The 47,629-nt window shown below is 71.2% G+C and carries 38 protein-coding genes, 1 tRNA gene and 2 pseudogenes; 22 read left to right on the top strand and 19 right to left on the bottom strand.

Going from position 1 to position 47,629, the window contains the following annotated elements; all coding sequences use genetic code 11:
* The coding region (locus tag ABZ484_RS22705) for an Lrp/AsnC ligand binding domain-containing protein (RefSeq protein ID WP_358867733.1) at window positions 1-294 on the top strand (294 nt) is incomplete at its 5' end.
* 28 nt (window positions 295-322) lie between these two features.
* Here the strand turns inward: ABZ484_RS22705 and ABZ484_RS22710 are convergent.
* Window positions 323-1,186, bottom strand: a complete 864-nt coding sequence (locus ABZ484_RS22710; RefSeq protein ID WP_358867734.1) for a LysR substrate-binding domain-containing protein — start codon at window positions 1,184-1,186, stop codon at window positions 323-325.
* A 189-nt stretch (window positions 1,187-1,375) separates the two neighbouring features.
* Here ABZ484_RS22710 and ABZ484_RS22715 point away from each other — a divergent pair, with 189 nt between their 5' ends.
* Entirely contained in the window at window positions 1,376-2,422 is a 1,047-nt protein-coding gene (locus ABZ484_RS22715; protein ID WP_358867735.1) for a bile acid:sodium symporter family protein, read from the top strand.
* Window positions 2,423-2,941: 519 nt separating this feature from the next.
* Here the strand turns inward: ABZ484_RS22715 and ABZ484_RS22720 are convergent.
* A complete protein-coding gene (locus ABZ484_RS22720) occupies window positions 2,942-3,859 on the bottom strand; it encodes a zinc-binding dehydrogenase (protein ID WP_358867736.1) in 918 nt (305 codons plus the stop codon).
* A 116-nt stretch (window positions 3,860-3,975) separates the two neighbouring features.
* On the opposite strand from ABZ484_RS22720, the gene ABZ484_RS22725 reads away from it, so the two are divergent.
* Complete coding sequence (locus ABZ484_RS22725) at window positions 3,976-4,419, top strand: MarR family winged helix-turn-helix transcriptional regulator (RefSeq protein ID WP_358867737.1); 444 nt, start codon at window positions 3,976-3,978, stop codon at window positions 4,417-4,419.
* Window positions 4,420-4,439: 20 nt separating this feature from the next.
* On the opposite strand, the gene fdhD is transcribed toward ABZ484_RS22725, so the two are convergent.
* From fdhD to ABZ484_RS22750, 5 genes are read right to left on the bottom strand one after another with little or no spacing between them, the layout of a single operon-like run.
* Complete coding sequence (gene fdhD / locus ABZ484_RS22730) at window positions 4,440-5,264, bottom strand: formate dehydrogenase accessory sulfurtransferase FdhD (protein ID WP_358867738.1); 825 nt, start codon at window positions 5,262-5,264, stop codon at window positions 4,440-4,442.
* A 7-nt stretch (window positions 5,265-5,271) separates the two neighbouring features.
* Window positions 5,272-6,132 (bottom strand): 2Fe-2S iron-sulfur cluster-binding protein, encoded by an 861-nt coding sequence (locus ABZ484_RS22735; protein ID WP_358867739.1) that lies wholly within the window; start codon window positions 6,130-6,132, stop codon window positions 5,272-5,274.
* Complete coding sequence (locus ABZ484_RS22740; protein ID WP_358867740.1) at window positions 6,129-8,102, bottom strand: NAD(P)H-dependent oxidoreductase subunit E; 1,974 nt, start codon at window positions 8,100-8,102, stop codon at window positions 6,129-6,131. The genes ABZ484_RS22735 and ABZ484_RS22740 overlap by 4 nt, the downstream gene beginning before the upstream one ends.
* 5 nt (window positions 8,103-8,107) lie before the next feature.
* Window positions 8,108-10,045: a molybdopterin-dependent oxidoreductase gene (locus ABZ484_RS22745; protein WP_358867741.1), complete on the bottom strand. Its 1,938-nt coding sequence runs from the start codon at window positions 10,043-10,045 to the stop codon at window positions 8,108-8,110.
* A complete protein-coding gene (locus tag ABZ484_RS22750; RefSeq protein ID WP_358867742.1) occupies window positions 10,042-11,013 on the bottom strand; it encodes a 2-dehydropantoate 2-reductase in 972 nt (323 codons plus the stop codon). Before ABZ484_RS22750 ends, ABZ484_RS22745 begins: the two co-directional genes overlap by 4 nt.
* Window positions 11,014-11,232: 219 nt before the next feature.
* On the opposite strand from ABZ484_RS22750, the gene ABZ484_RS22755 reads away from it, so the two are divergent.
* The 4 genes from ABZ484_RS22755 to ABZ484_RS22770 all read left to right on the top strand — a co-directional run bounded on the left by ABZ484_RS22755 (window position 11,233) and on the right by ABZ484_RS22770 (window position 15,967).
* Entirely contained in the window at window positions 11,233-12,573 is a 1,341-nt protein-coding gene (locus tag ABZ484_RS22755) for an OFA family MFS transporter (RefSeq protein ID WP_358867743.1), read from the top strand.
* A 254-nt stretch (window positions 12,574-12,827) separates the two neighbouring features.
* Entirely contained in the window at window positions 12,828-13,775 is a 948-nt protein-coding gene (locus ABZ484_RS22760) for a beta-ketoacyl-ACP synthase III (protein WP_358867744.1), read from the top strand.
* Window positions 13,776-13,913: 138 nt separating this feature from the next.
* Window positions 13,914-14,591 carry a GntR family transcriptional regulator gene (locus ABZ484_RS22765; RefSeq protein WP_358867745.1) on the top strand — a complete coding sequence of 226 codons (678 nt, stop codon included), beginning with the start codon at window positions 13,914-13,916 and terminating at the stop codon, window positions 14,589-14,591.
* A 194-nt stretch (window positions 14,592-14,785) separates the two neighbouring features.
* Window positions 14,786-15,967, top strand: a complete 1,182-nt coding sequence (locus ABZ484_RS22770; protein WP_358867746.1) for an ROK family transcriptional regulator — start codon at window positions 14,786-14,788, stop codon at window positions 15,965-15,967.
* 76 nt (window positions 15,968-16,043) lie between these two features.
* On the opposite strand, the gene ABZ484_RS22775 is transcribed toward ABZ484_RS22770, so the two are convergent.
* The 5 genes from ABZ484_RS22775 to ABZ484_RS22795 all read right to left on the bottom strand — a co-directional run bounded on the left by ABZ484_RS22775 (window position 16,044) and on the right by ABZ484_RS22795 (window position 24,096).
* A complete protein-coding gene (locus tag ABZ484_RS22775; RefSeq protein ID WP_358867747.1) occupies window positions 16,044-17,465 on the bottom strand; it encodes an OFA family MFS transporter in 1,422 nt (473 codons plus the stop codon).
* Window position 17,466: 1 nt separating this feature from the next.
* Window positions 17,467-18,831, bottom strand: a complete 1,365-nt coding sequence (locus ABZ484_RS22780; protein WP_358867748.1) for an MFS transporter — start codon at window positions 18,829-18,831, stop codon at window positions 17,467-17,469.
* A gap of 171 nt (window positions 18,832-19,002) precedes the next feature.
* Complete coding sequence (locus tag ABZ484_RS22785) at window positions 19,003-21,138, bottom strand: acetate--CoA ligase family protein (protein ID WP_358867749.1); 2,136 nt, start codon at window positions 21,136-21,138, stop codon at window positions 19,003-19,005.
* Between the two features lie 4 nt (window positions 21,139-21,142).
* Window positions 21,143-22,375 carry a formyl-CoA transferase gene (gene frc / locus ABZ484_RS22790; RefSeq protein WP_358867750.1) on the bottom strand — a complete coding sequence of 411 codons (1,233 nt, stop codon included), beginning with the start codon at window positions 22,373-22,375 and terminating at the stop codon, window positions 21,143-21,145.
* An 11-nt stretch (window positions 22,376-22,386) separates the two neighbouring features.
* Window positions 22,387-24,096 carry a thiamine pyrophosphate-binding protein gene (locus tag ABZ484_RS22795; RefSeq protein ID WP_358867751.1) on the bottom strand — a complete coding sequence of 570 codons (1,710 nt, stop codon included), beginning with the start codon at window positions 24,094-24,096 and terminating at the stop codon, window positions 22,387-22,389.
* 177 nt (window positions 24,097-24,273) lie between these two features.
* On the opposite strand from ABZ484_RS22795, the gene sucC reads away from it, so the two are divergent.
* The 4 genes from sucC to ABZ484_RS22815 all read left to right on the top strand — a co-directional run bounded on the left by sucC (window position 24,274) and on the right by ABZ484_RS22815 (window position 28,118).
* Window positions 24,274-25,404 carry an ADP-forming succinate--CoA ligase subunit beta gene (gene sucC, locus ABZ484_RS22800; RefSeq protein ID WP_358867752.1) on the top strand — a complete coding sequence of 377 codons (1,131 nt, stop codon included), beginning with the start codon at window positions 24,274-24,276 and terminating at the stop codon, window positions 25,402-25,404.
* 14 nt (window positions 25,405-25,418) lie between these two features.
* Window positions 25,419-26,303 (top strand): succinate--CoA ligase subunit alpha, encoded by an 885-nt coding sequence (gene sucD / locus ABZ484_RS22805; RefSeq protein ID WP_358867753.1) that lies wholly within the window; start codon window positions 25,419-25,421, stop codon window positions 26,301-26,303.
* Between the two features lie 32 nt (window positions 26,304-26,335).
* Window positions 26,336-27,877 (top strand): aldehyde dehydrogenase family protein, encoded by a 1,542-nt coding sequence (locus tag ABZ484_RS22810; protein ID WP_358867767.1) that lies wholly within the window; start codon window positions 26,336-26,338, stop codon window positions 27,875-27,877.
* Window positions 27,878-28,033: 156 nt separating this feature from the next.
* Window positions 28,034-28,118, top strand: a tRNA-Leu gene (locus ABZ484_RS22815).
* Here the strand turns inward: ABZ484_RS22815 and ABZ484_RS22820 are convergent.
* From ABZ484_RS22820 to ABZ484_RS22830, 3 genes are all read right to left on the bottom strand, one after another.
* Window positions 28,083-28,847 (bottom strand): recombinase family protein, encoded by a 765-nt coding sequence (locus ABZ484_RS22820; protein WP_358867768.1) that lies wholly within the window; start codon window positions 28,845-28,847, stop codon window positions 28,083-28,085. The two genes, ABZ484_RS22815 and ABZ484_RS22820, sit on opposite strands and share 36 nt — an antisense overlap.
* On the bottom strand, window positions 28,844-29,101 hold the full coding sequence (locus ABZ484_RS22825) for a hypothetical protein (protein WP_358867754.1): 258 nt from the start codon (window positions 29,099-29,101) through the stop codon (window positions 28,844-28,846). The genes ABZ484_RS22820 and ABZ484_RS22825 overlap by 4 nt, the downstream gene beginning before the upstream one ends.
* A gap of 135 nt (window positions 29,102-29,236) precedes the next feature.
* Entirely contained in the window at window positions 29,237-30,085 is an 849-nt protein-coding gene (locus tag ABZ484_RS22830; RefSeq protein WP_358867755.1) for a hypothetical protein, read from the bottom strand.
* A 633-nt stretch (window positions 30,086-30,718) separates the two neighbouring features.
* Here ABZ484_RS22830 and ABZ484_RS22835 point away from each other — a divergent pair.
* Window positions 30,719-30,811, top strand: a pseudogene (locus tag ABZ484_RS22835) (winged helix-turn-helix domain-containing protein); the annotation flags it as partial.
* A gap of 415 nt (window positions 30,812-31,226) precedes the next feature.
* Here ABZ484_RS22835 and ABZ484_RS22840 read toward each other — a convergent pair.
* Window positions 31,227-32,015 carry a tetratricopeptide repeat protein gene (locus ABZ484_RS22840; protein WP_358867769.1) on the bottom strand — a complete coding sequence of 263 codons (789 nt, stop codon included), beginning with the start codon at window positions 32,013-32,015 and terminating at the stop codon, window positions 31,227-31,229.
* A 137-nt stretch (window positions 32,016-32,152) separates the two neighbouring features.
* On the opposite strand from ABZ484_RS22840, the pseudogene ABZ484_RS22845 reads away from it, so the two are divergent.
* Window positions 32,153-32,353: pseudogene (locus ABZ484_RS22845) on the top strand (acetyl-coenzyme A synthetase); the annotation flags it as partial.
* A 183-nt stretch (window positions 32,354-32,536) separates the two neighbouring features.
* Here ABZ484_RS22845 and ABZ484_RS22850 read toward each other — a convergent pair.
* From ABZ484_RS22850 to ABZ484_RS22860, 3 genes are all read right to left on the bottom strand, one after another.
* Window positions 32,537-33,790: an Ig-like domain-containing protein gene (locus ABZ484_RS22850; protein WP_358867756.1), complete on the bottom strand. Its 1,254-nt coding sequence runs from the start codon at window positions 33,788-33,790 to the stop codon at window positions 32,537-32,539.
* Between the two features lie 258 nt (window positions 33,791-34,048).
* Window positions 34,049-36,169: an alkaline phosphatase family protein gene (locus tag ABZ484_RS22855; protein WP_358867757.1), complete on the bottom strand. Its 2,121-nt coding sequence runs from the start codon at window positions 36,167-36,169 to the stop codon at window positions 34,049-34,051.
* Window positions 36,170-36,423: 254 nt separating this feature from the next.
* Window positions 36,424-37,632 (bottom strand): cytochrome P450, encoded by a 1,209-nt coding sequence (locus ABZ484_RS22860; protein ID WP_358867758.1) that lies wholly within the window; start codon window positions 37,630-37,632, stop codon window positions 36,424-36,426.
* Between the two features lie 475 nt (window positions 37,633-38,107).
* Here ABZ484_RS22860 and ABZ484_RS22865 point away from each other — a divergent pair, with 475 nt between their 5' ends.
* From ABZ484_RS22865 to pqqE, 9 genes are all read left to right on the top strand, one after another.
* Window positions 38,108-39,502, top strand: a complete 1,395-nt coding sequence (locus ABZ484_RS22865) for a LytTR family transcriptional regulator DNA-binding domain-containing protein (RefSeq protein ID WP_358867759.1) — start codon at window positions 38,108-38,110, stop codon at window positions 39,500-39,502.
* A gap of 37 nt (window positions 39,503-39,539) precedes the next feature.
* Complete coding sequence (gene katG / locus ABZ484_RS22870; protein WP_358867760.1) at window positions 39,540-41,783, top strand: catalase/peroxidase HPI; 2,244 nt, start codon at window positions 39,540-39,542, stop codon at window positions 41,781-41,783.
* A 294-nt stretch (window positions 41,784-42,077) separates the two neighbouring features.
* Window positions 42,078-42,539 (top strand): MSMEG_3727 family PQQ-associated protein, encoded by a 462-nt coding sequence (locus ABZ484_RS22875; protein WP_358867761.1) that lies wholly within the window; start codon window positions 42,078-42,080, stop codon window positions 42,537-42,539.
* 19 nt (window positions 42,540-42,558) lie between these two features.
* A complete protein-coding gene (locus ABZ484_RS22880) occupies window positions 42,559-44,265 on the top strand; it encodes a PQQ-dependent dehydrogenase, methanol/ethanol family (RefSeq protein WP_358867762.1) in 1,707 nt (568 codons plus the stop codon).
* 40 nt (window positions 44,266-44,305) lie between these two features.
* Window positions 44,306-44,401 (top strand): pyrroloquinoline quinone precursor peptide PqqA, encoded by a 96-nt coding sequence (pqqA, locus tag ABZ484_RS22885; RefSeq protein WP_063766868.1) that lies wholly within the window; start codon window positions 44,306-44,308, stop codon window positions 44,399-44,401.
* A gap of 133 nt (window positions 44,402-44,534) precedes the next feature.
* Entirely contained in the window at window positions 44,535-45,422 is an 888-nt protein-coding gene (pqqB, locus tag ABZ484_RS22890; protein ID WP_358867763.1) for a pyrroloquinoline quinone biosynthesis protein PqqB, read from the top strand.
* A gap of 4 nt (window positions 45,423-45,426) precedes the next feature.
* Entirely contained in the window at window positions 45,427-46,125 is a 699-nt protein-coding gene (gene pqqC, locus ABZ484_RS22895; RefSeq protein WP_358867764.1) for a pyrroloquinoline-quinone synthase PqqC, read from the top strand.
* 5 nt (window positions 46,126-46,130) lie between these two features.
* Window positions 46,131-46,460, top strand: coding sequence for a pyrroloquinoline quinone biosynthesis peptide chaperone PqqD (gene pqqD, locus ABZ484_RS22900; protein ID WP_358867765.1), 330 nt, complete (start codon window positions 46,131-46,133; stop codon window positions 46,458-46,460).
* A partial coding sequence (gene pqqE / locus ABZ484_RS22905; protein ID WP_358867766.1) for a pyrroloquinoline quinone biosynthesis protein PqqE occupies window positions 46,453-47,629 on the top strand: 1,177 nt, incomplete at its 3' end. The genes pqqD and pqqE, both read left to right, overlap by 8 nt.

A 47,629-nucleotide genomic window follows, 5' to 3' on the forward strand; every position in this document is an offset into this window, starting at 1 on the left:
GAGTACCGGCCCGAGACCCTCGGCCACCGGGTCGGCGCGGTGCTGTGGATCACGACCGCGCCGTCCGCCCTGCACTCCGTCGGCCAGGCCCTCGCCGGTCACGCCGAGATCGCCTACGTCGCGGCCACGGCCGGCCAGTCGAACATCATGGCGACCGCCGTCGCCCGGAACACCGCCGGCCTGTACGCCTACCTCAGCGGCCCCCTCGGCGCCCTGCCGGGCGTGACGCACGTCGAGGCGACGCCGTACCTGCGCCGGGTCAAGCAGCTGACCTACCAGCGGCCACCGAGGTGATCCGCCGGGCGGCGGCGGTCGGCGCCGGTCACGGCCGGTGCAGGCGCTCGCCGCCCGCGAGGATCGCCTTCGCCAGGGCGTCGGCCGCGTGCTGGGCGGAGGGCCGGTGGCGGCCGTGGACCAGGACGAAGTCGACCTTCCCGAGTTCCGGCAGCCCGGCCCGGTCCGGGACCCGCACCAGACCCGGCGGGATCAGCCCGCGCGAGTGGGCCATCACACCCAGCCCCGCGCGGGCGGCGGCGATCAGACCGTTCAGGCTGCCGCTGGTGCACGCGATCCGCCACGGCCGCCCCTGCCGCTGGAGGGCCTCGAACGCGAGCGCCCGGGTGATCCCCGGCGGCGGGTAGACGATCAGCGGCACCGGACGGTCCGGGTCCAGGCGCAGCCGCTCCGCGCCGACCCACACCAGCCGGTCGTGCCACACCGGTTCGCCGCGCGGGTCCTGCGGGCGCCGCTTGGCCAGCACCAGGTCCAGTTCTCCGGCGGCCAGCTGCTCGTGCAGCGTGCCCGACAGCTCCACCGTCAGCTCCAGATCGACCTCCGGATGCCGGTGACGGAAGCCCTCCAGGATCTCCGGCAGCCGGGTCAGCACGAAGTCCTCGGACGCGCCGAACCTGAGCCGGCCGCGCACCCGGGTGCCGGTGAAGAACGCCGTCGCCTGCTCGTGCACCTCGAGGATCCGCCGCGCGAAGCCCAGCATGGCCTCGCCGTCCTCGGTCAGCTCCACCGAGTGCGTGTCCCGGGTGAACAGCAGCCGCCCGGTGGCGTCCTCCAGGCGGCGCACATGCTGGCTGACCGTCGACTGGCGCAGTCCCAGCCGCCGAGCGGCCCCGGTGAAGCTCAGCGTCTGGGCCACCGCCAGGAAGGTGCGCAACTGTGCGGGGTCGTACATGCCGCCCAGGCTAACCGCTCATCACGAACCGCGATGACAGTCAGAGCCGTATGCCGGATTCCCGATCGCCGTGCGGAGGAGCACGATGGAGCGGGGACGCGTCGGTCCCGCGACGGACGGGCGCGAACGGGCGTACGACCACGCCCGGTGGCACCCGTACCGCCGATGAGCACGAGCAAGTGGAGCACAGTGAAACGCCTGCGTTGGCCGAGCCGGCTGCCGATCGACCCCTACATCGTGCTGCTGGTCGGGACGGTCGGTCTCGCCGCGCTCCTGCCGGCCCGCGGGGGTGCCGCCCATGTCGCCTCCGGCGCCTCGACCGGCGCGATCGCCTTCCTGTTCTTCCTCTACGGCGCCCGCCTGTCCACCCGCGAGGCGCTGGACGGACTCAAGCACTGGCGGCTCCACGCCACGGTCCTGGCCTGCACGTTCCTGATCTTCCCGCTGCTCGGCCTGGCCGCCCGCGGCCTGGTCCCGGTGCTGCTGACCCAGCCGCTCTACCAGGGCCTGCTCTTCCTCACGCTCGTCCCGTCGACCATCCAGTCGTCGATCGCCTTCACCTCCATCGCCCGCGGGAACGTGCCCGCCGCGATCTGCGCCGGCTCCTTCTCCTCCCTCGTCGGGATCGTCCTCACCCCGCTGCTCGCCGCCGCGTTCCTGGGCGGCGGCGCGGGCGGCTTCTCCGCGCACTCGCTGGTCACGATCGTGCTGCAACTGCTGGTGCCGTTCGTCGCCGGGCAGGTGCTGCGCCCCTGGATCGGCGGGTTCGTCGCCCGGCACAAGAAGGTCCTCGGGCTCGTCGACCGCGGCTCGATTCTCCTCGTCGTCTACACCGCGTTCAGCGAGGGCATGGTGCGGGGCATCTGGCACCAGGTCAGCCCCGCACGGCTGGGCGGGCTGCTCGCGGTGGAGGCCGTGGTGCTCGCGGTGATGCTCGCCCTGAGCTGGTACGGCGCCAAGGCGCTGCGCTTCGGCCGCGAGGACCGCATCGCCATCCAGTTCGCCGGCTCGAAGAAGTCCCTGGCCTCCGGGCTGCCGATGGCGAGCGTCCTGTTCGGCGCGCACGCCTCGCTGGCCGTGCTGCCGCTGATGCTCTTCCACCAGATGCAGCTCATGGTCTGCGCGGTGATCGCCAAGCGCCGTGCGCACGACCCCGAGGCACGGCAGGAGCCCGCCCCGGCGGCACCGCCCGCCGCCGCCCGTACCGCGGTCGGCACGGCGCCCCGCCCCCGCTGACACCGGGCCGGATCCGTTCGCGCCGGCACCGGGCCGGATCCGTTCGCGCCGGCTCCGGGGCGGATCGGTTCGCGTCGGCAGCGGGCCGGATCCGTTCGCGCTGACGCGGGGCCGGATCAGGGGGACGGGCCGGTCCTCCGGATCACGGCGCCCCGCTCCCGCTGACTCCGGGCGGGATCGGTTCGCGCCGGCTCCGGGCCGGGTCCGTTCGCGCCGGCTCCGGGGCGGATCCGTTCGCGTCGGCAGCGGGCCGGATCCGTTCGCGCTGACGCGGGGCCGGATAAGGGGGACGGGCCGGTCCTCCGGATCACGGCGCCCCGCTCCCGCTGACACCGGGCCGGATCGGTTCGCGCCGGCACCGGGGGCGGATCCGCTCGCGCTGACGCGCGGCCGGATCTCGCGCCGGCACCGGGCCGGACCCGCTCGCGCTGACGCGCGGCCGGATCTCGCGCCGACTCCGGGCCGGATCCGTTCGCGCCGACGTGCGGCCGGATCAGGGGGACGGGCCGGTCCTCCGGATCAGGGCCGCAGCACCACCTTGCCCAGGTTGCCGCGCGACTCGATCGCCTTGTGCGCCTGCGCCGCGTCCTCCAGGGAGAACTCGGCGTGCACATGGGGCCGCAGCAGTCCCTGCCCGAACAGCCGCCACAGCTCCTTCCGCCATCGCTCGTACAGCTCCGGCTTCTCCCGGGCGATCCGGGCCATCTGGAAGCCGATCACCGACCTGGCGCCCACGAGCAGGTCGTACGCCTGGATCGTCCCGCCGCCCGAGCTGTACGCCACCAGCCGCCCGCCCGGGGCGAGCGCGGCGATCGCCGGCGTGAGGAGCTCGCCCCCCACCGCGTCCAGGACGCAGTCGACCGGCTTCCCCCAGCCGTCGTCGCCGTAGAGGATCACCTCGTCGGCGCCCAGGGAGCGCACGAAGTCCGCCTTGGCCGGATCGGAGACCGCGCCCACCACCCGGGCCGCCCCCCGGACCCCGGCGAGCTGCACCGCGAGATGCCCCACGCCGCTCGCCGCCGCCGTCACCAGCACCGCCTCGCCCCGCTCGGGCCGGGCGGCCTCCAGCGCGCCCAGGGCGACGAGACCGCTGCGGACCAGGGCGACCGCCTCCACGCAACCGGCTCCGTCGGGCACCGGCGAGGCCATGGCCTCGTGCAGCAGCGCGAAGTCCGCGTAGCCGTGCCCGAAGCAGAGCCCGGTCACGCGGTCGCCGGCCCGGAAGCGGGTGACTCCGTCACCGACGGCCACCACCTCGCCCGCGAGCTCACCACCGAGCGGGACCGGCTCGACGGCCTCGGTGACCTTGCGGACGACGGGCAGGGTGACACCGACGGCCTCGCAGCGCACCAGCAGCTCGCCGGGCCCCGGTTCGGGGACGGGGGCCTCCTCCAGGAACAGCGGGCCACCGGTGGACTCGTATCGAACGCGTCGCATCGCGCCTCCAGGGTCGGGTCTCGGAACAAGTCATTGGGAATCCCAACGACTACGGTGATCCGGACCGTAGCCCTGTTTCATGGGGAAGTCCAACGACTTCTGGCTAGGCTGGCCCCATGGCCGACGCCGAAGCACCCCTTGCCGCGATCCGCTCCCTGCCCAGCTGGCTCCTGGGCCGCGCCGCCGCCCGCGGCCGGGCCCTGGTCGCCGAGGCGCTGGCCGCCGAGGGCCTGAAGATGTGGCACCACGTGGTGCTCTCCGCCGTGCGTGATCTCGCCCCCGTCGCCCAGGCCGACCTGGGCCGCGGCGTGGGTCTCGACCCCAAGGACCTGGTCGGCGTCCTCAACGACCTCCAGGCCGCGGGCCTCGTCCTGCGCGAGCCCGACCCGAGGGACCGGCGCAAGAACGCGGTCTCCCTCACCGAGGAGGGCGCTCGGCTGCTGACCTGCTGCGAGAAGGCGGCCCGCGAGGCCAACGACGACCTCCTCGCCCCCCTGTCACCGCCCGAACGGGACCGGTTCATGGCCCTGCTGATCCGGATCTCGGGCACGGAGGCCTGACGGTGCCGGCCCGGCGGAGTTCAGAGAACCCGCTGCTCGCCCGCGTACACGTTCATCGAGCTGCCCCGCAGGAACCCCACCAGCGTCAGTCCCGTCTCCGTGGCCAGGTCCACGGCCAGCGACGAGGGTGCCGAGACCGCCGCCAGCACCGGGATGCCCGCCATCACCGCCTTCTGCGCCAGCTCGAAGGAGGCCCGGCCGGACACCATCAGGATCGTCCGGGACAGCGGCAGGTCGCCCTTCTGCAGGGCGCGGCCGACCAGCTTGTCGACCGCGTTGTGCCGGCCCACGTCCTCCCTCGTGTCCAGCAGTTCGCCGTCCTCGGAGAACAGCGCCGCCGCGTGCAGGCCGCCGGTGCGGTCGAAGACCCGCTGGGCCGCGCGCAGCCGGTCGGGGAGCGTCGCCAGCAGGTCGGGCGCGACCCGGACCGGGGGAGTGTCGGCGATCGGCCAGCGGGCCGTCGTACGCACGGCGTCCAGGCTGGCCTTGCCGCACAGGCCGCAGGAGGAGGTGGTGTAGACGTTGCGTTCGAGGGTGATGTCCGGCAGGGCGACATCCGGGGCGGTCTTCACGTCCACCACGTTGTACGTGTTCGAACCGTCCACGGTCGCGCCCGCGCAGTAGACGATGTTCAGCAGGTCCGAGGCCGCGGCCAGCACGCCCTCGCTCACCAGGAAGCCGGCGGCCAGCGCGAAGTCGTCGCCCGGTGTGCGCATGGTGATGGCGAGCGGCTTGCCGTTCAGCCGGATCTCCAGGGGTTCCTCGGCGACGAGCGTGTCCGGGCGGGTGGACACCGCACCGTCCCGGATGCGGATGACCTTGCGTCGTTCCGTCACTCGTCCCATGTCCTGATCAGCCCCGGTTCTGTACGTGCTGGTAGCCGAAACGGCCCTTGATGCAGAGGTTGCCATGGGTCACCGGGTTGTCGTGCGGCGAGGTGACCTTGACGATCTCGTTGTCCTGGACGTGCAGGGTGAGGTTGCAGCCCACTCCGCAGTAGGCGCACACCGTCGTCGTCTCGGTCTGCGCCGCCTCGTCCCACGTACCCGCCCGGCGCATCTCGAACTCCGACCGGAAGGACAGCGCTCCTGTTGGGCACACCTCGACGCAGTTGCCGCAGTACACGCACGCCGAGTCGGTCAGCGGCGCGTCCTGCTCCACGGCGATCCGGGCGTCGAAGCCGCGGCCCGCGACCGCGATCGCGAAGGTGTTCTGCCACTGCTCGCCGCACGCGTCGACGCACTTGTAGCACAGGACGCACTTGGCGTAGTCGCGCACGTAGAGCTCGTTGTCGATCCTCGGCTGCTCGTTCAGCCGGGCCGCGTCCGGGCCGAAGCGGTCGGGTTTCGCCTCGTACTCCTTGAGCCACTCGGCGGCCCGTGGCGTCGTCGACAGATCGACGGAGGAGGCGAGCAGCTCCAGGACGACCTTGCGGCTGTGCCGGGCGCGCTCGCTGTCGGTGTGGACCTCCATCCCCGCCTCCGCCCTGCGCGAGCACGCCGGGACAAGGGTGCGCGATCCCTCCACCTCGACGACGCAGACCCGGCAGGCGTTCTTCGGCGTGAGCGTGTCGCCGTGACACAGGGTCGGCACGTCCTTCCCGGCCGCCCGGCAGGCGTCCAGGATCGTCGCGCCCTCGGGGACCCTCACCTCCTGGCCATCGAGGGTGAACTCCAGCAGCCGGCGCGGGATCCCCAGCGAAGTGACGGTCATGCGTACGCCCCCAGACGGTCGATGGCGGATTCCACGGCGTTCCACGCGGTCTGCCCCAGACCGCAGATCGAGGCGTCCCGCATCGCGCGGCCGACCTCTCGCAACAGCGCGATGTCGTCGCCGGCCGCCGCGCCGGTGCGCTCCAGGATGCGGTGCAGCGCCTCCTCCTGCCGCACGGTCCCCACCCTGCAGGGCACGCACTGGCCGCACGACTCCTCCCGGAAGAACCGGGCGATGCGCAGCAGCAGCCGGGGGAGCGGCACGGTGTCGTCGAAGGCCATGACGACCCCCGAGCCCAGCGTGGTGCCCGCCGCGCGGGTACCTTCGAAGGTGAGCGGGATGTCCAGCTCGTCCGGGCGGACGAAACCGCCCGCCGCGCCGCCCAGCAGTACGGCGCGCAGTCCGTCCCGTACCCCGGCCAGCTCCAGCAGCTCGCCGAGCGTGGCGCCGAAGGGGAGTTCGTAGACGCCCGGGCGGGCGACACTGCCCGAGACACAGAAGAGTTTCGGGCCCGTGGAGCGGTCGGTGCCGATCGCGGCGTACGCCTGCGCGCCCATGGTGAGGATCGGCAGGACGTTGACCAGGGTCTCGACGTTGTTCGCCACCGTCGGCTTGCCGAACAGGCCCTTCTCCACGGGGAACGGAGGCTTCGAGCGCGGCTCGCCCCGGTGGCCCTCGATGGAGTTGAACAGCGCGGTCTCCTCGCCGCAGATGTACGCGCCCGCCCCGCGCCGGATCTCGATGTCGAAGGCGTATCCCTGGCCGAGGACGTCCTCGCCGAGCAGGCCGCGGGCGCGGGCCTGGGTGATCGCGTGCTCCATGCGGCGCAGCGCTCTCGGGTACTCGCCGCGCAGATAGAGGTAGCCCCGGTGGGCGCCGGTCGCGTAGCCCGCGATGGTCATGGCCTCGACGAGCGCGAAGGGGTCGCCCTCCATGAGGACGCGGTCCTTGAAGGTACCGGGTTCGGATTCGTCGGCGTTGCAGACCAGGTAGTGGGGGTGGTCCGGCTGGGAGGCCGTGGCCTGCCACTTGCGGCCGGTGGGGAAGGCGGCGCCGCCGCGGCCGAGGAGGCCGGAGTCGGTGATCTCGCGGATGACGGCGGCGGGGCCGAGGGCGAAGGCGCGGCGGAGGGCGGTGTAGCCGCCGTGGGCGCGGTAGTCGTCGAGGGAGGTGGGGTCTGTGGTGCCGATGCGGTTCAGGAGGGTGAGGGTGGGGTCGCCGTGCTGGGGGACGGCCGCTGTGGGGGCGGGTTCGGTGGGGGCGGATTCGGGGGCCGTGGCGGTGGTTACGGCCTCGTCGACGGTGGCGGGGGCGGCTATGGCGGTGGCCCGTGGGGTTTCTCGCCCCCGCCGCCCCTTCCCGTCCCGACCCCGGGGCTCTGCCCCGGACCCCGCCAGGGGGCTCTGCCCCCCGGACCCCCGCTCCTCAAACGCCGGAGGGGCTGGATTTCCCTCAAGCGCCGGACAAGCTTCTTGCGCTCCCGCCCGCACCACCAGCGCCGCCGGTGCCCGCTCGCACAGCCCCAGGCAGGGGCTGCGTTCGATGTGCACCCCGCTGTCCGGGCCGAGCCGGGACTCGACGCCCGCGCACAGCTCCTCCGCGCCCGCCGCCGTGCACGCCAGGTCGGTGCAGAGGTGCAGGACCGTCGCGGGGCGTGGGCGGAGGGAGAACATGGCGTAGAAGGTGGCGACGCCGTACGCCTCGGCCGGTGGGATCGTGAGCCGGCGGCACAGGTAGTCCAGTGCGCCCTCGCTGATCCAGCCGATCCGGTCGTTCAGGGCGTGCAGCCCCGGCAGCAGCAGGTCGCGGCGGTCCCGGGCCGCACGGCCGCCCCGTGCCCAGCGGAGGTCGGCGGCGTCCGTCCCGTCCCGGGCGGCGCCCTCCCAGCTGGACTCGGGAGGGCCGAGCAGCGCGTCGAGGGCCGCCCGTTCCTCGTCCGTCGGCTTGCTGTCGCCGAAGCGCAGGTCCACGTGTGTCACCTCACGTCCGTCGGGGCGGTCAGCCGCTCGGTCAGCTTCTCGATCCGGATCGCCGACGCCTTGAACTCCGCCGTGCCCGCGATCGGGCAGTTGGCCTCGATCGTCAGCCGGTTGGTGTCCACCTCGTCGGGGAAGTGCATGGTCATGAAGGCGAGGCCGGGACGCAGCCCGGTGTCGATCCACACCGGGGCCACCACCGATCCGCGCCGTGAGGTCACCCGTACCTCCTCGCCCACCACGACGCCGTAGCGCTCGGCGTCCTCCGGGCACAGCTCGACGTACTCGCCGCGGCGGAGCGGGGAGGCGAAACCACCGCTCTGCACGCCGGTGTTGTAGGAGTCCAGGCGGCGTCCCGTGGTCAGCCGGATCGGGTACGCCTCGTCGGTGAGGTCGACGGGCGGATCGTGGGACACGATCCCGAACGGTGCGGGCATGCCCCGCCGAGCCGGGTCCGGTTCCCACAACCGGCCGTGCAGATACGTCGGTTCCAGCCGGTCCGTGCTGGGGCACGGCCACTGGATGCCCTGGTGCTCCTCCAGGCGCGCGTACGTCATGCCGTGGTGGTCCGGTGACAGGGACCTCAGCTCGTTCCAGACGGCCTCGGAGTCGGCGTACTTCCAGTCGTGGCCGAGCCGGCCCGCCAGGTCGCAGAGGATGTCGATGTCCTCGCGGGCCTCGCCGGGCGGGGTGACGGCGCGCCGCACCCGCTGCACCCGGCGTTCGCTGCTGGTCGTGGTGCCCTCGGTCTCGGCCCAGCCGGCCGTCGCGGGCAGCACGACGTCCGCCAGCTCCGCCGTCCTGGTCAGGAAGATGTCCTGCACGACGAGGAAGTCCAGCCCCTTCAGCCGTCGTACGGCCTGCTCGCTGTCGGCCTCCGACTGGGCCGGGTTCTCGCCGACGCAGTACACCGCCCGCAGCGAGCCGTCCTCCATCGCCTCGAACATCTCGGTGAGGTTCAGGCCGTGGCGCGGTGCGATGACGGTGTCCCAGGCCGACTCGAACTTGCGCCGGACGTCCGCGTCCAGGATGTCCTGGAAGCCGGGCAGACGGTTGGGGATGGCGCCCATGTCGCCGCCGCCCTGCACGTTGTTCTGGCCGCGCAGGGGCTGCAGTCCGCTGCCGTAGCGGCCGACGTGGCCGGTGAGCAGGGCCAGGTTGATCAGCGCGCGGACGTTGTCGGTGCCGTTGTGGTGCTCGGTGATGCCGAGGGTCCAGCACAGCTGGGCGCGTTCGGCGCGGGCGTAGGCGTGGGCCAGCTCCCGGACGGCGCGGGCCGGTACGCCCGTGACCTTCTCGGCCAGCGACAGGGTCCACGGCTCGACCAGTGCCCGGTACTCGGCGAAGCCGGTCGTCGCCCGCCGCACGAACGCCTCGTTGACCAGCCCCGCGTGGATGATCTCGCGGCCGATCGCGTGCGCCATCGCGATGTCGGTGCCCACGTTCAGGCCCAGCCAGCTCTCCGCCCACTCGGCGGTGGAGGTGCGGCGCGGATCGACCGCGTACATCCGGGCGCCGTTCCTGATGCCCTTGAGCGCGTGCTGGAAGAAGATGGGGTGCGCGAAGCGGGCGTTGGAGCCCCACATCACGATGACGTCGGTGTGCTCGACCTCCTCGTAGGAGGAGGTGCCGCCGCCGGAGCCGAAGGCGGCCGACAGGCCGGCGACGCTCGGCGCGTGGCAGGTGCGGTTGCAGGAGTCGACGTTGTGGGTGCCCATGACCACGCGGGCGAACTTCTGCGCCACGTAGTTCATCTCGTTGGTGGCGCGGGAGCAGGAGAACATGCCGAACGCGCCACGGTTGCGCTCCAGGCCGCGCGCGACCCGGTCCAGGGCCTCGTCCCAGGTCGCCCGCCGGAACGGCTCCTCGCGGGAGTCCCGCACCAGGGGGTGGGTGAGCCGGGTGTACGTCTTCGGGGTCCGGTCGCGTGTCCTCATGCGGCGCTCCTCAGCGCGAGCAGGTCCGAGATGGCGTGCACGGTGCGCAGGGTGGGCACCTCCACGCCGGTGATCTCCGCCAACTCGACGACGGCGGCGAGCAGTACGTCGAGTTCGAGCGGCTTGCCGCGCTCCAGGTCCTGGAGCGTGGAGGTGCGGTGGTCGCCGACGCGCTCGGCGCCGGCCAGGCGCCGCTCGACCGAGACCCCGACCGTGCAGCCGAGGGCCTCGGCGACCGCGAGCGTCTCGCGCATCATGGTCTCGATGACCCGGCGGGTGCCGCCGTGCAGACACATCTGCCGCATGGTCGCGCGGGCCAGCGCGCTGATCGGGTTGAAGGAGATGTTGCCGAGCAGCTTGACCCAGATGTCGTCCCTGAGGTCCGGCTCGACCGGGCACTTCAGGCCGCCGGCCCGCATCGCCTCGCCGAACCGGGTGCAGCGCGCCGAGACGCTGCGGTCGGGCTCGCCGATGGAGAACCGGGTGCCTTCCAGATGGCGTACGACCCCAGGGGCCTCGAGTTCGGTGGCCGCGTAGACGACGCAGCCGACGGCCCGTTCGGGCGCGAGCACCGCACTGACCGCGCCGCCGGGGTCGACGCTCTCGAGGCGGTGGCCGTCGTAGGGGCCGCCGTGCCGGTGGAAGTACCACCAGGGAATGCCGTTCTGGGCGGCGACGACCGCCGTGGTGTCGTGCAGCAGCGGCTCGATCAGCGGCCCGCACGCCGCGTACGAATTGGCCTTCAGGCCCAGGAAGACGTAGTCGACCGGGCCGATCTCGGCCGGGTCGTCGGTGGCGTGGGCGCGGGCGGTGAAGTCGCCGCGCGGGCTGCGCACCCGTACTCCGTACTGCCTCATGGCCGCCAGATGCGGTCCACGGGCGATGAGGTGCACATCGGCGCCCGCGCGGTGGAGCGCGGCGCCGACGTAGGCGCCGATCGCACCGGCGCCGAGGACTGCGACTTTCACGGGACACTCCGTTCGGTTTGAGGGATACCGCGGAGGTGGTGAGGAGGGGCGGCTGCCGAACGACGGCCGCAGGATGTCGACGGAATATTGTCTACAGTATGGGAGTGGCGGCGGCAAGGGTTCGCGCGCCGACCGTTCGTCGCATGCTGCATACCGCTCACCGCATACAGACGACGCGCGGCCTTCTCAACCCGTGTGCCGCTCCTTACCGTGCGGCCCATGAGTCCCCCGGTCGCACCTCCGGGATGGAGCCGCTGGCTGGTCCCGCCCGCCGCGCTCTCCGTCCACCTCGCCATCGGCCAGGCCTACGCCTGGAGCGTCTTCAAGCCACCTCTGGAATCCGCCCTCGGCCTCGACGGCACCGAGAGCGCGCTGCCCTTCCAGCTCGCCATCGTCATGCTGGGCCTGTCCGCCGCGTTCGGCGGCACGCTCGTCGAACGCAACGGGCCGCGCTGGGCCATGACCGTGGCCCTGGTCTGCTTCTCCTCCGGCTTCCTGATCTCCGCCCTCGGCGCGCAGACGAAGCAGTACTGGCTGATCGTCCTCGGCTACGGCTTCGTCGGGGGGATCGGCCTCGGCATCGGCTACATCTCGCCGGTCTCCACCCTGATCAAATGGTTCCCCGACCGGCCGGGCATGGCCACGGGCATCGCCATCATGGGCTTCGGTGGCGGAGCGCTCATCGCGTCCCCGTGGTCGGCGCAGATGCTGGAGTCCTTCGGCGCCGACCACTCCGGGATCGCCCTGGCGTTCCTCGTCCACGGTCTGTCGTACGCGGTCTTCATGTCGCTGGGTGTGCTGCTGGTGCGGGTGCCACGTACCGGACGGCACGACCAGCACACCGCCCCCGGACCCGGCGCCCTCAGCGGGGTGCAGGTCTCGGCCCGCAGCGCCGTGCGCACGCCGCAGTTCTGGTGCCTGTGGATCGTCCTCTGCATGAACGTGACCGCCGGCATCGGCATCCTCGAGAAGGCCGCCCCGATGATCACGGACTTCTTCGCGGACACCTCCACCCCGGTCTCCGCCTCCGCCGCGGCGGGCTTCGTCGCGCTGCTGTCGGCGGCCAACATGGCCGGTCGCATCGGCTGGTCGACCACCTCGGACCTGATCGGACGGAAGAACATCTACCGCGTCTACCTCGGCGTCGGCGCGCTCCTGTACCTGCTGATCGTCCTGTTCGGGGACACCTCGAAACCGCTGTTCGTCCTGTGCGCCCTCGTGATCCTCTCCTTCTACGGCGGAGGGTTCGCCACCGTGCCCGCGTACCTGAAGGACCTCTTCGGCACCTACGAGGTCGGCGCGATCCACGGCCGGCTGCTCACCGCCTGGTCCACCGCGGGCGTGCTCGGGCCGCTCATCGTCAACTGGATCGCCGACCACCAGGAGGCCGCCGGCAAGCACGGTTCCTCGTTGTACGGCCTGTCCTTCGGCGTCATGATCGCGCTGCTCGTCGTCGGCTTCGTCGCCAACGAACTGATCCGGCCCGTCCACGCCCGCCACCACCTCCCCGCACCGAGAAAGGGCACCGATGCCGACGTCGCCGCACGACAGCAGTCATAGCCCGCCCGCCCGGCGGCCCCTCGTCGCCTTCGCGTGGCTGTGGGTGGGGGCGCCGCTCGCCTATGGGTTGTACGAGCTCGTACAGAAGGCGACGCAGTTGTTCACGGGGTGAAGTGAGTTGTCCGGTCGTCCGAGCATCTGACGGAAGCCGACAAGTCGGGCGCCCGTTTCCTGTCGCCTCGCCTGCCGCTCTACCCGTGAGTCACTGATCAGACTGGGGAGTCCGCTACCTACGGCAACGAGGGGGACTCCCGATGAACGGCTCGCGCATCCGCGCCGTCGGCCACTACCAGCCCGCCAAGGTGCTCACCAACGAGGACCTGGCGGCGCTGGTGGACACCAGCGACGAGTGGATCAGGAGCCGGGTGGGCATCCGGACCCGGCACATCGCCGCCCCCGACGAGCCGGTCGACGAACTCGCCGCGCACGCCGCCGCCAAGGCGCTCGCGGCGGCGGGACTCGCCCCCGACGACATCGACCTGGTCCTGGTCGCCACCTCCACGGCCGTGGACCGCTCCCCGAACACCGCCGCGCGCGTCGCGGCCCGCCTCGGCATCCCGCGGCCGGCCGCGATGGACGTCAACGTCGTGTGCGCCGGCTTCACCCACGCCCTGGCCACCGCCGACCACACCGTGCGGGCGGGAGCCGCGACACGCGCCCTGGTCATCGGCGCCGACAAGATGTCCGACGTGACCGACTGGAGCGACCGGACGACCTGTGTGCTCGTCGGTGACGGCGCGGGCGCCGCCGTCGTCGAGGCCTGCGCGCCGCGCGAGACCCCCGGGATCGGGCCGGTGCTGTGGGGATCGGTGCCCGAGATGGGACACGCCGTACGCATCGAGGGCTCGCCCCCGCGGTTCGCGCAGGAGGGGCAGAGCGTCTACCGGTGGGCCACCACGCAACTGCCGCCGCTGGCCCGGCAGACCTGCGAGCGGGCGGGGGTGGCGCCCGAGGACCTCGCCGGGGTCGTCCTGCACCAGGCCAACCTGCGCATCATCGAACCGCTGGCGGAGAAGCTCGGTGCCGTGGGCGCGGTGGTCGCCCGCGACGTCTCCGAGTCGGGCAACACCTCGGCGGCGAGCATCCCGATGGCCCTGTCCAAGCTGCTGGAGCAGGGCGCGGTCGGCGCGGGCGACCCGGTGCTGCTGTTCGGCTTCGGCGGCAACCTGTCCTACGCGGGACAGGTCGTGCGCTGTCCGTGAGCGGCGCGCACGACCCTCACGCCCGGGGTGTGAGTGACCGATTCCGGCTCTCCATGACCATTGTGCGCCGTAGACTGTAGACGAAAGCCAATCGATACTGGCTGCCGGTGATCCGCTCGTTGCCGTGGAGGGACCGCGATGTTGTCGACAGGACTGCCGCAGGGGGCAGTGCCCAGACTCGAGAGGCCCGGGCCGCTGCGGGACCGCGTCTACGAGGCGCTGCTCGAACTCATCACCACCCGTGCCCTCCAGCCCGGCCAGCATCTGGTCGAGAGCGAACTCGCCGGACACCTCGGCGTCTCCCGGCAGCCGGTGCGGGAGGCGCTCCAGCGGCTGAACACCGAGGGGTGGGTCGATCTGCGGCCCGCGCAGGGCGCGTTCGTGCACGAGCCCACCGAGGAGGAGGCCGACCAGCTGCTGACGGTCCGTACGCTGCTGGAGGCGGAGGCCGCCCGGCTGGCCGCCGTCAACGCGGACGAGGCGGGCGTCGCCGCGCTGGAGGAGCTGTGCGCCCAGGGCGAGCGGGCCGTCGCCGACGACGACGTGGACGCGGCCGTCGCCCTCAACGCCCGCTTCCACGCCACGATCATGGACCTGGCCGGCAACGCGGTCCTGGCCGAACTCGCCGCCCAGGTCGACCGCCGGGTGCGCTGGTACTACACGCCGGTGGCCCGGCAGCGCGGCGGCCAGTCCTGGGTCGAGCACCGCGAGCTCATCGCGGCCGTCGCCGGCCACGACGAGCAGCGCGCCACCCGCCTGATGCGCGAACACACCGAGCACACCCGCAGGTCGTACCACGAGCGCGCGCAGTCCTGACCTCGCGCGCCACGCGGCGGCGGAGGGCCGTAGGGGCCGCAGAGGATCGCCTCGAGCCGCTTTGTCCTTCCGATGGCAAAAGGTGCGGTGATTAGTGCCACGACTGGTTCTCAGGCCCGCCGCTCACTGCTACGTTCGCCTCAAAACCCGGTGGATCGGCTGAATTGAGACAGGGAGGGGGGCACGTGAGACGCATGACGGCACGACCCGCCAACGCACACCAGGCGCGGCTGCTGAAGCTGTTGCGCGACTCGGGTCCGAACTCCCGCGCACAGCTCGGCGACCTGGTCGACCTGTCCCGGTCGAAACTGGCCGTGGAGGTCGACCGCCTCCTGGAGACCGGACTGGTCGTCGCCGACGGGCTCGCCGCCTCGCGCGGCGGCCGCCGCTCCCACAACGTCCGGCTCGCACCCACCCTGCGCTTCCTGGGCGTCGACATCGGCGCCACCTCCGTCGACGTCGCGGTCACCAACGCCGAACTGGAGGTGCTGGGACACCTCAACCAGCCGATGGACGTGCGCGAGGGCCCCGTCGCGGTCTTCGAGCAGGTCCTCGCCATGGCCGCCAAGCTGCGGGCGACCGGACTCGCGGACGGCTTCGACGGCGCCGGCATCGGCGTCCCCGGGCCCGTCCGCTTCCCCGAGGGCGTCCCCGTGGCGCCGCCGATCATGCCGGGCTGGGACGGCTTCCCGGTACGGGAGGCGCTCAGCCAGGACCTCGGCTGCCCGGTCATGGTCGACAACGACGTGAACCTCATGGCGATGGGCGAGCAGCACGCGGGCGTCGCCCGGTCCGTGGACGACTTCCTCTGCGTCAAGATCGGCACCGGCATCGGCTGCGGCATCGTCGTCGGCGGTCAGGTCCACCGCGGCGCGACGGGCAGCGCCGGCGACATCGGGCACATCCAGGCCGTGCCCGACGGCCGCCCCTGCGCCTGCGGCAACCGGGGCTGCCTGGAGGCACACTTCAGCGGCGCGGCCCTCGCCCGCGACGCACAGGAGGCGGCCGCGCAGGGACTGTCGGCGGAACTCGCCTCCCGGCTGGAGGCGAACGGCACCCTCACCTCCGTCGACGTCGCCGCCGCTGCCGCCGCGGGCGACGCCACCTCGCTCGACCTCATCAGGGACGGCGGCACCCGCACGGGCCAGGTCATCGCCGGGCTCGTCTCCTTCTTCAACCCCGGCCTGGTGGTGATCGGCGGCGGCGTCACCGGCCTCGGACACACCCTGCTCGCCGCGATCCGAACCCAGGTCTACCGCCAGTCGCTGCCGCTGGCGACCGGCAACCTCCCCATCGTCCTCGGTGAGCTGGGACCGAAGGCCGGCGTGATCGGCGCGGCCCGGCTCATCAGCGACCACCTGTTCTCGCCCGCGTGAGGCCGCGCCGGCCGTGACAGGGAGTGCCCCTCCCGCAGCGACGGGAAGGGCACCCCCTGCGCCGTACCGGGCGTGCTCAGCCCGCCGCGGTCCGCGGCTCGGCAGCCGCGGAGACCGCCGCGCCGTCCCGTCCTCCGCGCCCCGGCTGCCGCAGCAGCAGCGCGAGCGCCGCCGCCACCATCGACACGCCGCCGGCCAGCGCGTAGGCGCCGTTGTAGCCCCAGGCGCCCACCACCATGGAGCCCAGCCCGCCGCCGAACAGACCGCTGACCAGCTTGCCGCTGTACACCAGCCCGTAGTTGGTGGCGTTGTAGTTCTCGCCGAAGTAGTCCGGGGTCAGCGCCGCGAACATCGGGTAGAACGCGCCGCCGCCGAAGCCGGAGAGGAAGGCGAAGAACAGGAACAGCCACTCGTTCTTCATGTCACCGGCCCAGATGACGCCGAACTGGGCCAGACCGAGCACGACGATGACGAAGATCAGCGCGGTCTTGCGGCCCCACAGGTCCGACAGCCAGCCGACCACGGCCCGGCCGACGCCGTTGATGACGGCCATGATGCCCATCGACGACGCGGCGACCAGCGGACCGAAGCCGATCTCCTTGGCGAAGTCCACCTGGAAGGAGATCCCGAAGATCGACACACCGGCGGTCATCACGACGGTGATCCACATCAGCGGCAGCATGCCCGTCCTGATCGCCTCCTTCGGCGTGTACTGCCGTACCGCCGGCGGGTTCTTGGCCAGGCTCGCCGCGCTCTTGCTGTTCCCGGAGTGCGACAGCGGGTCGACGTCGGCCGGCCACCAGTTCTTCGGCGGGTCCTTGAAGAAGAACGCGCAGACGGCGACCACGATCAGCACGTAGACACCGATCAGGTCCAGCACCTCGTCGTAGTTGCCGGTGTCGAAGGCGTAGTTGAAGATGAAGATGAACGGCAGCGAGCCGTAGGCGAAGCCGCCGTTGACGAAGCCGGTCTTCGCGCCGCGCCGCTCCGGGAACCACTTGCCGACCATGTTGATGCAGGTGGCGTAGATCAGCCCGGAGCCGAGCCCGCCGACCACACCGAAGCCGAGGATGGCCAGCGTCACGTTGTCGAGGTGCGACAGGGCCAGGAAGCCCAGCAGGCACATCGCCGCACCCACGTACATGGCCCGGCGCGCGGTGAGGATGCCGCGCTCGCGCAGCCAGCCCGCCGGGAAGGCGATGCCCGCCTGGAAGAACACCCAGACGCTGAGGATCCAGAAGGTGTTGCTCTGCGTCCAGCCGTGCGCCTCCGACAGGGTGTCCTCCGCGGAGCCGTAGGCGTACTCGGAGACACTGATGGCCATCATGGATATCCACGGCAGGTACACCATGAACTTGCGTGAGTGGCCGAGTATGTCCCGGTCCGTCTCGCCGACGCGGTAGACCCGCCCCCGGGAGTCGGTGACTTCGCCGTACGCGCCCTTCGCCGTGCCGGGATCGGCCGGCGTGTTCCTTGTTGCCATCGGATCAGCCGTCATGTCAGGCCATCTCCTCGCCGAGAGGGTGGGGATTGGGGACGACGCGCCGGGCGCTGAGCCTGCCCGGCGCCTTGAGGAACAGCGCCACTGCGGCGCAGGCGAGCCCGGTGCAGCCCGCCAGGAGGAACGCGGCGTGCGGGTCCCGCGCGGCGTACGCCGCGGCACCCGTGCCGCAGACGGCGGCGACCGGCAGCAGCCAGGCGCCGGCGAGCAGTCCGTGGACGCTCGCGCTGTGGTTCTCACCGAAGTGGTCCGCGGCCAGCGCGCACATCAGCGCCGGTACGGCCACACCGGCCGCGCCGGTGGCGGCGGCACAGCCGAGAAGGAGCGCACCGCTGCCCGTGCGGTCCGCGACCGCGACGCCGAACTGTGCGGCGCCCAGCAGCAGACAGGCCACGATCAGGATGGCGCGCCGACCCCAGCGGTCCGACAGCGCGCCGCCCGCGGCCGCCGCGGCGCCACCCGCGACGGTCACCGCCCGCACCACCCGGCCACCGGGCCCGAACTCCCCGCCGTACACGGTGAGCAGGCAGACGCCGAGCACGGTGACACCGGCCGCGCCCAGCAGGCAGAGCCACATCAGCCACAGGGCCGGGGTGCGGGCGGCCTGCCGGAGGGTGTGGTGGCGCACGGCGGGCGGGTTCTTCTCCCGTGCGCGCCGGGCGCCGGGGTCCGCCGGCACGGACCGCGGGTCGGGACGCGGCGGCCACCAGTTGCGCGGCGGGTCCCGGAGGAACCGGCCGGCACCGGCCACGGCCAGGGCCGCCGAGGCACCCGCGACCGCGAGCAGGACCCGCGGGTCGGCGTCCGCGACCGGGCGGAGAAGAAGCGGTACGGCCCCGAGGGCGAGTCCGCTCGCCACGACGGCCGTGGGGCCGCCCCGGCGTTCGGGCCACCAGGTGCCCGGCAGCGTCAGACAGGTCGCCTGGACCAGCCCGGCGCCCGCACCGGCGCACACGGCGAACCCCAGGCGGGCGACGGTGAGATGCGGGGCGAGGGCGAGCGCCAGGTACCCGGCCAGGGTGCCGAACGCTCCCGTCGCCATGGCCGCCCGGGCGGGAAGCCGGCCGCTCTCCCGCAGCCGCCCGGCCGGCAGGACCACGGCCGCCTGGCACAACGCCCACAGCCCGGCCGGCCACCCGAGGTCCCCGCCCCACCGGTGGGCGGCCCGGAGACCCGACTGCGCCGCGAGGAACGCGTAGGCGGCGCAACTGATGCCCGCCATGCCCACCCAGGGCAGGACGACCATCCAGATCCGGCCACGGCCCAGCAGATCGGCATCGCTCTCGCCGACCCGGTACACACGGCCCCTGCGGTCACGCACCTCCCGGCAGACCGGGGAGGCGGGTGGATCGATGGTTTCCATCTCGCGGTAGCACCCCTTGCGTCGAAAGTTCTGGCCGGTGCCCCCCGTCCATTGCCTTTCGTGCGCGCACGGGTCCCGGGCGCGGCCGACGCGCACCGCCGGCCGCCCCTCAGCTGACTCAGCTCATGTACCGCCCCCTCGGCACACCACGAGACGTGACGCTCACGCGGCTCACGACAGCAGCCCCGCCGCCCGCGCCCACCGATACTTCGCACCGAGCACGGCCACCGGCTTCTCCGTCGTGTACGGGTACGCCACGACCCTCCGCTCGAAGAGGTACTGGCAGGCCTCCTCCACCTCCACGTCACCGGCGAGCGAGGCCACCACCGGCTTCTGGATCCCGCGTTCGCGGAACTCGGCCACCACCCGGGCGGTCAGCTCGGCGAACACCATGGGAGGGGTGACGATGGTGTGCCAGTAGCCGAGGACGAGCGCGTGGATGCGCGGATCCTCCAGGCCGAGACGGATCGTCGCCTCGTACGTCGACGGCGGCTCGCCCCCGGTGATGTCCACCGGGTTGCCGGCGGCGCCGAACGGCGGGATGAAGCGGCGGAACGCCTCGTCCAGGTCCGGCGGGATCTCCATCAGCGACAGCCCGTTGTCGGTCACCGCGTCGGACAGCAGCACCCCGCTGCCGCCGGCGCCGGTGATGATGACCACGTTGTCGCCCTGAGGAGTGGGCAGCACGGGCAGCGCGCGGGCGTACTCCAGCATGTCGTTCAGACCGGGCGCCCGGATGACGCCCGCCTGCCGCAGGATGTCGTCGTACACGGCGTCGTCGCCCGCCAGCGCGCCGGTGTGCGACCCGGCGGCCTTCGCGCCCGCCGCCGTACGGCCCGCCTTCAGCACCACGACCGGCTTCTTCGGCACCGTGGCCCGCGCGGCCTCCACGAAGGCACGGCCGTCCTTGAGGTCCTCCAGGTGCATCGCGATGCACTCGGTGTGCGGGTCCTCGCCGAACCAGGTCAGCAGGTCGTCCTCGTCCAGGTCCGACTTGTTGCCGAGGCCCACGATCGCCGACACGCCCGTCTTCGTGGTGCGGGCGAAGCCCAGGATCGCCATGCCGATCCCGCCGGACTGGGAGGTCAGCGCCACCCCGCCCTTGACGTCGTACGGCGTGCAGAACGTGGCGCACAGGTCCTGCCAGGTCGAGTAGTAGCCGTAGATGTTCGGCCCGAGCAGCCGGATCCCGTACCGCTCGGCGATCGCCACGATCTCGGCCTGGAGCGCGTGCTCGCCGGTCTCCGCGAACCCGGAGGGGATCAGCACCGCGTTGGGGATCTTCTTCCGTCCCACCTCCTCCAGGGCCGAGGCCACGAACTTGGCGGGGATAGCGAAGACCGCCACATCCACCTCACCGGGAACGTCCGTGACACTCTTGTACGCCTTGCGGCCCAGAATGTCATCGGCCTTGGGGTTCACCGGATGGATCTCCCCGGCGAAGCCGCCGTCGACGAGGTTGCGCATCACCGAGTTGCCGATCTTCCCCGGCTCGTTGGAGGCGCCGACGACGGCCACCGATGACGGCTGCATCAGGCGCCGCATCGAGGTGAGGATCTCGTCGCGGGTGTATTTCCTGCGTGCCGGTGGCTGCTCGTCGGCCAGGATCACCCGGATGTCGGCCGCGACCGCACCCTCCGATGTCGCGATCACCGGGTTGAGGTCCACCTCGACGATCTCCGGGAAGTCCGCGACCAGTTGGGAGACCCGGCGGATCTGTTCGGCGAGCGCCCACCGGTCCACGCCCGCCCGTCCGCGCACCCCGCGCAGGACGTCCGCGGCACGGATCGAGTCCAGCATGGACAGCGCCTCGTCGGCGTCCACGGGCGCCAGGCGGAACGTCACGTCCTTCAGCACCTCGACGAGGACACCGCCCAGCCCGAAGGCCACCACCTTCCCGAACGTCGGGTCGGTCACCGCGCCGACGATGACCTCCTGCCCCTCGGGCAGCAGCTCCTGCACCTGCACGCCGTCGATACGGGCGTCGGCGTCGTAAGCCCGGGCGTTCTCGACGATACGGTGAAACGCCGCCCGTACGTCCGCCGCGCCCGCCACGCCGACCACGACCCCGCCGGCGTCGGTCTTGTGCAGGATGTCCGGCGACACGATCTTCATCACCACCGGTCCGCCGAAGCGCGCCGCGCACGCCACGGCCTCCTCCACGTCCCGCGCCAGCTCCTCGCCCGGTACGGCGATCCCGTAGGCGTCGGCGATCACCTTGCCCTCGGGTGCGGTGAGGGCGCGGCGGCCCTCCGCCCGCACCGAGTCGAGCAGGGCGCGCACCCTCAGCTCCCGGTCCTCGGCCATCACGTCAGATCACCCCGTTCGACTTCAGCAGGCGCAGCTCCTCGTCGCCGAGGCCCAGCTCGCCGACGTAGACCTCTTCGTTGTGCTCGCCGAGCAGCGGTGAACCGACGACCTCGACGGGGGAGTCGGACAGCTTCAGCGGGCTGCCGACGGTGACGAACTCGCCGCGCTCGGGGTGGGGGACGCGCACCACCATCTCGTTGGCGACCAGCGACTCGTCCTCGATGATCTCCCTGGTGGACAGGATCGGCCCGCACGGGATGTTGTGGGCGTTGAGCCTCTCCAGCACCTCCCACTTGGGCAGGGTCGAGGACCACTCCTCGATCAGCTGGAACATCTTGTTCAGGCGGGGCAGCCGGGCCTCCGGGGTGGCCCAGTCGGGGTCGTCGGCCAGTTCGGGCCGGCCGATCAGCTCGCTGATGGGCTTCCAGCCGACCGGCTGCACGATCACGTACACGTAGTCGTTGGGGCCGCCCGGCGCGCACTTGACCGCCCAGCCCGGCTGCCCGCCGCCGGAGGCGTTCCCGGAGCGGGGGACCTCGTCGCCGAAGTCCTCGTTGGGGTACTCGGCGAGCGGGCCGTGGGCCAGGCGCTGCTGGTCGCGCAGCTTGACCCGGCACAGGTTGAGCACCGCGTGCTGCATGGCCACGTTGACCCGCTGCCCGCGCCCGGTCCGCTCCCGCTGGAACAGCGCGGCGAGTACTCCGGCGACCAGGTGCACCCCGGTCCCGGAGTCACCGATCTGCGCGCCGGTCGCCGTCGGCGGCCCGTCCTCGAAGCCGGTGGTCGACATGGACCCGCCCATGGCCTGCGCGACGACCTCGTACGCCTTGAAGTTCGTGTACGGGCCCTCGCCGAACCCCTTGATGGAGGCGTAGACGAGCCGCGGGTTGATCTCCTTGATCCGGTCCCAGGTGAATCCCATCCGGTCGACGGCTCCCGGGCCGAAGTTCTCCACCATGACGTCCGAGCGGCGGATCAGCTCGGTCAGCAGTTCCTTGCCGCGTTCGGTCTTGGTGTTGAGCGTGATGCTGCGCTTGTTGCAGTTGAGCATCGTGAAGTAGAGGGAGTCGACGTCCGGGAGGTCGCGCAGCTGCTTGCGCGTGATGTCGCCGGTGGGCGCCTCCAGCTTGACGACGTCCGCACCGAGCCAGGCCAGCAGCTGGGTGGCGGAGGGGCCGGACTGGACGTGCGTCATGTCCAGGACTCGGATGCCTTCAAGTGCCTTGCCCGTCATGGACGTTCTCCTCACTTGTACATCGTCTGGTTCATCGTTCCGGGGGCGTAGGCGTCCGGGTCCACCCAGACGTTGATCAGGGAGGGCTTGCCCGACTCGCGGGCGCGCCGGAGGGCGGGGCCGATGTCGGCGGGGTCGCGGACCTCCTCGCCGTGACCGCCGAGCATCCGCGCGAACTTGTCGTAGTGGACGTCGCCGAGGGTGTTGCCGACCCGCTCGCGCTCCTTGCCGTACTTGGCGGCCTGGCCGTAGCGGATCTGGTTCATCGAGGAGTTGTTGCCGACGATCCCGACGAAGGGCAGGTCGTAGCGGACCAGCGTCTCGAAGTCCCAGCCGGTGAGGGAGAAGGCACCGTCGCCGAAGAGGGCGACGACCTCCTTGTCGGGGCGGGCCTGCTTGGCGGCGAGCACGAAGGGGATGCCGACGCCGAGGGTGCCGAGCGGGCCCGGGTCCATCCAGTGGCCCGGCGACTTGGGCTGTACGACCTGTCCGGAGAAGGTGACGATGTCGCCGCCGTCGCCGATGTAGATCGAGTCCTCGGTGAGGAAGTCGTTGATCTCGCTGACCAGCCGGTAGGGGTGGATGGGGGAGGCGTCGGACCTCAGCTGCGGCAGCCGCTTGTCGATCGCGGTCTGCTCGGCGGCGCGCAGCTCGTCGAGCCACTCCTTGCGCCGGGCGGCGCCGCCGTTGAGGCGGCCGGAGGCGGCTTCGGTCACGGACTTCAGCACCAGCCCCGCGTCACCGACGATGCCGAGGTCGATGTCGCGGTTCTTGCCGACGGTCCGGTAGTCGAGGTCGATCTGCACGACCGTCGCCTCGGGGGAGAGCCGCTTGCCGTAGCCCATGCGGAAGTCGAAGGGGGTCCCGACGATCACGATGACGTCGGCGTTCGAGAAGGCGTACCGGCGGGAGAGCTGGAAGTGGTGCGGGTCGCCGGGCGGGAGGGTGCCGCGTCCGGCGCCGTTCATGTACGCGGGGATGTTCAGGGTCCGCACGAGCTCGATGGCGGCCTCGGTGCCGCGGGTCGTCCAGACCTGACTGCCCAGCAGGATGGCGGGCTTCTCGGCGTGGACGAGGAGGTCGGCGAGGGCCTCGACCGCCTCGGGGTCGCCGGCCGAGCGGGTGGAGGCGCGGTAGTGGCCGGCGGCCGGGACGCGGGCCTTGTCGCGCGGGACCTTGGCGTCGAGCACGTCCCTGGGGATCTCCAGGAAGGACGGCCCTGGTGCCCCGTGGTAACACTCGCGGAACGCCATCGACACCATGTCCGCCGCCCGTGCGGTGTCCGGCACCGTCGCCGCGAATTTGGTGATGGGCGTCATCATGTCGACGTGCGGAAGGTCCTGGAGGGACCCCATCTTGTGCTGGGTGTGGGCCCCCTGACCGCCTATCAGCAGCATCGGGGACTCCGCGCGGAAGGCGTTGGCGACACCGGTGACGGCGTCCGTCGTACCGGGACCGGCAGTGACGACCGCACAGCCGGGTTTGCCGGTCAGGCGCGCGTAGCCGTCGGCCGCGTGGGCGGCGACCTGCTCGTGTCGTACGTCGACGACCTCGATGCCCTCGTCGACGCAGCCGTCGTAGATGTCGATGATGTGGCCACCGCACAGGGTGTAGATGCGGTCGACTCCCTCAGCCTTGAGGGCCTTGGCGACGAGATGGCCGCCGGAGATCACGTCCTCGGTGTGCCGGGCCTGCTGGGCGTCCTGGGTGTCGTCGGGCATGGCGAAGTCCTGTCCCTTCGTAGGGGTGGAACTGCTCTCGCGGTACATTGCATACAGTCGACGAATACTGTATGAAGCTTGTTATCCCGCATCCGGTGGGTGGTGTCCAGGGGGTGTGCGGCACTTTTCAGTCATCGCCGGTTCGGCCTCGCGATGACTTCGCAGACAGGAGCCGAGATGGACCTGTACGAACACCAGGCAAGGGAACTCTTCGAAGAACACGGCATCGTGGTGCCGAGGGCGGAGGTCACCGACTCGCCCCTTCAGGCGCGCGAGATCGCCCGCCGGCTCGGCGGACGCGTCGTCGTCAAGGCGCAGGTGAAGACCGGCGGCCGGGGCAAGGCGGGCGGCGTGAGGATGGCCGCCGACCCCAAGGCCGCCGAGCTGACCGCACGTCAGCTCCTCGGCATGGACATCAAGGGCCACACGGTGGGCACGGTGATGCTGGCCCAACCGGTCGATGTGGAACAGGAGTTCTACGTCTCCTACGTCCTCGACCGCGCCGCCGGCCGCTTCCTCGCGATCGCCTCGGCCGAGGGCGGCATGGAGATCGAGGAGGTCGCCGCCCGCAGGCCGGAGGCGGTCGCCCGGGTGCACATCGATCCGGCCCAGGGCGTCACCCCGGCGCGGGCGAGCGAGATCGCCGAGGCGGCCGGGCTCCCACCGCAGACCGTCGACGTCCTGGTACGGCTGTGGGAGGTGCTGGTCCGCGAGGACGCCGTCCTCGTCGAGGTCAACCCGCTCGTACGCACCGCGCAGGGCCGGATCGTCGCCCTCGACGGCAAGGTCACCCTCGACGACAACGCCCGCTTCCGGCAGGCGCGTTGGGGAGCCGAGGAGTCCCCGCACGACGACCCGCTGGAGGCGGCGGCCGCCGCCAAGGGGCTCAACTACGTCAGGCTCGACGGCGAGGTCGGCGTCATCGGCAACGGCGCCGGACTCGTCATGTCGACGCTGGACGTGGTGGCCGGCTGCGGCGCCCGGCCCGCCAACTTCCTCGACATCGGCGGCGGGGCGTCGGCGCAGGTGATGGCCGACGGACTGACCGTCATCCTCTCCGACCCGGCGGTCAAGTCCGTCCTCGTCAACGTCTTCGGCGGCATCACCGCCTGCGACGCGGTCGCCGAGGGCATCGTCCGGGCCCTGGACACGGTGCGGCTGACCAGACCACTGGTCGTACGCCTGGACGGCAACAACGCCGCGCGCGGCCGCGCCGTCCTCGACGCACGCGCGCACCCCCTGGTCCACCAGGCCACCACCATGGACGGCGCCGCCCGCCGTGCCGCCGAACTCGCCACCGCAGCCTAAGGAGACGGCAGGTCATGGCCATCCACCTCACCAAGGACAGCAAGGTCCTCGTCCAGGGCATGACCGGCGGCGAGGGCATGAAGCACACCCGCCGCATGCTCGCGGCCGGCACGGACGTCGTCGGCGGAGTCAACCCGCGCAAGGCGGGCCGGACCGTCGACTTCGACGACCGTGCCGTCCCCGTCCACGGCACGGTGCGGGAAGGAAGGGAGGCGACCGGCGCGGACGTGAGCGTGGTGTTCGTCCCCCCGGCCTTCGCCAAGGCGGCGGTGCTGGAGGCCGCCGACGCGGGCATCGGCCTCGTCGTCGTCATCACCGAGGGCATCCCCGTGCACGACACCGTCGCCTTCACCGCGTACGCGCGACGGACGGGGACGCGGGTGATCGGCCCGAACTGCCCGGGCCTGATCACCCCCGGCCAGTCCAACGCGGGCATCATCCCGGCCGACATCACCAAGCCGGGCCCCATCGGACTGGTCTCCAAGTCGGGCACGCTCACCTACCAGCTCATGTACGAGCTGCGCGACATCGGCTTCTCGACCTGCGTGGGCATCGGCGGCGACCCGGTGACCGGCACCAGCCACATCGACTGCCTGGCCGCCTTCGAGGCCGACCCCGACACCGAACTGATCGTGATGATCGGCGAGATCGGCGGCGACGCCGAGGAACGCGCCGCCGCCTTCGTCCGCGACCACGTCACCAAACCCGTCGTCGGCTACATCGCGGGCTTCACGGCCCCCGAGGGCCGGACCATGGGCCACGCGGGCGCCATCGTCTCCGGCTCGACGGGCACGGCGCAGGCGAAGAAGGCCGCGCTGGAGGCGGCCGGAGTGGCGGTGGGCGGCACACCGACCCAGACGGCGCGCCTCGCACTGGCGGCGCTGGGAGCGCGCGCGTGAGCGCACCGACGCACCGGGAGCGGAGCAATCTGATGGCATCCACCCTCACCCTCAAATCCCACACCTCCTGGGGCGACGCGTGGCAGCGCTGCCTCGCCGTCGCGCCCGAGGCGTTCCGGGACGAGCGCGTCCTGAACCTCTGGAACGCCGCCTGGCAGGCGGACGGCCGGCCGCTCCCCGCGACCAGCCCGGTCGACGGCCGCCCCACGGCGGGCCCGCCCCGCCTGGACGCGGCCACCGCGGAACGAGCCGTACGGGCGGCCCTGGACCAGCACCGCGCCTGGCGCCACGTCCTTCTGCCCGAACGCCGCGCCCGGATCGCGGCCGCCCTCGACGCCCTCACCGAGCACCGCGCGCTCCTGGCCCTGCTGCTGGTCTGGGAGATCGGCAAACCGTGGCGGCTGGCGCAGGCGGACGTCGACCGGGCCATCGACGGAGTGCGCTGGTACGTCGACGGCATCGAGCCGATGATCGCGAACCGTTCCCCTCTGGACGGCCCGGTCTCGAACATCGCCAGCTGGAACTACCCGATGAGCGTGCTCGTCCACGCGATGCTGGTCCAGGCCCTGGCGGGCAACGCGGTCATCGCCAAGACCCCGACCGACGGCGGCGTGGCCTGTCTCACCCTGGCCTGTGCGCTGGCCGCCCGCGAGGGCGTGCCCGTCACCCTGGTCAGCGGCAGCGGACGCGAACTCTCCGAGGCGCTGGTGCGGGCGCCGGAGATCGGCTGCGTCTCCTTCGTCGGAGGCCGGGACACCGGCGCGGCGGTGGCCACGGCGGTGGCCGACCTCGGCAAACGGCACATCCTCGAACAGGAGGGCCTGAACACCTGGGGCATCTGGAACCACAGCGACTGGGAGGCCTTCGCGGCCGTCGTCCCCAAACTGTTCGACTACGGCAAGCAGCGCTGCACCGCCTACCCGCGCTTCGTCGTCCAGCGCGCGCTGTTCGACGAGTTCCTGGCGGCGTACCTTCCGGCCGTGCGCGCCGTGCGGGTCGGCCACCCCCTGGCCGTGGAGCGGCCGGACGCCCCCTTCCCCGAGCTGGACTACGGCCCCCTGATCAACGCCGCCAAGGCGAAGGAACTCACGGACCAGGTGACGGAGGCCGTCGACCGCGGCGCGGTCCCCCTGCACCGGGGCCGACCGCAGGACGCCCGCTTCCTCCCGGGCCAGGACACCTCGGCGTACGTCCACCCGGTCACCCTGCTGAACCCGCCCCCGTCCTCCCCCCTCCACCACGCCGAACCCTTCGGCCCCGTCGACACGATCGTCCTGGTCGACACCGAGGCGGAACTGCTGGCGGCGATGAACGCCTCGAACGGCGCGCTGGTCGCCACCCTGTCGACCGACGACAGGGCCACCTTCGACCGCCTGGCCCCCCAGATCCGGGCCTTCAAGGTGGGCCACGGCACCCCCCGCTCCCGAGGCGACCGGGACGAGCTCTTCGGCGGCTTCGGCGCGGCCTGGCGCGGCGCCTTCGTCGGCGGCGAACTCCTGATCCGCGCGGTGACCCAGGGCGTACCGGGGGAGCGGCTGCCGGGGAACTTCCCGGAGTACCGGCTGACCCCGTAACGTGACTGTCACCTCACACTCCGTGGTGAAGGAAGGCTGCACCACATGCCTGCCATTCCTGCCTACCCGACGGATACGCAGGTGAAAGCCACTCCGAAACCTTGGTATTGTTGTCCATGTCGCCGCGGGGCCCACCCCGTCAGGCGGCAGCACCTGGTCCGGGTGGCGGAATGGCAGACGCGCTAGCTTGAGGTGCTAGTGCCCTTTATCGGGCGTGGGGGTTCAAGTCCCCCCTCGGACACTCGCTATAGGGGTACGGAATCGAGGGCCTCGACCTTACGGTCGCGGCCCTCGTTGCGTTGTCGTAGCTGATGGTGATGCCGAGGGCTTCGTAGAGGGGCCCCTTCTTCAGCGGCGGCTGTCTGGATGCGTTGTGCGATGTCTCCGAATCTCTCAGTGATCGCCCGGATCTGGTCGTCGGTGAGGGGCGATTCCTTCTTTCGGGCGGCCGGCAGTGCGTCGGGCTTCTTCTGCGCCGCGTTCTTATCCCGTTGTGCGTCGTTGATCCACTGGGTGACGACGGCGGGGTCAGCTCCGGCGTCGAGGGCAGCCTGGTAGCGGGCGAGCCGCCGGTCACATTCCTTGATCGCCTGGCGGGCCTGGGTGGGCGTTCCTGCCGCTGCTGCGTGCGGGCGCGCTTTCTGCGGGTTGCCTGTACGGCTTCGAAGAGTTTCTTGGTGACGAGTGCGTCGTTTGCCGGCTCGATGGAGTGGATCCACTCCTCGGCGGGGTTGTGCGTCATGTGGGTGCGGTGGCCGAGCGTGATGTCGTCGATGCCGATGAGGCGTTCTTCTTTGCGCTGTTTGTTCCACACCTCGTGGCCGGTGTAGCGGGGGTTGAGGAGGATCGCCCTGACGGCTCCGGGTTGCCGTGCGGTCTTCGCACGGTGCGGATTGCGCGCGGCATCGTGGGCGGAGGGGCAGGGAATGCCCTGATGGTTGAACAGGGCGGCGACGGCCCTGTCGCTCAGGCCCTAGACGTACATGGTGAAGACCGCTGCACGACGGGTGCGGCGGCGGGGTCGGGTTCGAGCTTGTGGATGCGCTGGCCGATGGCCGCTTTGGCGGGGTGGGGGTGGGGGCCGGCGTCGGCGATGCGGTAGCCGTAGGGAGGTCGGCCGCCGAGGTAGCGGCACTGCAGCTGTGCCTGGGAGCTCATGGCGGTGCGGGCGCCGATCTTGACGCGGTTGCGTTCGCCTTTGTTCATGCCGCCGAAGACGGACATGACGAGATCGTGGGCCTCGTCGTCGGGGTCGATGGGGCCGCTGACATCCGGGGCCCACAAGGGGATGCGGAAGTGGACAAGACGAAGAAGGTTTTGCCGAACTGGTTGCCTAGAAGGTGCGCTGCGGCTCTTCGATCACGACGGCGTCGAAGCCGCGATTGGGATTGCGGAGGGCTTGGAGGAGTTCGTTGGCGCGGGGTCGGCGTTGCCAGGGCAGGGAGCGACTGTGGCCGAGGTCGAAGTATTCGGCGACGATCTGTCCCCGGCCGGCTCGATGAGGGCTCGGGCGCGGGTTACCTCATCGGACGTGGACCCGGTTTCGGGCCTCAAGTAACCGATCCCGGCATGCACGATCCACTCGGCGGCCGTGGGATCGAGTTTCCAGGGGCTGACCAGCAGTGTGGCACGCAGAATGTCACGGTCTTGCACGGAGGGTGGCTCGGCGCCCAGTTTCTCCCTCCATTCCCCGTCAGTACCCCAGTGAGCGTTGGTTGCATCGTCAAGGACGCGGATGAATCGTTCGACGCGGTCAGGCCATGTGGGGTGCGCCCACCACCGGGAGCAGGCCAGGGCACCGTGGCAGGCGGTGCGGAGCAGGCCGAATCGGACGCCTCTGTCCTCCATCTGTCCGGCAAAGCCGCCGAGAACCCGATCTGCGTGGTCCTCGTATGCATCGAGGTCTTCCTGCGAGCGAGCCAACTCGCCGAGGGTCATGCCGGTAGGAAGCCTGCGCTCGGCATTCGTCAGCCATCGGAAGAGGCGACCCGCAAGGACGTCTACATCCTCGACGTCGGTCCTTGCCAGTGCGGTGCTGCTCGCCGAAGTGATCCCGGACTCAACGCACCACCCCTTCAGGCGCCGACGTATGGCATCTGTGGTGTAGCTGTTGATGCGCATCATGTCGCCGTCCGAAAGTCGGCCTTCAGCGTGCCAGTTTTCGATGCAGCTGTTCCGCCAGGCACCGTTCGTGATGCCGATCGCCACGAGGTCAAGCAACGAGGCCAGGGTCCACAGCGACCTGGCTGCGAAGGGTCTCCTCCATGAGCTCGTCGGTCATCATGGCCTGTGCCTCTTGGATCATGCGCTGTACCTCAGGGGACATGCCGTCGTCCTTTGTCATGCCTGGCGGCCTCTCGCGTGTGTCGATTGTGTGCAGATGAGAGTAAGGGGGAGCAGTGACAGTGGCTTAACCCCCAACGCGACTGCCCCTTTGCGGCTTCGGCCACTGACTCTCCTGAAGGACGTGATCAGGGCCGATCGTTCTCGGACTCTCCATACGAAATCGGCGGCTGTTGGCGCCGTGATCCCTTGGCCTGCTCGGCGCCCCACTGAGAGGTGTGCCATGAAGACCCGCACCCCCGTGTCCATCGTGATCACCTCGACCCGTGGAACAGCGCCGCGTCGTGGCCGCTCTCTGCGGTAAACGGGGTTCGGGGCAGTGGCCCGTCGGTATCGGCAGGTGGGAGGTCGCACGGCGCCTGCGAGTGAGCCCGAAGTCGGCCGGCCACTGGCAACAACCGTGGCGGGACGGCGGTGCGCGGGCTCTGGGCTTCCGTGGCCCGAGTGGATCTTGTTGCCGCCTGTCTCCGGAGGACCAGGTGTGGACGTGCGACGCGAATGGCCACGCTGATCGGCAGGAAGTTTCTCGTCGCCTACAGCGTCTCCGGGGCGACGAGGCTGATGCACCGGCTCGGCTTCAGACCGCAGGTCCCCGCACGACGGGTCGTCGAACGCGACGATCAGGCCGTGACCGCGTGGAAGGACGAGACCTGGGCGGAGGTAAAAGAGTCCGGGCGGCCTGCGGGGGTTACATCCGCTTCGACGACGGGGCGGGCTTCACCCGAAGGCCCGCCCCGAGGACGCACCTGGGGCCGGCGCCCCCCACGTCCTGCTGTGGACCCACGCGCAGGAGGTCAGCGCAGCACTCCTCGCCTTCCTGAGCAAGTGACCTCCCCCGCGGGCCCGCCCGGCGGGCCTGCGGTCAAAACCTCGGCGCTCGCTGTGACCAGGTGCCGTGTAAGCCGCACCCCGCCGAGGCGGAAGACGGTCCTCGGCCCAGGTCACCGACCCCGTGAGCGGCCCTGCACCGCGCAGCATGACCTGTTCCGCAAGATCGGCGCCGCGCTTACGGTCGAGTGCCGTCGATCTGCTCGAGCAGCGTGCGGGCTTCGGCGGTGCGGCGGTGGTCCGGGCCGAAGGAGGCCAGGCACGCATCGTGAGCGGCTGCGGCCTGGCGACGGGCTTCGGGAACGCGGCCCAACCCGAACAGGGCGGTGGCACAGGCCAGTTCGACGGCGCCCGTGTCCGGATGGCGCTGGTACTCGGGCAGAGCGCGGTACAGCTTCTCGGCGGCCTGCGCCTCGGTGAGGGCGTCCTCGTGGCGGGCTTGGCCGTTGAGACTGCGGGCCACACCGAGTCGCAGGACCAGGGACGCCCGGTCACCTGCACGATGGGCGGCCAGGGCCTCGCGGGCGAGTGCCTCGGCCTCCTGGTGGCGCCCCTGCGCATTGAGGGCGAAGACCAGCCCATTGCGGGCGGCCGCTGCCAGCAGTGACATTTCCGGTCCGGTACCGCGGTCCGCGGCCTCGGCGACGGCCGCACATTCCGCCTCGCACTCGGCGTGCTGACCGAGCGAGATCATCTGCTGAGCGCGGTCCGAGCGCAGTTTCAGGGTCAGAAAGTGATCGGCTCCGAATATCCTGCTGAAGGCGGACAGCGCTTCGTCGTAGGTGGCCAGTGCCTCGGCGTGGCGGCCCTGGGCGCCCGTCGCGAGCGCGGCGATGTTCAGCGCCACGGCCGCGTACTCGTCGTCGCGTGGCCGCGATCCGGCCACGGCACGGGCTTCGGCCTCCGCCTCGGCGTAACGCCCGGCTTCGTAAAGGGCCTTGGCCTCCCCCACAGGGGTTCCCGTCATTCGTTCGGCGTCGCTTCTGCCGCGCGACCGGAAAAGTCTCATGACCGGGAGCATACGCACGGTGCGCAGGCTGCCCGGCAAAGAGGCATCCGTTCCCGGGCCGCACCTCTCCCTCCTCCTGCTTGGCCAACTGGTCTTCCGGGCACCGGATCTCGACCGCCGAGGTCGAGTCGGCACTCGTGTCGCACCCCGCGGTGGCCGAGGCCGCCGTGGTCGGCGCCTCGGACGCGACGACGGGCCAGGCCATCGTCGCCTTCGTCATCCTGCGCGGCGGTCCCGCCCGGCCGGCGAGGGACGTCACCGATGCGCTGCGCGAGCACGTGGCCCAGGAGATCGGTCCGCCGACGCCTCGGTCATGGAGTTGATCAACACCGGTCTGAGCGACGGGTCCGCGCAGGCCGGGTGACCGGCGCCGTGTCGTGAGCGAGGACCCCGGCCTCACGGTCGGGGTCCTCGCTCACGGTCGTGGGTGATGGCGGTCCGGGCGGCGGCGGGACGCCGACCGGACGCTTCGCCGGGTGTCAGTGGGTCGTGCTGCCCGCGGTCCACTGACTCCAGGGCATGTTCCAGTCGCTGAGGCCGTTGTCCGGGGCCAGCTTGGTCGTGTCCTGGGAGTTCTTGACGATCACGACGTCACCGGTCAGCGAGTTGTCGAAGAACCACGCGGCGGGCTGCTTGCTGTCGCCGCCGCCCCTGACGTCCTTCAGGCCCACGCAGCCGTGGCTGGTGTTGACCTTGCCGAAGACCGAGTCGGCGCCCCAGTAGTTGCCGTGGATGAACGTGCCCGAGTCGGTCAGGCGCATGGCGTGCGGTACGGCCTGGATGTCGTACGAGGGCTTGCCGTCCTTCTCCGTGAGGCCGACGGTCGCGGCGTTCATGTGGACCTGCCGGAACTTCTCGGAGATGACCATCCGGCCGTTGTACGTCGGGTGCTCGGGGCTGCCGGACGAGATCGGGATGGTCTTGATCGTCTTGCCGTCCCGTACGACGGTCATCTGCTTGGTGGCGGCGTCGACCGTGCTGATCTGGCTGCGGCCGATCTTGAAGGTGACCGTCTTCTGGGTGCCGTGCAGGTCGAGCTTGACGGTGACGGTGGAGCCGGGCTTCCAGTAGTTCTCGGGGCGGAAGTCCAGGCGGTGGTCGTTGAGCCAGTGGCCGACGACCTTCTGCCCGCTGCTGGAGCCGACCTGGACCTCCGACTGCACGGCGGCCTTGTCGCCGATCGCCTTGTCGAAGTTGATCGACACCGGCATGCCCACGCCGACGGTCGAGCCGTCCTCGGGGGAGACGTGCCCGATGAAGTCGTTGGCCGGAGAGACCGTGGTGATCGTGGCGTTGCCGGTGACGGAGCGGCCCTGGGCGTCGTCGGCCTCCGCGGTGATCTGGTACTTGGTGGCCCGCTCCAGCGAGCCGTCCGGCTTCCAGGAGGTGCCGTCCGCGGACAGGGTGCCCGGGACCTCGGTACCGGTCGCCACGGCGGTCATGGTCACCTTGGTGAGCTTGCCGTTGCTGACGGTGACCTGGACGGGGTCGTCGACCCCGACCCCGTGGGCACCGTGGCCGGGCGTGATCTGTATGCGGGCCTCGGAAACGTCCTGGGCGGCCGGCTGACTCGCCGACGCCTGCGGATTCGGGTGGTTCCCGGTGTTGTCGCGGCCGGTCGCAGCGCTGCTGGTGCCGCCGAGGGCCGTGACTGCGAGTACCCCGCCGAGTACGCCGGCCGTGGCCACCAGCCCGGTGCGTCGTGTACGTGCCGTGATCAAACCGTCTCCCATACCACTGGTCTTCGGGTGCGTGCGCGCTGATCGCCCGAATTGCGCAATCAGCCATAGAGACAGTTATAAGCAGTGAATGTCCATAAACGGGTAAATTGTGGCGGAGCCCACGCGCCATGGGGTGTGTCGTGGAGTGCCCGGTGGAGTGCGCGGTGGAGTGCGGTGGAGTGCGTCGTCGAGCGCCGTCGAGCGACGGAGGTCGGTCACCGACAGTGAGCTCGCCGGCCGTGCCGAGGTCGGCGACCGCCTCCCCGCTCCTCAGCGTGTCGCCACGCGACCGGCGTACCGCTGTGTCCAGCCGGTTCCGGCACTGTCGGTGATCACCACGTCGTAGTAGCCCTGCTCGGTCGGCCAGTGGACGACCACCGACCTGCCGCCGGGCACGTGGTGGCGCCGGGTGCCGCCGGCGTAGTCGTTCGCCCTCAGGGTGTAGCGGATCGCTCGCCTGCCGTCGTTGCGCAGGGTCAGCCGGACCCTGGCGTGCCGGCCGGGGACGAGTTCCGCCTCGACGACCGGGATCGCGACGTCGGTCCGGTCGGCGGGGACGATCTGTCCGGCGAAGGAGCGCAGGAAGCCGTCGGGCCCGTAGACCGAGAAGGCGTACTTGCCGTCGGTCTCGTTCGCGTCCCAGGTGTACTCGCGCGGGTCGGAGGCGGAGACGGTGAACGGTGTGTTCGAGAAGTCGCGGTACCTGTCGGGGAAGACCTGGAGGCTGACGGCCTTGCCGTCCGGACCGCCGGTCAGCGTCATCGACGCGGTCACCGTGCCGGCGGCGCGGTCCTCGGTGAGCGTGGCGTGCGGGTGGAAGGAGAGGCCGCGTGGTCTCATCCCGCCCGCCGGGAACGACGGCGGTGTTCCGTCGACCGGGTCGGCGATGTCCACGGGGCCCGGCCGGGGGTGTGCGAAGTCGAGCGCGCTGGTCAGGTCACCGGCGATCGAGCGGCGCCAGTCGGTGATGTTCGGGCAGGTGAACGGCTTGCCGAGGTACTCGGCCCAGGTCTCGAGGAACCTGACGACCGAGGTGTGGTCGAACACCTCCGAGGCGACATGGCCGCCCCGCGTCCAGGGCGAGACCAGCAGCATCGGCACGCGCGGGCCGAAGCCGTAGGGGGTGGTGCCGGAGTACTCGCCCGCCGTGCCCGGCTCGGGGCGCGGCGGCAGCACGTGGTCGAACTTCCCGTCGTTCTCGTCGTAGGTGATGATCACCAGGGTGTGGTTCCAGATGTCCAGGTTGCTCTGCAGCGTCTGGAGCACCTTGTTCATGTAGCGCTCGCCGTGCACGGTGTCGAAGTTCGGGTGCTCGCTCCACGCCGCCGGCATGACGACCCACGAGACCTCCGGAAGCGGGTACTCTGCGTCCGGCTCACAGGCCGCGATGAGGTCCCTGAGCACCGCGTCGAGGTTCTCCTCCGAGTCGTCGTTGGGCGTGGTCGCGCCCGAGTAGACGAAGGAGTTGGCCTTCCAGATTCTGCCGGTGCCCGGGGCGAGGTCCTCCTCGTCCGCGATGCGCGGGTCGAAGGCCTTGAAGCTGTTCGTCACGTTGCAGCCGTACTCGCCGATGAAGCCGCTCTGCATGCTGCGGCCGACGCCGTTGCCGCTGTTGTCCGAGTAGACCCGCCAGTCGATGCCGGCCCGCTCCAGCTGCTCGGGCACCGTCAGCCAGGTCCGGGTGTAGTTGTTCTGCCCGGCGTTGGAGGTCTCGCCGCCCGCCGTGCCGGACATCAGGTAGTAGCGGTTCGGGATGGTCGGCCCGTGCAGCGAGCAGAAGTTCATGTCGCAGACGGTGTACTGGGAGGCGAGCGAGTACATCCACGGCATGTGGTCGGGCGTGTAGTACCACATGCAGTGGTCGCCCTTGTCCTTCACCCAGGTGTTCCAGCGGCCGCCGTTGGCGCCGTAGAAGCTGTGGTTGTCGCTCCAGGTGGCGGTGGAGACGGCCGGCGTCACGATGGTGCCGTCGGCGTCGCGCTGCTGGAAGACATCGGTGCCGTCCTGGAACTTCAGCACCTGCTTGTCACCGTGCCCCCGCACGCCCGGCAGCTGGCCGAGGTAGTGGTCGAAGGAACGGTTTTCCTGCATCAGGACCACCACGTGCCTCAGATCGGACATGTCGCCGCTGAAGCCCTCCGGCAGGTCGTCATCGGCGGCACGCGCTTCCGTGGCGCCGGCGAGGTCGGCGACGGCGCCCACGGCGAGCGCGCCGAGGGCACCCGCGGCGGTCTGGAGCGCTCTGCGCCGGGTGAACCGGAGTTCACCGCGGGGTCTCCCGGCGGACTCGGACTCGGACTCGGATTCGGACCTGGGCACGGACTCGGATTCGGACGTGGGCACGGACTCGGACGTGGGCGTGGGCGTGGGTTCCGTGGCGGTGGGTGTCATCAGTGGGACCTCTCGGGAGAAAACACTGAGCACGGGAGGGGCGAGGGCATGTCGTGGGAGGGCATGTCGTCGTGGAGGGCGGGTGCGGGGGATGGGGGCGAGGCCGGTGCGCGCGCGTCGTTCATGGACCGCACCACCGCATGACCTCCCGGGACGGACTCCGTCGCGGGAGGAACGATAACTTCCGAGCCGCCGGACCGGGTGGTGTTTCCGTCTCCGGACGGCGCCGGGGGGGCGTGCCGCCGCGCGCGAGCTCAGGGCTGGGGCTTCCAGCGCACCGGCAGCTGACGAGGGCCCCGGATGAGCATGCCCTGACGCCAGCTCAGGGCGGCCGGGTGGGCGTCGAGTTCGAGACCGGGGCAGCGCTCCAGCAGGGCACGGATCGCGATGCGCGCCTCCATGCGGGCGAGCGGCGCGCCGAGGCAGTAGTGGATGCCGTGGCCGAAGGCGACATGGCCGCCCGCGGCCCGCCGGATGTCGAAGCGGTCGGGGCCGGGGAACCGTGCCGGGTCGTGGTTCGCGTCCGCCAGGGCGACGAGGACCAGTTCACCACCGCCGGGGATGACGGTGGTGCCGATCTCGACCGGCTCCGTGGTGAACCTGAACGTCGGCGTCTCCACCGGCCCGTCGTAGCGCAGCATCTCCTCCACCGCGCTGTCGATGAGGGTCATGTCCTCGCGCAGTGCCGCGAGTTGGTCCGGATGCGTCAGCAGGGCCAGTACGCCGTTGGATATCAGATTGACCGTGGTCTCATGCCCCGCGACCAGCAGCAGCCAGGCGGTACCGCGCAGTTCCTCCGCGGACAGCCGGTCACCGTCCTCGTCGGTGGTGCGGATCAGAGCGCTCATCAGGTCCGGGCCCGGGGCCTTGCGCTTGTGCTCCAGCAGGTCGACGAGGTACGCGGACGTCTCGCGCGTCGCCGCCAGCCGCGCCCCCGGGTCGGGGTCGGTGAGGATCGTGGCCGTCCAGTCCCGGAAGGCGGCCCGGTCCAGCATCGGCACGCCGAGCAGCTCGCAGATCACCGAGATCGGCAGCGGGAACGAGAGGGCCTCGACGAGATCGGCCCGCCCCTCCGGCATCGCCGCCATCGTGTCGAGCAACTCGTCGGTGATCTCCCGTACACGCGGTGCGAGCCGCTCGATCCGGCGCGGTGTGAACTCGCGGACGACCAGCTTGCGCAGCCGCTCGTGGTCCGGCGGATCGGAGTTGAGCATGTGCGGCCCCGCGGACGGACTGGGGATCGGGAAGGAGGGCGAGGCGTTCTTCCACTGCTTGGACAACCGCGGATCCACCAGCGCGGCCCGGCCGGCCTCGTACCCGACGACGAGCCAGGCCTCCGTGCCCTCTGGAATCCGCACCCTGTGCACAGGGCCGCGCTCCCGCAGCGCCGCGTAGACCGGATAGGGATCGCGGACGAAGTCCTCGCCCATCGCGACCAGATCGATCACCTCGGCTGCCGCCATCTTCTGCCCCCCGTCTCCCGCTCCGCCCGACGCTAGCAGCGGGCACAGCTTCCGCGAAGAACGCATTCGGCCGAACCGCGCAGCCGGTCGTCACGCAGCGCCGACCTTCTCGCCACTGGGTGCGGTGCCGGCAGAGAGGCACCCCGCGGGAGCCGACGACGTCGCAGTGGCCTCAGTGGCCTCAGTGGCCTCAATAGCCTCAGTGGCCTCAGTGGCCGTGGGCGGAGCCGCGGCCGTGGCGGACGCGCGGCGGGGACGGTCGCACATGCGCGGGCAGAGGAACGTGCGCAGCCCGGTGACGGTACCTAGGGTGGGGGGTGCAGGCAGATGATATGGCCCGCAACAAGTGACGAAGCAGGAAGACGCGCGACGCGGTGCCCGGTCCGCCGTGGGCCCGGCCGCGAGGAGCGGCGACCCGCGCGGACCGCGTGCACGCCGTCGGGCGTTGGGGATGAACCAAGGGCGGTTCTGAACCATGAGGGATCCATCTCGGCTCGAGCCCGTCTCGGCGAACCTGGGCGACGGCGCGGTGCTCGCGGCGTGGGAACGGTTCGTGCAGGGCGAGGACCACGTCCCGGGCGTCCGCCCCCTGGTGGCGATCTCGTGGCGTCGCTGCCGGGAGCAGTACCGGGTCGACCCTCACCTCACTGAGGCCCCGGCAGCCGTGGCGGAGCCCGGCCACGCGCCCGAGCACGATGTCGTCTTCGCCGAGCTGGGTTTCCGTGCCGCCTCGGTGGCGCATGAAGTGGGCAACCTCGGTGGCGTCGTCACCGTCACCGATGCCACCGGCCGGATCCTGGCCGAGTGGGGTGATCAAGCCACGCTCGCCAGAGCCGACGCCGCCCATCTGGCGCCCTGGTTCTGCTGGTCCGAGTGCGCGGCCGGCACGAACGGCATGGGCACGGCCCTCGAGGCGCACGGCCCGGTGCCGATCAGGGGCGCGGAGCACTGGTGCCAGGCCTTCCACAACTGGGTCTGCGCGGGTATCGCGGTCCGCGACGTGGTGACCAGGGAACCGATCGCGGTGCTGAGCATCTGCTGCTGGCGCAGCGAGCTTCCCGCGTCCGCGGAAAGCTGGCTGGCGAACGCGGCCACCATGACCCAGCACCCGTTGAAGAGGCGCGCCCGGGACAGCGGCGCCGAGCTGGTCGCGGCCTACACCCGGGCCAGGGCACGCCCCTGTGCGGCGCTCGCCGCGGTGGACGCCGCGGGCAAGGTGGTGATCGCCGACGACACGGCGAGCGTCCTCCTGGGTGTCCCGGCCGCCACCCCGGCGGTCGACCCCACGCTGCGATGGAACCCCGGGCTGCCCGAGCTGATCGCGGCCGCCCGGCATGCCACCGGGCAGGCAGCCCGCAATCCCGGCTGGGTCGGCTCGACGCAGATCTTCGCCCACCACGCCGACGAGCCGACATCGATCAGCATCCGACCGGTCTTCTCGTCCGGACACCTGATCGGGAACCTGGTCTCGTTCGGTGCCTGCGACGGGGTGCAGTTGCCCCCGGCGGAGGGGACCGCGCACCCCCCGGTGCCGCCGCGCCGACTGGTCGCGCTGCGCGGCAACCGGATGGTGCTGCTGCGTCCGGCGGAGGTCTCCTTCGCCGAATCGCAGGGAAACGACGTATGGCTCTCCACCGACCAGGGGCGGCTGCGCGCCGCCTCCTCGTGCCTGGACAGGCTCGGCAGCGAGCTGTCGGACGCCGGCTTCCTGCGGGTGCACCGCAGGTATGTGGTCAACCTCGGCCGCGTCCGGGAGATCGAGCGCGGCCTCAAGGGCGAGCTGTCTCTGGTCATGGACGACCGCAGCGAGGAGATGGTGCCGGTTTCCCGGCGGAGCGCGCCGGCCGTGCGCCGCGCGCTGGGCATCTGACTTCCCCCGCACGACCTCTGTTCCCGGAAGGAGCCCCGTGTCCGACAGCCCGAACGCCATGGCCGGCGGGACGAGCGTGGGGAGCGCGGCCGGCCTCGGCCACCTGGTCCCGGCCGGGTGGCGCGGTCACCCCGCGGGGAGCGTGGGCAACCGCGACTGGTGGCCGGACCGGCTCGATCCGGCGATCCTCCGGAAACACGCCGCCACGGCCGATCCCATGGGGGAGGACTTCGACTATGCCGCGGAGTTCCGCACGCTCGACCTCGACGCCCTGGCGCGGGACGTCGACGAGGTGCTGACGACGTCGCAGGAGTGGTGGCCGGCCGACTTCGGCCACTACGGGCCGCTCGTGATCCGGATGGTGTGGCACGGCGCCGGGACCTACCGAGTCGACGACGGCCGCGGAGGCGCGGGCGCCGGCATGCAGCGTTTCGCGCCGTTGAACAGCTGGCCGGACAACCGCAACCTCGACAAGGCGCGCCGGCTGCTCTGGCCGGTGAAGAAGAAGTACGGCCGCAAGATCTCCTGGGCCGACCTGATGATCTTCGCGGGCAACCGCGCCCTGGAGACGATGGGCTTCACGACCTTCGGCTACGCGGGCGGCCGGGCGGACGTCTGGGAGCCCGACGAGGACGTCTACTGGGGCCCCGAGCGGGCCTGGCTCGCCGACGAACGCCACGGCGGCGTCCGGGAGCTGGAGGGTCCGCTGGCCGCCGTGCAGATGGGCCTCATCTACGTCAACCCGGAGGGACCGAACACCGTCCCGGACCCGCTCGCGGCGGCCCGGGACATCCGCGAGACGTTCCGCCGCATGGGGATGAACGACGAGGAGGCCGTCGCCCTGATCGCGGGCGGCCACACGTTCGGCAAGACCCACGGCGCGGCCGACCCGGACGCCTGTCTCGGCCCCGGACCCGAGGGCGCTCCCCTCCAGGACCAGGGCCTGGGCTGGAAGAGCGGCCACGGCACCGGCAAGGGCGGGGACACCGTCACCAGCGGGCTCGAGGGTACGTGGACACCCACCCCGACGACATGGGACAACAGCTTCTTCGAGACCCTGTTCGGCTACGAGTGGGACCTGGAGCTGAGCCCCGGCGGTCTGTGGCAGTGGATCCCGAGGGACGGCGGCGGGGCCGGTACCGTCCCGGACGCCCACGACCCGTCGACGAGACACGCCCCGACGATTCTGACGACGGACCTCGCCCTGCGGCTGGACCCGGTCTACGAGCCGATCTCGCGGCGCTTCCTGGAGGACCCGGACCGGTTCGCGGACGCGTTCGCCCGGGCGTGGTTCAAGCTGACGCACCTCGACATGGGCCCGATACAGCGCTACCTCGGACCCCTGGTCCCCCGGGAGAGACTGATCTGGCAGGACCCGGTCCCGGCTGTCGACCACGAGCTCGTGGGGGAGGCGGACATCGCCGCGCTCAAGAGCCGGGTCCTCGCCTCGGGGCTGCCGCTCTCCCGGCTCGTCTCGACCGCGTGGGCGTCGGCCTCGACGTTCCGCGTCAGCGACAGGCGGGGCGGGGCGAACGGCGCGCGCATCCGTCTCGAGCCGCAGCGCGGCTGGGAGGTCAACGAGCCCGACGCGCTGGCACAGGCGCTGCGCACACTGGAGGAGATCCAGGAGTCCTTCAACAGCTCCCAGGCCGGGAACAAGAAGATCTCGCTGGCCGACCTCATCGTGCTCGGCGGAGCCGCCGCCGTCGAACAGGCCGCCAGGACAGCCGGCCACGACGTCCGGGTCCCCTTCACCCCGGGACGCACGGACGCCACGCAGGAGTGGACCGACGCGGAGTCCTTCGCCCCGCTCGAGCCGGCCGCCGACGGCTTCCGCAACTACCGCGGCAAGGGCGGCGGCCGGCTGCCGCCGGAGCACCTGCTGGTCGACCGGGCGAACCTGCTCGGCCTCAGCGCGCCCGAGATGACCGTCCTGGTGGGCGGCCTGCGGGTGCTGGGCGCCAACCACCGGCAGTCGCGGCTGGGCGTCCTCACCTCGGCGCCCGGGTCGCTGACCAACGACTTCTTCGTGAACCTGCTGGACACGGGCACGGAATGGACGCCGACATCCGCGACCGCGGAAACCTTCGAGGGCCGCGACCGCGCCACCGGCGAGGTCAGGTGGACCGGCAGCCGCGTCGACCTCGTCTTCGGCGCGAACTCCGAGCTGCGTGCCGTCGCGGAGGTCTACGCGAGCGACGACGCACGGGAGAAGTTCGTGCGGGACTTCGTCGCCGCCTGGGACAAGGTCATGAACCTCGATCGGTACGACCTCGCCTGACCGGTGGAGCCCGGCTCCCGCAGGCGGCGGCACGTCACGTGCGGACGGTGGCACTTCGCGGACGAACGGTGGCAGTTCGCGGACGAACGGCATGAGCGGGCCCGACCGTCACCCACCCTTGTCGGTGTGATCCGTCCGGCGTAGCGTGCCTATCGATTGGTGATTTATTGCGTTTCAGTGTGATTCGTCCGAAGTGGCCGCTTCTCGAGTACCGGCCATATCCGGGCATCGAGCGATGCGAAGAGGAAATTTCCAGGTCAATACAAATTTCGGGACGAGGAGAGTGAAACCCCGATGACGACCGCGCAGGAGCGATCCGACCTGCTCGACCAGATCGGGTTGAACGCACAGAACAAAGCAGCGCTGGGTCAGGTGCTGGGGACCGGAACCATCAGCCGGGCCGCCGAGGAGCCGGACGGCCACATGAAGGCCACCATTCGCATTCACCCGGACGAACTGACCTGGGATCCCGAAATTCTGGTCATGCCGCACGGAGGCGATATCGAGCTCGAGCTCATCAACGACGACCTGAACACCCACTGCGCGCTGCTGCCGAGCAACGGCGACCGGAAGTTCATCTGGCTGGTGAACCACTCACGGGGACGGGCGAACCTCAACCTCGACGGACCGGGCTACTACTGGTTCGGCTCGCCCACGGGCAACGACGAGGGCCGGGGGCTGACCGGCGCCATCGTCGTCCTGGGGGACGCTCCGCCGGAGGCCCGCCTCGACCGTCCCGAACAGCCGCGACCGTGAGAAGAAGGAGGCGGAGCACATGACCGTCGACTACGTGGACGCGGGAGAGGCCGTCGACCAGGGAAGCCTGAGCGGCAAGGTCGCGGGCGGGGACGTCGCGCCGCCGGTGGTGGCCGGCGTCAACTACGAGCGCATACTCCAGGCCCGCGAGGAACCCCAGAACTGGCTCACCTACTACGGCGCCTACAACGGACAGCGGTACAGCCCGCTGGACCAGATCAACACGGAGAACGTCAAGCGCATGGTCCCCGCATGGGTCTTCCAGGCCGGCACGACGGGACTGATCGCGGGCGCGTCGACCTACTCGTTCGAGGCCGCCCCGATCGTCGTCGACGGGGTCATGTTCCTCTCCGGCTGGGACGGCTGGGTCTGGGCCCTGGACGCGAAGACGGGTGTGGAGATCTGGCGGTACAAGCATGCGGTCCCCTTCGACGTGTCCCTGTGCTGCGGGAACGTGAACCGCGGGGTCGCCGTGGCCCAGGGCAAGGTCTTCTTCGTCACGGCGAACGCCCGTGTGCTCGCCCTCGACGCCACCACCGGCAAGCGGGTCTGGGACCGGACCTACGGAGACGTCCGGGCCGGGGAGAGCGCCACGGTCGCACCGCTGGTCGTGAAGAACATGGTCATCGTCGGAAGTTCCGGCGGCGAGTTCGGCGTTCGCGGACACCTCGACGCGTTCGACCTCGAAACCGGCGAGCACCAGTGGCGCTGCTACACGGTGCCGAAGCCCGGGGAGCCGGGCGCGGAGACCTGGCCCGCCGACGGCGAGGCCTGGGCGCGGGGCGGGGCGAACTGCTGGCTCACCGGCACCTTCGACCCGGAGACGAACCTGCTGTACGTCGGCACCGGCAACCCGGCGCCCGACTTCGACGGAGCCGTCCGCGAGGGCGACAACCTCTTCACCGACAGCATCATCGCCGTCGACGTGGACAGCGGTCAGATCCGCTGGCACTACCAGTGCACCCCGCACGACCTGTGGGACTACGACAGCATCGCCGAGTGCATCCTGTTCGAGCAGGACGGGCGCAAACTGCTGGGTCACTTCGACAAGAACGGCTACTTCTTCGTGCTCGACCGCACGAACGGCGAGCGGATCCGGATCACTCCCTTCGTGGACCGCATCACCTGGGGCGCGATCACGAGGGACGGCCAGGTGACGGCCAAGATCTACCCGGACAAGGAGGGAGAACCGGTTCACTTCTACCCGGGTCCGGCCGGTGCCAAGGAATGGACGCACGCGGCCTACAGCCCGAAGACCGGGCTCTTCTACGTCCCGGTCCAGGACACCGGCGCGACAGCGACCAGGCGGCGCCGGGAGTTCAAGGAAAGCATTCCGTACTGGGGCGCGGGTGTGCAGGTGGACATCGAGGACATGGCGGGGTCCATCAGCGCCTTCGACGCCACCGGCGAGGAGAAGTGGCGCTGGCGCAACGAACTGCCGATGTGCGCCTCGGTGCTGGCCACCGGCGGCGACCTGGTGTTCGCCGGTGAACCCTCCGGGGAGTTCAACGCGTTCGACGCCCGCACCGGGGAACTGCTGTGGCAGTTCCAGTGCGGAAGCGGCCACCACAGCAGCCCGACCACCTACATGGTCGACGGCAGGCAGTACATCGCCGTACCGGTCGGTTGGGGCGGCTGGGCCGAGGGGTTCCTCCCCGGCATGCTCGGCGCCGGGCACGGAAGCGCCCTGCTCGTCTTCGCCCTTCCGGAACCGGTCCAGCCGTGAGCGGAGCCTGCCGCCCTTCGGGCAGAGAGGAGGTGAATCCATGGAGTCCGAGCTCGCTGTGTGGGAGACACCCGAATTCGACGAGATCGTGGTCGCGGCCGAGGTGACCATGTACCTCGCTCGGTTGGAGGAGTAGCGGACGAGAGGAACGAGAGGACCAGCGGACGCGGGGCGGCGCCGGAGCCGAATCCGGCGCCCCCGGCGGCCGGGGACGGCCACGGACGGCCGGGCCGACGACGGCCCGGAGCCGCGATGGAGGAAGTGGCGCTGTGTTGCTGCGCGTACTGGGCTCGGCGGCGGGGGGCGGCTCCCCGCAGTGGAACTGCGGCTGCCCGGTGTGCGCCGCGGTCCGCTCCGGGGCGAGCCCCGCGCGCACCCAGTCGTCGGTCGCGGTCAGCGCCGACCACCGCCGGTGGTTCCTCGTCAACGCCTCGCCCGACGTGCGCACCCAGATCGAGGCCTTCCCCGGCCTGCACCCGCGCGAGGACCGGACGACGCCGCTGGAGGCGGTACTGCTCACCGACGCCGAACTGGACCACACGCTGGGCCTGCTTCTGTTGCGCGAGGCCCGTGCCCTGCGGCTGTACACCACACCGGCGGTGTGCAAGACCCTGCGGGACGGCTCGGGAATCCTGCGCACGCTCGAGCACTACTGTGCGGTCGAATGGCGCGCGGTGACCCCCGGTACCGTCTTCCCCCTGGCTGACGGGCTGTCCTGCCAGGCCTTCGACGTGCCCACCACCAAGCGCCCCCGGTTCGGCGGCGGCCCGGAACACGGCCGCGTGGTGGGCTACCGGCTGACCGACGAGCACAGTGGGGGAACTCTGGTGTACCTGCCGGCGGTGCAGGCGCTGACCCGCGCGCTGCGCAAGGAGATCGAGGGCTGCCCATGCCTGCTGATCGACGGGACCTGCTGGCGCGACGACGAGCTGGTCCGGCTCGGCCTGGCCGGCAAGACGGCCCGGGAGATGGGCCATCTGCCCCTCGACGGCCCTGACGGCAGCCTGGCGCAGCTGTCCTCGCTGGGCGTGGGGCGGACGGTATTCGTGCACATGAACAACACCAATCCGGTCCTCCTCGACGGCACCCCCGAGCGGCGTACCGTGGAGGAGAACGGCATGGAGGTCGCCATGGACGGCCTTGAGGTCCAGGTGTAGTGCCGTGACGACGACGGCCACGGCAACCGGCGCCGACGACTTCGTCGAGGCGTTGCGGGCCCACTCGCGGCGGTACCACGACCAGCATCCGTTCCACCGCCGGATGAACGACGGCCGGCTGAGCCCCGCGCAGATCCGCGGATGGGTGGCCAACCGCTTCTACTACCAGGAGAACATCCCCCGCAAGGACGCCGCCATCCTGTCCAACTGCCCCGACCTGGAGGTCCGCCGCCGCTGGATCCGACGGATCCTCGACCACGACGGCACCGCCGCGGGCGAGGGCGGCATCCAGGCGTGGCTGCGCCTCGGCGAGGCCGCCGGGCTGACCCGCGAGGAGGTCCGGGACCACCGGCACCTGGTAGCCGGAGTGCGGTTCGCCGTCGACGCCTATGTGAACTTCGCCCGGTCCCGCCCTTGGGTGGAGGCGGTGGCCTCCTCGCTCACCGAGATGTTCGCGCCCGATCTGATGGCCGCACGGCTGGCCGCGTTCGAGCGGTGGTACCCGTGGATCGACCGCGCGGGCCTCGCCTACTTCCGTGCCCGTCTGGAGCAGGCCCCCCGCGACTGCGAGCACGCCCTCGAGGTGGTCACCGAGCACTGCCTGACGGCCGAGTCCCAGGCGCGCGCGGTCGACGCGCTGTCGTTCAAGTGCGACGTCCTGTGGAGCCTGATGGACGCCGTCGACCAGGCCTATCCGGAGTGACCGTCATGGACCCGACCCCCACCGGAACGAACCGGACCAGCACCAGGACCCGGCCCGGCGCCGGAGTGTCCGGCTCGGACCGGCCCCGGCTGGCGCGCCATGTCCGGCTGGGCTTCTGCCGGACCAGGCAGCGCCGGATCCTCCAGCACCCCGAGGCGGTGGCGGTGCTGAACGGGAGCGGCGCGGCCATCATCGAACTGTGCGACGGGCGGCACACCGTGGCCGAGATCGTGGGCGAGCTGGGCGCGCGCTACCAGACCGTCTCCGACGACGAGGTGCGGCAGTTCCTGACCCGGCTCGTCGCCCGTCACTGGGTGGAGCTCACCGATGGATAACCCCTTCGGGCTGCTGGCCGAGCTCACCTACCGCTGCCCGCTGGCCTGCCCGTACTGCTCCAACCCGCTGAACCTGGCCGACTACCAGGACGAGCTGACCACCGACGAGTGGCTGCGGGTGCTGACCGAGGCCGAGGACCTGGGAGTGCTGCAGTGCCACCTGTCCGGCGGGGAACCGCTGCTGCGACGCGACCTGGTGGAGCTCGTGGCGCACGCCCATGACCTGGGCCTGTACACCAACCTGATCACCAGCGCCCTGGGGTTCTCCCGTGCGAGGGCCGAGGAGTTGCGGGCTGCCGGCCTGGACCATGTGCAGATCAGCATCCAGGCCGACGAGCCGGCCGTGTCCGACCGGATCGCCGGGATCCCGTCCTTCCGGCGCAAGGTCGAGGCGATGGGCGTGGCCAAGGAGCTGGGGTGGCCGCTGACCGTGAACGTGGTGCTGCACCGGTACAACATCGACCGCGTCGCCGACGTGCTCGCTCTGGCCGAGGAGGTGGGCGCCGACCGGTTGGAGCTGGCCAACACCCAGTACTACGGCTGGGCCTGGCGCAACCGTGACGCGCTGCTGCCCAGCCGGGCCCAGCTGGAGGCCGCCGAGGGCGTCGTACGGGCCGCGAGCGAGCGGTTGCGGGACCGGATGGACATCATCTACGTCATCCCCGACTACTACAGCCGCTATCCGAAGCCCTGCATGGGCGGTTGGGCCTCCCGGCAGCTGACCGTGACGCCGAACGGCGACGTACTGCCCTGTCCGGCCGCCCAGTCGCTGCCGTTGCCGCGGGCCGGCGTGCGGGAGGCGCCGCTGGCGTGGATCTGGGCCGAGGCCCCGGTGATGACCGCGTTCCGGGGGACCGGCTGGATGCCGGAACCCTGCCGCGGCTGCCCCCGGCGGGAGCTGGACTTCGGCGGCTGCCGCTGCCAGGCGTTCCAGCTCACCGGCGACGCCGCCCGCACCGACCCGGTCTGCTCCTTGTCGCCCGACCACGACCTGGTCACCCGCGCGGTCGAGGCCGCCAACGCCGGCTCGCGGACCGGCGATCCTCCGCTGATCCCCCGGCCGCACCAGGTTCGCTCAAGCGGTCCTTTACCGGATTCGGGGAGCATCTCAAGCGCCAGTGGCGGTGCCTGCGCACCGGCCTCCTCGATCACGGGAGCTGTTGTCGTTC

Origin of the sequence: Streptomyces sp. NPDC006393, assembly GCF_040628575.1 — a bacterium.
In the GTDB taxonomy this organism is placed as follows: domain Bacteria; phylum Actinomycetota; class Actinomycetes; order Streptomycetales; family Streptomycetaceae; genus Streptomyces.

What these genes read in the sequence shown, in the direction of transcription:
- ABZ484_RS22710 (WP_358867734.1), bottom strand. Translation starts at nt 1,186, where the DNA reads ATGTACGACCCCGCACAGTTGCGCACCTTCCTGGCGGTGGCCCAGACG.
- ABZ484_RS22720 (WP_358867736.1), bottom strand. Translation starts at nt 3,859, where the DNA reads ATGCGACGCGTTCGATACGAGTCCACCGGTGGCCCGCTGTTCCTGGAG.
- ABZ484_RS22725 (WP_358867737.1), top strand. Translation starts at nt 3,976, where the DNA reads ATGGCCGACGCCGAAGCACCCCTTGCCGCGATCCGCTCCCTGCCCAGC.
- fdhD (WP_358867738.1), bottom strand. Translation starts at nt 5,264, where the DNA reads ATGGGACGAGTGACGGAACGACGCAAGGTCATCCGCATCCGGGACGGT.
- ABZ484_RS22735 (WP_358867739.1), bottom strand. Translation starts at nt 6,132, where the DNA reads ATGACCGTCACTTCGCTGGGGATCCCGCGCCGGCTGCTGGAGTTCACC.
- ABZ484_RS22745 (WP_358867741.1), bottom strand. Translation starts at nt 10,045, where the DNA reads ATGAGGACACGCGACCGGACCCCGAAGACGTACACCCGGCTCACCCAC.
- ABZ484_RS22755 (WP_358867743.1), top strand. Translation starts at nt 11,233, where the DNA reads ATGAGTCCCCCGGTCGCACCTCCGGGATGGAGCCGCTGGCTGGTCCCG.
- ABZ484_RS22760 (WP_358867744.1), top strand. Translation starts at nt 12,828, where the DNA reads ATGAACGGCTCGCGCATCCGCGCCGTCGGCCACTACCAGCCCGCCAAG.
- ABZ484_RS22765 (WP_358867745.1), top strand. Translation starts at nt 13,914, where the DNA reads ATGTTGTCGACAGGACTGCCGCAGGGGGCAGTGCCCAGACTCGAGAGG.
- ABZ484_RS22770 (WP_358867746.1), top strand. Translation starts at nt 14,786, where the DNA reads ATGACGGCACGACCCGCCAACGCACACCAGGCGCGGCTGCTGAAGCTG.
- ABZ484_RS22775 (WP_358867747.1), bottom strand. Translation starts at nt 17,465, where the DNA reads ATGACGGCTGATCCGATGGCAACAAGGAACACGCCGGCCGATCCCGGC.
- ABZ484_RS22780 (WP_358867748.1), bottom strand. Translation starts at nt 18,831, where the DNA reads ATGGAAACCATCGATCCACCCGCCTCCCCGGTCTGCCGGGAGGTGCGT.
- ABZ484_RS22785 (WP_358867749.1), bottom strand. Translation starts at nt 21,138, where the DNA reads ATGGCCGAGGACCGGGAGCTGAGGGTGCGCGCCCTGCTCGACTCGGTG.
- frc (WP_358867750.1), bottom strand. Translation starts at nt 22,375, where the DNA reads ATGACGGGCAAGGCACTTGAAGGCATCCGAGTCCTGGACATGACGCAC.
- ABZ484_RS22795 (WP_358867751.1), bottom strand. Translation starts at nt 24,096, where the DNA reads ATGCCCGACGACACCCAGGACGCCCAGCAGGCCCGGCACACCGAGGAC.
- sucC (WP_358867752.1), top strand. Translation starts at nt 24,274, where the DNA reads ATGGACCTGTACGAACACCAGGCAAGGGAACTCTTCGAAGAACACGGC.
- sucD (WP_358867753.1), top strand. Translation starts at nt 25,419, where the DNA reads ATGGCCATCCACCTCACCAAGGACAGCAAGGTCCTCGTCCAGGGCATG.
- ABZ484_RS22810 (WP_358867767.1), top strand. Translation starts at nt 26,336, where the DNA reads ATGGCATCCACCCTCACCCTCAAATCCCACACCTCCTGGGGCGACGCG.
- ABZ484_RS22825 (WP_358867754.1), bottom strand. Translation starts at nt 29,101, where the DNA reads ATGTCCGTCTTCGGCGGCATGAACAAAGGCGAACGCAACCGCGTCAAG.
- ABZ484_RS22840 (WP_358867769.1), bottom strand. Translation starts at nt 32,015, where the DNA reads ATGACGGGAACCCCTGTGGGGGAGGCCAAGGCCCTTTACGAAGCCGGG.
- ABZ484_RS22850 (WP_358867756.1), bottom strand. Translation starts at nt 33,790, where the DNA reads ATGGGAGACGGTTTGATCACGGCACGTACACGACGCACCGGGCTGGTG.
- ABZ484_RS22855 (WP_358867757.1), bottom strand. Translation starts at nt 36,169, where the DNA reads ATGACACCCACCGCCACGGAACCCACGCCCACGCCCACGTCCGAGTCC.
- ABZ484_RS22860 (WP_358867758.1), bottom strand. Translation starts at nt 37,632, where the DNA reads ATGGCGGCAGCCGAGGTGATCGATCTGGTCGCGATGGGCGAGGACTTC.
- ABZ484_RS22865 (WP_358867759.1), top strand. Translation starts at nt 38,108, where the DNA reads ATGAGGGATCCATCTCGGCTCGAGCCCGTCTCGGCGAACCTGGGCGAC.
- ABZ484_RS22875 (WP_358867761.1), top strand. Translation starts at nt 42,078, where the DNA reads ATGACGACCGCGCAGGAGCGATCCGACCTGCTCGACCAGATCGGGTTG.
- ABZ484_RS22880 (WP_358867762.1), top strand. Translation starts at nt 42,559, where the DNA reads ATGACCGTCGACTACGTGGACGCGGGAGAGGCCGTCGACCAGGGAAGC.
- pqqA (WP_063766868.1), top strand. Translation starts at nt 44,306, where the DNA reads ATGGAGTCCGAGCTCGCTGTGTGGGAGACACCCGAATTCGACGAGATC.
- pqqD (WP_358867765.1), top strand. Translation starts at nt 46,131, where the DNA reads ATGGACCCGACCCCCACCGGAACGAACCGGACCAGCACCAGGACCCGG.